This is a genomic window from Mycobacterium sp. GA-1841 (assembly GCF_001954135.1).
Lineage (GTDB): Bacteria > Actinomycetota > Actinomycetes > Mycobacteriales > Mycobacteriaceae > Mycobacterium.
Window position 1 is genome coordinate 57672 of record NZ_MBEQ01000056.1, and the last position, 56973, is coordinate 114644.

Annotated in this window: 59 protein-coding genes and 1 pseudogene (2 of these 60 running past the window's edge); 48 read left to right on the forward strand and 12 right to left on the reverse strand. The window is 66.9% G+C overall.

Going from position 1 to position 56973, the window contains the following annotated elements:
• A protein-coding gene (locus A5740_RS12790; protein ID WP_076194544.1) for a RidA family protein crosses the window boundary here: on the forward strand, positions 1–20 show its end. The gene continues 442 nt to the left of window position 1, outside the view; only the last 20 of its 462 coding nucleotides appear in the window; its start codon lies off the left edge, out of view; its stop codon occupies positions 18–20.
• Here A5740_RS12790 and A5740_RS12795 read toward each other — a convergent pair whose 3' ends face one another.
• Positions 21–617, reverse strand: a complete 597-nt coding sequence (locus tag A5740_RS12795) for an SRPBCC family protein (RefSeq protein WP_076194545.1) — start codon at positions 615–617, stop codon at positions 21–23.
• A gap of 99 nt (positions 618–716) precedes the next feature.
• Here A5740_RS12795 and A5740_RS12800 point away from each other — a divergent pair, with 99 nt between their 5' ends.
• The 25 genes from A5740_RS12800 to A5740_RS29095 all read left to right on the forward strand — a co-directional run bounded on the left by A5740_RS12800 (position 717) and on the right by A5740_RS29095 (position 25483).
• The gene (locus tag A5740_RS12800; protein WP_254849171.1) at positions 717–1712 is read left to right on the forward strand and encodes an LLM class flavin-dependent oxidoreductase; all 996 of its coding nucleotides are present in this window, start codon (positions 717–719) and stop codon (positions 1710–1712) included.
• Positions 1705–1980: a hypothetical protein gene (locus tag A5740_RS12805; RefSeq protein ID WP_076194547.1), complete on the forward strand. Its 276-nt coding sequence runs from the start codon at positions 1705–1707 to the stop codon at positions 1978–1980. Before A5740_RS12800 ends, A5740_RS12805 begins: the two co-directional genes overlap by 8 nt.
• 60 nt (positions 1981–2040) lie before the next feature.
• On the forward strand, positions 2041–3024 hold the full coding sequence (locus A5740_RS12810) for an ABC transporter substrate-binding protein (RefSeq protein ID WP_076194548.1): 984 nt from the start codon (positions 2041–2043) through the stop codon (positions 3022–3024).
• Between the two features lie 34 nt (positions 3025–3058).
• Positions 3059–3868, forward strand: a complete 810-nt coding sequence (locus A5740_RS12815) for an ABC transporter ATP-binding protein (protein ID WP_076194550.1) — start codon at positions 3059–3061, stop codon at positions 3866–3868.
• Complete coding sequence (locus A5740_RS12820; protein WP_076194551.1) at positions 3865–4716, forward strand: ABC transporter permease; 852 nt, start codon at positions 3865–3867, stop codon at positions 4714–4716. Before A5740_RS12815 ends, A5740_RS12820 begins: the two co-directional genes overlap by 4 nt.
• Positions 4713–5513: an ABC transporter permease gene (locus tag A5740_RS12825; protein WP_076194552.1), complete on the forward strand. Its 801-nt coding sequence runs from the start codon at positions 4713–4715 to the stop codon at positions 5511–5513. The genes A5740_RS12820 and A5740_RS12825 overlap by 4 nt, the downstream gene beginning before the upstream one ends.
• Entirely contained in the window at positions 5510–7840 is a 2331-nt protein-coding gene (locus A5740_RS12830) for a xanthine dehydrogenase family protein molybdopterin-binding subunit (protein WP_076194553.1), read from the forward strand. Before A5740_RS12825 ends, A5740_RS12830 begins: the two co-directional genes overlap by 4 nt.
• On the forward strand, positions 7837–8718 hold the full coding sequence (locus A5740_RS12835) for a xanthine dehydrogenase family protein subunit M (protein ID WP_076194554.1): 882 nt from the start codon (positions 7837–7839) through the stop codon (positions 8716–8718). Before A5740_RS12830 ends, A5740_RS12835 begins: the two co-directional genes overlap by 4 nt.
• A complete protein-coding gene (locus A5740_RS12840) occupies positions 8705–9211 on the forward strand; it encodes a (2Fe-2S)-binding protein (protein WP_076194556.1) in 507 nt (168 codons plus the stop codon). Before A5740_RS12835 ends, A5740_RS12840 begins: the two co-directional genes overlap by 14 nt.
• Positions 9189–10271, forward strand: a complete 1083-nt coding sequence (locus tag A5740_RS12845) for an FUSC family protein (RefSeq protein ID WP_076194558.1) — start codon at positions 9189–9191, stop codon at positions 10269–10271. The genes A5740_RS12840 and A5740_RS12845 overlap by 23 nt, the downstream gene beginning before the upstream one ends.
• A gap of 30 nt (positions 10272–10301) precedes the next feature.
• Positions 10302–11522, forward strand: coding sequence for an amidohydrolase family protein (locus A5740_RS12850; RefSeq protein WP_076194559.1), 1221 nt, complete (start codon positions 10302–10304; stop codon positions 11520–11522).
• Positions 11523–11655: 133 nt separating this feature from the next.
• A complete protein-coding gene (locus A5740_RS12855) occupies positions 11656–13812 on the forward strand; it encodes a thiamine pyrophosphate-dependent enzyme (protein ID WP_076194561.1) in 2157 nt (718 codons plus the stop codon).
• A gap of 36 nt (positions 13813–13848) precedes the next feature.
• On the forward strand, positions 13849–15078 hold the full coding sequence (locus A5740_RS12860; RefSeq protein WP_076194562.1) for a CoA transferase: 1230 nt from the start codon (positions 13849–13851) through the stop codon (positions 15076–15078).
• A complete protein-coding gene (locus A5740_RS12865; protein WP_076194564.1) occupies positions 15075–15866 on the forward strand; it encodes an acyl-CoA thioesterase II in 792 nt (263 codons plus the stop codon). The genes A5740_RS12860 and A5740_RS12865 overlap by 4 nt, the downstream gene beginning before the upstream one ends.
• Positions 15867–16284: 418 nt before the next feature.
• Entirely contained in the window at positions 16285–16653 is a 369-nt protein-coding gene (locus tag A5740_RS12870; RefSeq protein WP_076194565.1) for a YraN family protein, read from the forward strand.
• A 1-nt stretch (position 16654) separates the two neighbouring features.
• Positions 16655–18166: a YifB family Mg chelatase-like AAA ATPase gene (locus A5740_RS12875; RefSeq protein WP_076194567.1), complete on the forward strand. Its 1512-nt coding sequence runs from the start codon at positions 16655–16657 to the stop codon at positions 18164–18166.
• Positions 18163–19332 (forward strand): DNA-processing protein DprA, encoded by a 1170-nt coding sequence (gene dprA, locus A5740_RS12880; RefSeq protein WP_076194568.1) that lies wholly within the window; start codon positions 18163–18165, stop codon positions 19330–19332. The genes A5740_RS12875 and dprA overlap by 4 nt, the downstream gene beginning before the upstream one ends.
• A gap of 132 nt (positions 19333–19464) precedes the next feature.
• The gene (locus A5740_RS12885; RefSeq protein ID WP_076194705.1) at positions 19465–20304 is read left to right on the forward strand and encodes an SH3-like domain-containing protein; all 840 of its coding nucleotides are present in this window, start codon (positions 19465–19467) and stop codon (positions 20302–20304) included.
• A 37-nt stretch (positions 20305–20341) separates the two neighbouring features.
• Complete coding sequence (gene scnC, locus A5740_RS12890) at positions 20342–21043, forward strand: thiocyanate hydrolase subunit gamma (protein ID WP_076194570.1); 702 nt, start codon at positions 20342–20344, stop codon at positions 21041–21043.
• Positions 21044–21059: 16 nt separating this feature from the next.
• A complete protein-coding gene (locus A5740_RS12895) occupies positions 21060–21431 on the forward strand; it encodes a thiocyanate hydrolase (RefSeq protein ID WP_076194571.1) in 372 nt (123 codons plus the stop codon).
• Between the two features lie 98 nt (positions 21432–21529).
• Complete coding sequence (locus A5740_RS12900) at positions 21530–22396, forward strand: siderophore-interacting protein (protein WP_076194573.1); 867 nt, start codon at positions 21530–21532, stop codon at positions 22394–22396.
• 36 nt (positions 22397–22432) lie between these two features.
• A complete protein-coding gene (locus A5740_RS12905; RefSeq protein WP_076194574.1) occupies positions 22433–23599 on the forward strand; it encodes an alpha-hydroxy-acid oxidizing protein in 1167 nt (388 codons plus the stop codon).
• Between the two features lie 79 nt (positions 23600–23678).
• Positions 23679–24575 (forward strand): tyrosine recombinase XerC, encoded by an 897-nt coding sequence (locus A5740_RS12910; protein WP_076194576.1) that lies wholly within the window; start codon positions 23679–23681, stop codon positions 24573–24575.
• A 9-nt stretch (positions 24576–24584) separates the two neighbouring features.
• A complete protein-coding gene (locus A5740_RS29090; protein ID WP_254849173.1) occupies positions 24585–25079 on the forward strand; it encodes an alpha/beta fold hydrolase in 495 nt (164 codons plus the stop codon).
• The gene (locus tag A5740_RS29095; RefSeq protein WP_254849174.1) at positions 25076–25483 is read left to right on the forward strand and encodes an alpha/beta fold hydrolase; all 408 of its coding nucleotides are present in this window, start codon (positions 25076–25078) and stop codon (positions 25481–25483) included. Before A5740_RS29090 ends, A5740_RS29095 begins: the two co-directional genes overlap by 4 nt.
• A 16-nt stretch (positions 25484–25499) precedes the next feature.
• Here the strand turns inward: A5740_RS29095 and A5740_RS12920 are convergent, their stop codons facing one another.
• Positions 25500–25997: a M23 family metallopeptidase gene (locus tag A5740_RS12920; RefSeq protein ID WP_076194577.1), complete on the reverse strand. Its 498-nt coding sequence runs from the start codon at positions 25995–25997 to the stop codon at positions 25500–25502.
• A 306-nt stretch (positions 25998–26303) separates the two neighbouring features.
• On the opposite strand from A5740_RS12920, the gene rpsB reads away from it, so the two are divergent.
• The 7 genes from rpsB to A5740_RS12955 all read left to right on the forward strand — a co-directional run bounded on the left by rpsB (position 26304) and on the right by A5740_RS12955 (position 32898).
• The gene (gene rpsB, locus A5740_RS12925; protein WP_076194707.1) at positions 26304–27128 is read left to right on the forward strand and encodes a 30S ribosomal protein S2; all 825 of its coding nucleotides are present in this window, start codon (positions 26304–26306) and stop codon (positions 27126–27128) included.
• Between the two features lie 16 nt (positions 27129–27144).
• Positions 27145–27972: a translation elongation factor Ts gene (gene tsf / locus A5740_RS12930; RefSeq protein WP_076194579.1), complete on the forward strand. Its 828-nt coding sequence runs from the start codon at positions 27145–27147 to the stop codon at positions 27970–27972.
• Between the two features lie 271 nt (positions 27973–28243).
• A complete protein-coding gene (locus tag A5740_RS12935; protein ID WP_076194581.1) occupies positions 28244–29098 on the forward strand; it encodes an LLM class F420-dependent oxidoreductase in 855 nt (284 codons plus the stop codon).
• Positions 29099–29122: 24 nt separating this feature from the next.
• The gene (locus A5740_RS12940; RefSeq protein ID WP_076194582.1) at positions 29123–30607 is read left to right on the forward strand and encodes an amidase; all 1485 of its coding nucleotides are present in this window, start codon (positions 29123–29125) and stop codon (positions 30605–30607) included.
• A 145-nt stretch (positions 30608–30752) separates the two neighbouring features.
• A complete protein-coding gene (locus A5740_RS12945) occupies positions 30753–31259 on the forward strand; it encodes a hypothetical protein (RefSeq protein ID WP_076194709.1) in 507 nt (168 codons plus the stop codon).
• Positions 31260–32423 (forward strand): glutathionylspermidine synthase family protein, encoded by a 1164-nt coding sequence (locus tag A5740_RS12950; RefSeq protein ID WP_076194584.1) that lies wholly within the window; start codon positions 31260–31262, stop codon positions 32421–32423.
• 19 nt (positions 32424–32442) lie between these two features.
• Positions 32443–32898, forward strand: a complete 456-nt coding sequence (locus tag A5740_RS12955) for a DUF350 domain-containing protein (RefSeq protein WP_076194585.1) — start codon at positions 32443–32445, stop codon at positions 32896–32898.
• A 3-nt stretch (positions 32899–32901) separates the two neighbouring features.
• On the opposite strand, the gene A5740_RS12960 is transcribed toward A5740_RS12955, so the two are convergent.
• Positions 32902–34023 carry a glycerate kinase gene (locus A5740_RS12960; protein ID WP_076194587.1) on the reverse strand — a complete coding sequence of 374 codons (1122 nt, stop codon included), beginning with the start codon at positions 34021–34023 and terminating at the stop codon, positions 32902–32904.
• Between the two features lie 62 nt (positions 34024–34085).
• Entirely contained in the window at positions 34086–34514 is a 429-nt protein-coding gene (locus A5740_RS12965; protein WP_076194588.1) for a MarR family winged helix-turn-helix transcriptional regulator, read from the reverse strand.
• A gap of 36 nt (positions 34515–34550) precedes the next feature.
• Here A5740_RS12965 and A5740_RS12970 point away from each other — a divergent pair, with 36 nt between their 5' ends.
• From A5740_RS12970 to rlmN, 5 genes are all read left to right on the forward strand, one after another.
• Positions 34551–35243 carry a class I SAM-dependent methyltransferase gene (locus tag A5740_RS12970; RefSeq protein ID WP_076194590.1) on the forward strand — a complete coding sequence of 231 codons (693 nt, stop codon included), beginning with the start codon at positions 34551–34553 and terminating at the stop codon, positions 35241–35243.
• A gap of 138 nt (positions 35244–35381) precedes the next feature.
• Positions 35382–36131, forward strand: coding sequence for a UMP kinase (gene pyrH, locus A5740_RS12975; RefSeq protein ID WP_076194591.1), 750 nt, complete (start codon positions 35382–35384; stop codon positions 36129–36131).
• Positions 36132–36153: 22 nt separating this feature from the next.
• Positions 36154–36711 carry a ribosome recycling factor gene (gene frr, locus A5740_RS12980; protein ID WP_076194593.1) on the forward strand — a complete coding sequence of 186 codons (558 nt, stop codon included), beginning with the start codon at positions 36154–36156 and terminating at the stop codon, positions 36709–36711.
• On the forward strand, positions 36711–37589 hold the full coding sequence (locus A5740_RS12985) for a phosphatidate cytidylyltransferase (RefSeq protein WP_076194594.1): 879 nt from the start codon (positions 36711–36713) through the stop codon (positions 37587–37589). Before frr ends, A5740_RS12985 begins: the two co-directional genes overlap by 1 nt.
• Positions 37590–37631: 42 nt before the next feature.
• Positions 37632–38729: a 23S rRNA (adenine(2503)-C(2))-methyltransferase RlmN gene (gene rlmN, locus A5740_RS12990; protein WP_076194596.1), complete on the forward strand. Its 1098-nt coding sequence runs from the start codon at positions 37632–37634 to the stop codon at positions 38727–38729.
• An 82-nt stretch (positions 38730–38811) separates the two neighbouring features.
• Here the strand turns inward: rlmN and A5740_RS12995 are convergent, their stop codons facing one another.
• From A5740_RS12995 to A5740_RS13010, 4 genes are all read right to left on the reverse strand, one after another.
• Positions 38812–39225, reverse strand: a complete 414-nt coding sequence (locus A5740_RS12995; protein WP_076194711.1) for a nuclear transport factor 2 family protein — start codon at positions 39223–39225, stop codon at positions 38812–38814.
• A gap of 23 nt (positions 39226–39248) precedes the next feature.
• Positions 39249–40733 (reverse strand): aldehyde dehydrogenase family protein, encoded by a 1485-nt coding sequence (locus tag A5740_RS13000; RefSeq protein WP_076194597.1) that lies wholly within the window; start codon positions 40731–40733, stop codon positions 39249–39251.
• Between the two features lie 168 nt (positions 40734–40901).
• Entirely contained in the window at positions 40902–41459 is a 558-nt protein-coding gene (locus A5740_RS13005; RefSeq protein WP_076194599.1) for a TetR/AcrR family transcriptional regulator, read from the reverse strand.
• A 43-nt stretch (positions 41460–41502) separates the two neighbouring features.
• Positions 41503–42639: a phosphotransferase gene (locus A5740_RS13010; protein WP_076194601.1), complete on the reverse strand. Its 1137-nt coding sequence runs from the start codon at positions 42637–42639 to the stop codon at positions 41503–41505.
• Between the two features lie 54 nt (positions 42640–42693).
• Here A5740_RS13010 and A5740_RS13015 point away from each other — a divergent pair, with 54 nt between their 5' ends.
• Positions 42694–43875: a CaiB/BaiF CoA-transferase family protein gene (locus tag A5740_RS13015; RefSeq protein ID WP_076194603.1), complete on the forward strand. Its 1182-nt coding sequence runs from the start codon at positions 42694–42696 to the stop codon at positions 43873–43875.
• On the opposite strand, the pseudogene A5740_RS13020 reads toward A5740_RS13015, so the two are convergent.
• Both A5740_RS13020 and A5740_RS13025 read right to left on the reverse strand, forming a co-directional pair.
• Positions 43863–46080 (reverse strand): annotated as a pseudogene (locus A5740_RS13020) (glycoside hydrolase family 3 C-terminal domain-containing protein). The gene A5740_RS13015 and the pseudogene A5740_RS13020 overlap by 13 nt on opposite strands.
• A gap of 36 nt (positions 46081–46116) precedes the next feature.
• On the reverse strand, positions 46117–46653 hold the full coding sequence (locus A5740_RS13025; RefSeq protein WP_076194605.1) for a TetR/AcrR family transcriptional regulator: 537 nt from the start codon (positions 46651–46653) through the stop codon (positions 46117–46119).
• Positions 46654–46741: 88 nt separating this feature from the next.
• Between A5740_RS13025 and A5740_RS13030 the strand changes: the two genes are divergently transcribed.
• A complete protein-coding gene (locus A5740_RS13030) occupies positions 46742–47998 on the forward strand; it encodes a cytochrome P450 (protein WP_076194606.1) in 1257 nt (418 codons plus the stop codon).
• 103 nt (positions 47999–48101) lie between these two features.
• On the opposite strand, the gene A5740_RS13035 is transcribed toward A5740_RS13030, so the two are convergent.
• Together A5740_RS13035 and A5740_RS13040 are read right to left on the reverse strand one after the other, a co-directional pair.
• Positions 48102–48920, reverse strand: coding sequence for a thioesterase family protein (locus A5740_RS13035; protein ID WP_076194608.1), 819 nt, complete (start codon positions 48918–48920; stop codon positions 48102–48104).
• Between the two features lie 9 nt (positions 48921–48929).
• On the reverse strand, positions 48930–49793 hold the full coding sequence (locus A5740_RS13040) for an SMP-30/gluconolactonase/LRE family protein (protein WP_076194610.1): 864 nt from the start codon (positions 49791–49793) through the stop codon (positions 48930–48932).
• Between the two features lie 76 nt (positions 49794–49869).
• Between A5740_RS13040 and A5740_RS13045 the strand changes: the two genes are divergently transcribed.
• From A5740_RS13045 to A5740_RS13080, 8 genes are all read left to right on the forward strand, one after another.
• Positions 49870–50574: an NIPSNAP family protein gene (locus A5740_RS13045; protein ID WP_076194611.1), complete on the forward strand. Its 705-nt coding sequence runs from the start codon at positions 49870–49872 to the stop codon at positions 50572–50574.
• Positions 50575–50581: 7 nt separating this feature from the next.
• Complete coding sequence (locus tag A5740_RS13050; protein ID WP_076194613.1) at positions 50582–51811, forward strand: cytochrome P450; 1230 nt, start codon at positions 50582–50584, stop codon at positions 51809–51811.
• Position 51812: 1 nt separating this feature from the next.
• Entirely contained in the window at positions 51813–52781 is a 969-nt protein-coding gene (locus tag A5740_RS13055; protein ID WP_076194614.1) for a zinc-binding dehydrogenase, read from the forward strand.
• Positions 52778–53563 carry an HpcH/HpaI aldolase/citrate lyase family protein gene (locus tag A5740_RS13060; RefSeq protein ID WP_076194616.1) on the forward strand — a complete coding sequence of 262 codons (786 nt, stop codon included), beginning with the start codon at positions 52778–52780 and terminating at the stop codon, positions 53561–53563. The genes A5740_RS13055 and A5740_RS13060 overlap by 4 nt, the downstream gene beginning before the upstream one ends.
• Positions 53560–54291: an SDR family NAD(P)-dependent oxidoreductase gene (locus A5740_RS13065; RefSeq protein WP_076194617.1), complete on the forward strand. Its 732-nt coding sequence runs from the start codon at positions 53560–53562 to the stop codon at positions 54289–54291. Before A5740_RS13060 ends, A5740_RS13065 begins: the two co-directional genes overlap by 4 nt.
• On the forward strand, positions 54273–55805 hold the full coding sequence (locus tag A5740_RS13070) for an NAD(P)/FAD-dependent oxidoreductase (protein ID WP_076194619.1): 1533 nt from the start codon (positions 54273–54275) through the stop codon (positions 55803–55805). Before A5740_RS13065 ends, A5740_RS13070 begins: the two co-directional genes overlap by 19 nt.
• Entirely contained in the window at positions 55802–56731 is a 930-nt protein-coding gene (locus A5740_RS13075; protein ID WP_076194620.1) for an alpha/beta hydrolase, read from the forward strand. The genes A5740_RS13070 and A5740_RS13075 overlap by 4 nt, the downstream gene beginning before the upstream one ends.
• Positions 56732–56847: 116 nt before the next feature.
• Positions 56848–56973: the 5' portion of a MinD/ParA family protein gene (locus A5740_RS13080; protein WP_076194622.1), read on the forward strand. Its footprint extends 1128 nt past the window's final position; only the first 126 of its 1254 coding nucleotides appear in the window; the start codon lies at positions 56848–56850; its stop codon lies beyond the right edge, outside the window.

The window sequence follows — 56973 nt, forward strand, 5'->3', positions numbered from 1 at the left end:
TCGCGGCCGTGCGCGGCTGATCAGACCGACCGGGCCGCGGTGCGGCCGATCGCGAGCCCCAAGGCGATTCCGGCCAGCGTCGTCAACCCGATTGAACACCAGTCGAATCCACCTGCCGCGGCGGAACGCCGTGTCGGGCTCTGCTCGGCGCACGGCCCGGTTTCGCCATCGTCGGAACCGACGATCATCACATTGAGTCTGCGCACGAACTGCCCGATGATGCGGTTGCTGACCTGGGAGATGACTCCGGCACCGAATTGGGCGATGCGGCCGCCGAGTTCGAGGTCGGTGCGCACGGTGACCTCCGTGCGGGTATCCCGCTCGCAGGCCGACATCGTGACGGTGGCTTCCGCCGAGCCGTTGCCTTTTCGATCGCGGGCCTGCCCGCGGACCACCATCTCGTGGGTGCTGTCATCCCGGCGGACGACGGTTGCCGTACCCGAGAGGGTCAGTCCGACCGGTCCCACTTTGATGGCGACATTGGCCCGGTAGTCGTCACCGTCGTGGCTTTCGAGTGCTGCGCCGGGTATGCACTCGACCACCCGCGGTACGTCGGTCAATGCCGCCCAGGCGATTTCGAGTGGGGCGTCGACGGAGAACTCATTGACTAACTGCATGCCGGTTTCCGTCTCCCTCGATTGCCGTTTCCGGTTGTGCGTCCCCAGGGGCCGCCCTACGATTGGATACGATATCCAACGTCGCCCAGGAGGTCGATAGTGCTGAGTAAGGGAGTCGGATTGTTTCCGACCGAACCGGTGGGCACGATGTGCGAGTACGTGCGGTTGAGCGAATCGCTCGGTTACGACAACGTGTGGTTCGGGGATTCACAGAACATCTGGCGGGAATCGTCGACGGTGATGGGTGCCGCAGCGGCGGGCACCGAACGCATCGTGTTCGGCACCGGGGTGACCAACGCGGTGACCCGCCATCAATCCATACTGGCCTCGACCTGGGCGACGCTGGCCGAGTACACCGGCGGCCGGGTGGCGTTGGGCATCGGCACCGGCGACTCGTCTTTGCGCACCATGGGTCTCAAGCCGCTCAAGCTGGCCGAGCTCGAAGCGTCGATCGGAGAGCTCCGCGCGCTGTTCAAAGGTGAGAACGTGGTGGAGCCGACCAGCGGCGCCGAATACCACCTGAACTACGTGACCGAGCCGATGGACATTCCGATTTACATCGCGGCCTCCGCCCCGAAGATCCTGCGGATGTCGGGTCGCATAGCCGACGGCGTCATCGTGTTGGTCGGGACCGCTCCGCACTTCATCGAAGCGGCGCTGAGGACGATCGAAGCCGGCGCGGCGGAAAGCGGCCGCACCCTCGACGACATCCACATCGTGCTGTGGACTCCGACGGCGATCGACGACGACCGGGTCAAGGCGCGGGATCTGGTGCGCGCGCACGTGTCGCGGGTGGCGATCCGACCGTTGCCGGCCCAGGTCGAGCCCGCTCTGGAGAAGGCGATCGACCGGATCCGGGATTCTTATGACTACTACGAGCACATGAATCCCGAGGCGTCACATGCTGATCTGGTGCCCGACGAGCTGGTGGACCTATTCGCGCTGGCCGGCACCCCCGATGAATGTGCCCAGCGGCTCAAGGAGATCGAAGCCCTTGGTGTCGACCAGGTTTCGATCGTGCCGTTCGTGCGCCCGGGGGAGAGCCGGGCGGCCACCATTCGCACCTTCGCCGAAATCGTCGACGGACGTGGCTGATCGCCACGGCTTCCCGGCACCCGGCAGCCCGGTGCCGGGTGCGCCCCCACCGCTGAAGCGGACCCTCGCGGCGGCTGACGGCGTTGCGGTGACGCCCGTCGTCGTCGGCCATGGGCCGAATCCGACCGGTTCGGGGCCGGTGGTCGCGCCGGTCACGTCGAGGGCGAGGTTCACGATGGCAGCCGCACTGGTGGGTGTGGCCGTCGGCCTTGAACTGGCCCGGCTGTGGACGAGTGGCGGTGCCGCTCATATTGGTCCAAAATATTGACCTAGATCACACCAATTCGTATAGTGTATCCAATATTCACCGACCCGGAGGTATGCGTCCATGGCCTGGTTTCGCAAAGTGTTCGCCGCGGCGGGAACTGCGGTGGCGCTCGTCGCGTCGGCGACCGCATGTGCCGACGAATCATCGGGTCCGGACAGCGCTGCCGCGGATACGTTGAGCATTTCGGCCACCGGGGTGGACAGCCTGCCGTTCATGGCCATCCTGCAGGTCGGGATCGACAAGGGATGGTTCAAGGAGCAGGGCGTCAATGTCGATCTCTACTCCGGCGGTGGCGGCGGCAATACGCTGCGGGTGGTCACCAGCGGTGACGCCGATATGGCGATCGCCGGCAACAGCTCGGTGATTCTTGCCGCGCAGCAACCGAATTCGAATCTCAAGGTAGTTGCGCCGTGGTTCCAGATCAACGACTTCTCCTGGATCTCGCCACCGGGCCGCAAAGTGGCGGACGCCACCCTCGGGTTCAGTTCGGCGGGCTCGTCGACCGAACTGATCGTCAAGGGTCTCGAGCGCAAGCTCGGCGTCAAGTCGCAAGCGGTCGGCCCGATGGGGGACAACTGGACGGCGGCCAAGGCCGGACAGATCACCGCGGGGTGGGCCATGCAGCCCTTCATCGCCGACAAGCAGGCCTCGGACCATGCTGAGGTGCTGGTCGATTCACGCGACGTGGTGGGTGACCTGCCGGCCGATCTGGTGGCGGTGAATGCCGACTATGCCCAGCGAAATCCCGATAACGTGCGGGCCTTCTTCACTGTTGCCGACCGGCTGAACGAATGGCTGGTGACCAACCCCGACGAGGCGGCCGACGAGATCGCCCCGTTGGTCGGGGTGTCGCCCGAGGTGATGCGGGCAGCCTTCGCCAATAATCCCGACCTGGCCAAAGGCTATTCGTTGAAGGTCGACGCCGACGGTCTGAAGAACCTTTCGGAGTTGATGGTCGCCGCGGGCCAGATCTCGGAGCAGATCGACTGGGCCGCAACGCTGGATCAGCAGTACCTGCCGGACGACGCCCAGACCGACATCTGAGCTGACCGGGCCAGAATCTCCGAAAGGCGTACCTATGGATCGTGACGGCATCCGGATCGACAACGTTTCGGTGGTCTTCGATACACCGGCCGGCAAGGTGACGGCGGTGACCGATATCAAGCAGCACGTTCCGCATTCCAGTTTCGTGTCCATCGTCGGACCCAGCGGATGCGGTAAGTCGACACTGCTGGCGGTGATCTCCGGGCTGCAGGACTCGACAACGGGCCTGGTGCGCGTGGCGGGGCGCCCGGTCACCGGCCCCGACCCCTCGATCGGCGTGGTGTTCCAAGAAGATTCCACGCTGCCGTGGCGCACGGTCGAAGAAAACGTGGCATTCGCCATGGAGATGATCGGCACGGCGAAGGCCGAACGACGGCAACGGGCCAAAGACGCGATCGAACTCGTCGGGCTGGGAGGCTTCGAAATGTCCTACCCCTCCATGCTTTCCGGAGGTATGCGGCAACGAGTCGCGCTCGCGCGTACCTTGGCGGTTCAGCCGGAGGTGGTCCTGATGGACGAGCCGTTCGCCGCGCTCGACCAACAGACCCGCTTGTTCCTCGGCGCCGAGGTGCGCCAGATCTGGGCCAGGACGAATCAGACGATCGTGTTCGTCACGCATGACATCTCCGAGGCCATCCTGCTCTCCCAACAGGTTTGGGTGATGTCCTACCGGCCGGGATCGATCATCGACGTGGTCGACATCGACCTTCCAGACGAACGCGACGCGAGCATGGTCTCCACCCCGCGGTTCAACGAACTCCAGAATCGGATCTGGACATCTCTGCAGGCCGAATCCATGCGCGGATTCAGACAGCAGGAGGCCCAGAAGAAGGTGGCTACGTGACGACGTCGTATGTCGCACAGGACGATCCCCCCACGCAGAAGATGGGTACCGATGCCGGCCGGCCGGTGCCGGAGCGCCGCAGGTGGCGGCTGAGCAACTCGGCGGTCAGCACGCTCTCGACGCTCGTGCTGCTCATCGGGTTCCTGATCGTCGCCGAACTTGGTGCCCGGACCGGGCTGTGGAGCGACCGGATCCTGCCCGCACCCTCGGTGATCCTGTCCGAACTGGTCGGTCTGCTCGGCGAGGCGCAGTTTTGGAACGACGCCGCCCGCACCGGTGTCGAGGTGGCCTTCTCCATCGTGTTCGGCAGCCTGCTGGGTTTCGCTGCCGGCCTGACCTTCTGGAAGCTGCCGGCAATCGGGCGGATCTTCGAGCCGTACCTGGTGTCCTTCTATGCGGTGCCGCTCGTGCTGTTCTATCCGGTGATGATCGTGGTGGTCGGCATCAACGCCATGTCGGTGATCATCCTGGCGACCATCATGGCGGCGATCCCGATGGCGCTCAACACCGCGGTCGGGCTCAACACCATGCCGCCGGTGTACCTGAAGCTGGCCCGATCCTTGAAGGCCTCGCCACAACAGACCTTGTTCGCCATCGCGATCCCGGCGGCCGGACCGTTCATCGTCGCCGGCCTGCGGCTCGCCGTGGTCTATGCCCTGATCGGCACCATCGCCATGGAATTCACCACGGCACAGGCGGGCCTGGGCTACCGGATCCGATATCTCTACGAGATCTTCGACAACAACGCGATGTTCGCCTACATCGCGGTCGTGCTGGTGCTGTCGTGCATTCTCACCGTGCTGCTGGCGGCGGTCGAACGCGTTCTGCTGCGCGGGAGGAACCGATGACCTCGACCCTGCAGTCGCCGTCCGGCGCCGCCCCGGTTGCCACGTCGCGATCGACGTCGCAGCGGGTCCGTTCGATCCTGGGTAACCAGGCCGTCGGTGCGGTCCTGCTTGCGCTGGTGGTGGGCATCGTGTGGGAGATCTTCTCCGACCTGACGTTCGTGGTGCCCTCGCCGGTGCAGACGTTCCGGGTGCTGATCGGCAACCTCACCGACCCGGGGTATCTGTTCGATCTGCAGGTCACCGCGCAGTCGGTGTTCCTGGCATTCGTCATCGGCACCGCGGTCGGCGGCGCGTTGGGCTTGCTGCTCGGCCTGTCGCAGCGGTTGCGGCTGATCTTCGAGCCGATACTGATCGTGCTCAACGGGATCCCCAAGATCGTGCTGTATCCGGTGCTGCTGCCGATCTTCAGCCTGTCCGGCTCCAAGATCGTCATGGGCGTCCTGTTTGCCCTGTTCCCGGTGTTGATCAACGTGACCACCGGGGTGCAGCAGATCCCAGGGGTGTATTGGAAGCTGGCCCGCTCGGTGCGTGCCAATCCCTGGCAGACGTTGGTGCACATCATCATTCCCGCGATCCGGCGACCGCTGCTGACCGGGATCCGGCTGGCGGTCAGCCTCGCGGTGGTCGGCGTGGTGCTCTCGGAGTTCTTCGCCACCAGGCGGGGGCTGGGTCGGGTGGTACTGCAGTCCTACAGTCACGGTGACTACCCGTCCATGGTGGCCACCATCATGCTGCTGATCACCATCTCGTTCGGTATCTCGATCGCGCTGTGGCAGTGGGAGAAACGACTCCATTGACCGCCAACGTATCGGCGCCCGGCCACATCGGCAGCTCGGTCGGGCGTCGCGAGGACGAGCGGCTGCTCGGCGGACGCGGGCAGTTCGTGGCCGATGGCGCGGCCGGCGCACGCCACGTGGTGTTCCTGCGATCGGCCCAACCACACGCCAGGATCAGCGGGCTGGATACTTCGGCCGCCGAGCTGATGCCCGGGGTGATCGGCATCTACACCGCCCAGGACCTGGGCCTGTGCGATGTGTCCATCCCGTCGCTGACCACCCCGGATCCGGACTTCACCGCAGCCACGGCCTGTGTGCTGGCCGAGCAGCGGCTGGCGATGCTGGCCCATGACCGCGTGCACTACGTCGGCCAGCCGATCGCCGTGGTGATCGCCGAGGACCGCTACCTCGCCGAGGACGCGGCAGAGGCCATCGAGATCGACTATGAGCCGCTGGCCGCGGTGACCGATCCGTTCCGGGCGCTTGATCCCGCATGCCCACCGCTGTTCGACCACCTCGACAGCAACGAGGCGGCGCGACTGCACTATTCATTCGGCGACGTCGAACACGGATTCGCCGCGGCGGCAACGGTGGTCAGCGGCACCTACCGGATGAACCGGCACGGCGCGGTACCGCTGGAGTGCCGGGGCGTGCTCGCACAGTTCGACGCCCGGCACAAACGGGTCGAGGTGACCACGTCCACCCAGGTTCCGCACATGGTGCGCAACGCGATCTGCGCGGTGACCGGCTGGTCCCGTCAGGACGTCAAGGTCGCGGTTCCTGATGTCGGCGGCGGCTTTGGCACCAAGGCCAACGTGTACGCCGAGGAGATCCTGCTCGCCCTGCTGGCGCGGCACACCGGGGACCGCTTGATCTGGATCGAGGACCGCCAGGAACATCTGCTGGCCAGCGCTCAGGGCCGCGATCAGGTGCACCGCACCCGGCTCGCGGTCGACGCCGACGGCCACATCCTGGCCTGGGCCGACGATTTCGTCGTCGACATCGGCGCCGGGAGCCTGTGGGTGGCCGGGATCATCGCCAACACCGCGATCCATCTCCTGGGGCCCTACCGGATACCTGCGGCACAGATTTCGGGTCGCGCGGCGCTGACGAACAAGACGCTGGTCGCCCAGTACCGGGGTGCGGGCCGGCCGGAGGCCACGTTCGCGATGGAACGCAGCCTCGATGCCGCGGCCCGCGAGATCGGCCTGAGCACCGACGAGATCCGGCGGCGCAACCTGCTCACCGAGGCCGATATGCCCTACCCGCGGCCGATTCCGTACCGCGACGGTGTGCCGATCCGGTACGACGGTCGCGATTACCGCGCATGCCTGGAATCGGTACTGGACGCGCTGCCGTCCGAAGAAATGAGCCGCTGTGCGGCCGAAAACCCGCAATACCACCTCGGTTACGGTCTGGCGTCCTATCTGGAGGCCACCGGCCGCGGTCCGCACGAGACCGCCCGGATACGTCTGCTGCCCGACGGACACTTCGAGATCACCGCGGGCGCAGCCTCGGCCGGTCAGGGGCACGAAACCGTGTTCGCGCAGGTTGCCGCCGAGACCTTGGCGGTGCCGTTCGACCAGGTTCGCTATCTGCCGGGGGACACCGAGCGGTTACCCGACGGGGTGGGAACCTTCGCCAGCCGCTCGGCGATACTCGCCGGCTCGGCGGTGCACAAGGCCGCCGGGCAACTCGTCGAGCTGGCCGCCGAGCGGGTGAGGGCGCTGACCGGCGCCGAACGCGATGACGTCCAGTACGCCGAGGGTCGGTTCCACCTCACCGGGGACTACTCGATCGGCTGGGCCGAACTCGCCCGCGCGGTGGCCCTGGGTGGCGAGCAGGAAGGTGGCGGCGCACTCGATGTCACTGCCGTGCACCGGGTTCCGACGGTGACCTGGACGATGGGAGTGCATGCCGTGATCGTCGGTGTGCATCGGCGTACCGGAATGGTCAAGGTTCTGCGCTATGCGGTGGCTCATGAGGGCGGTCGGGAGATCAACCCGAGAATCGTCGAAGGGCAGATCATCGGTGGGGTGGCCCAGGGGGTCGGCGGGGCGCTGTTCGAGCGGTGGGAGTATTCGGAAACCGGGCAGCCGCAATCGACCACGTTTGCCGCCTACCACCTGCCGTTGAGCACCGATATGCCGATGGTGCGAGTCCGGCATCGGCATGTCGACACCCCGGCGAACCCGATCGGTGTGCGCGGGGCAGGGGAGAGCGGCACCATCGCGGTGTACGCCGCGCTCGCCAGTGCTGTCGACGACGCGCTCGGCGGCCGGATTCAGGTCGACAGCACCCCGATCGCGACGGGTCAACTGTGTCGCGCATTGGAGCAGGCGTCGTGAAACCCGCGCCGTTCCACTACCTCCGGCCGGATTCGGTCGGTGAGGCCCTCGAGCAGTTGGCCTGCCATCCGGATGCCAAGCTGATGGCGGGTGGTCAGTCCTTGATGGCGTTGATGAATCTGCGGCTGGCCCGGCCCGGCGTGGTCATCGACATCGGCCGTCTGGACGAGCTCAACCGGATGTTCGACGACACCGACGATCTGGTCGTGGGTGCCTTGGTCACCCATCGCACCGTGGAGATTGACCCGTTGATCGGGGCACGCGTCCCGCTGCTCGCCGCTGCCGCCGGCCATATCGGACACCTCGGTATCCGCAACCGCGGCACGCTCGGCGGATCGGTGGCGCATGCCGACCCGGCTGCCGAGATGCCCTTGGCCACACTGGTGCTCGACGCGACCTTTCACACCGAGTCGGTGGGCGGTGGCCGTCGGAAGGTGGCGGCCGAGGACATGTTCGTATCGTTCTACACCAACGCCCTGGAACCCGACGAGATGATCACCTGGGTCTCGATCCCCGCCATCCGTCCCGGTCAGGGCTGGGGGTTCGTCGAATACGCCCGGCAGCACGGCGATTACGGGTTGGCCGGCGCCGGTTGCCTGCTGAGTGTCGGCCGCGACGGTCGCATCGAATCGCTGCGGGCCGGGGCGCTCAGCGCAGCGGATCGCCCGCTGTTGTTCATCGGCGACGAGGCCGTCGGCGAACGCCCGTCGGCGGGCCTGTGGCGCGCACTGGCACAGCGCTGGGCCAGTGCTACCGACCCGTCCTCCGACGATCCGGACTACTCCCGGCGGTTGTGCGCAGAGGCGTTGACACAGGCGCTGACCGAAGCCGAACGGCGCACCCAAGAGGGACAGGAGGCCATCCATGCCCGCAACTGACACATCCAAACAACCTGTGAGCGTGCCGATATCAGCAGTGGTCAACGGCAGGCTGATCCAGCGCACGGTGACTCCCAGGCTGACGCTGGCCGATTTCCTGCGCGACGAACTGGGCCTGACCGGTACTCATCTGGGCTGCGAGCACGGGGTGTGCGGGGCATGTTCGGTCTTCCTCGACGGTCGCAGCGTGCGTGCCTGCCTCATGCTGGCGGCGCAGATCGACGGTGTCCGGGTGACCACGGTCGAAGGCCTCGAGGAGTTCGAGGAGACCGGGCGGCTGCGGCAGGCGTTCTCCGAACACGGGGGCCTGCAGTGCGGATTCTGTACGCCGGGATTCCTGATCACTGCCGTCGAATTGCTGCGCGACCCGAACACCGACAAGCCGTTGACCGAGGATGCGGTGCGAGAGGCTCTGTCCGGCAACATCTGCCGGTGCACCGGATACCAGGGCATCGTGCAAGCGGTGCTGGATGCCGCCGATCAATCCCGGTGATGACGCTGCGGCCGGTGCCGGCACGGGTGGTGGCCGGATCCGCACCGCCGAACTCTTGCGCCCGGTTGGCGCAAGCCGGTGGGGGCTGGCGGCCGTGCTGGCCGTCGCGTTGGGGGCAGTCCTTTGCGGCACCGCGGCATTGGGCCGGGCCGAATGGGGATCGGCGGTGGCGCTGGGCTTCGTGCTGATCACCGTTCCCGAAATTCCCACCGGCCGGCGCCCGGCGCTGCACACCCTGGGAGTGCGCGCCGTGACCGTGCTACTCGGCGGCGCACTCGTCGTGGCCGGTGCGCACAACGCCGTGGTGGTGGCGGCGCTGACCGTTGTGGCGGCGATCGCCGGAGCCGTGATCCGCGGGGTCGGCGCGACGGCGGGCCTGTCGGTGGTGCTGATATCGACCGATCTGGGTCCCGGCGCCACGAGTATGGCCGCGCTGTGGCCGTACGTCGTCGGTATCACCATCGGGTTCGCCGGCTGGGCACTGTGGTTCTTGGCTTCCCGCCTGCGAGGCCACCTCGACGACGAGCCGGCCCCGGGCGGGGCCGGGGCCGGTGTTGCGCACGCCGTTCGGGTCGGGGTCGCGGTCGGGTCGGCCGTGTCGTTGGCAGCGTTGTGGCCTACGGAGATGGTGGGCGCGCATTGGTTGATCACCAGCGTGCTGTTGACGATCCAGCCGAGCCAAGCCCAGACCGGTTTGCGCTTGGCTCAACGGCTTTCGGGCAACTCGGTCGGTGCGGTGATCGCCGCCGCGCTGTTGGGTGCACGCCCGGCGGCGCCGGTGATGATCGCAGTCACCGTGGTGCTCTTCCTTGTCGCGATGGCGCTGCGGCCGGTCAACTACACCTGGTGGGCGATCACCGGACCGCCGGTGCTGCTGGTGATCAGCGAGTACCCCGACCTGTTCCCGTGGTACGAGGGTGGGGTTCGACTCGCCATGAATCTCGCGGGTGCGCTCATCGTGGTCGTGGTGATGTTTGCAGTGCCCATGATCGTGGCGGCGGGCCGGCGGTCGCGACAGCGCGGACGGATTGCGCTATGCCGCCGTCAACATATCGGATAGTGTATACAAAATCCAACGTTGGGAGGATTTGTGACGACACTGCTCGTGGAGGACATCGGCCTGCTGGTGTCCGGCGACGCCGCGGTGGCACCCGTGCGGGACACCACGCTGCTGATCGAGGACGGGCGGATCGCCGGGATCGGTGTCGACCATCGCGATCCTGACCAGGTGTTGTCGGCTGGTGGATTGACGATCATGCCCGGTCTCGTCGACGGCCACGTGCATCCGACGTTCGGTGAATGGACCCCGGCGCAGAACTCGATCGGCTGGATCGGCAACTACCTCCAGGGCGGCACCACTTCGATGGTGTCAGCTGGCGAATTGCACATCCCGGGCCTGAATTTCAGCGCATTGACGCCCGAGCTGGTGTTGAGCATCGCGGTGACGTCCAAGCACACCACAGGCCGCGCTCGCCCGTCGGGGGTCAAACTCAACGCAGGCACGGTGCTGTTGGTGCCGGGGATGACCGAGGAACACTTCGACCGCGCTCACCGCGAAGGCATCGAGCACCTCAAGTTCATCTTCTACGACTGGAACCGGTTGGGCGACGGCGAAGCTCAGCGCTATGTCCAATGGGCCCATGACCGCGGGATGACGGTCAAGATGCATTCCGGTGGGGTGTCGCGATCCGGGTCGAGCCGGGTGGCCGGACGCGACGTCGTCGTCGCGGTACGTCCGGACATCGTCGGCCACATCTCGGGCGGTCCGATCCCACCCCCGGACGAGGACATCATCGCCATCATCGCCGATCTGCCGTCGGCTCATGTCGAGGTGTGCAGCTCGATGAATTTCCGGGCGACCAAGCTGGTGGTGGACCAACTGTCCGGGCGCGGCGAACTCGGCCGGCTCACCCTCGGTACGGACACTCCCGGCGGCACCGGCGTCATTCCCCGGGGCATGTTGCGCAACATCTGCTTTCTCGCCTCGATCTGTGGCGTCGATCCGCTCGACGCCGTCGCGGCGGCCACCGGTCAGACCGCCCGGGCACACGGTCTCGACACCGGTGTGCTTGCCGAAGGACGACCGGCCGACCTGCTGGTACTCGGACCGATCACCGGTTCGACCGCCGGCGACGCGCTGGAGTGCTTCGCGCTCGGTGACCTGCCCGGTATTGCGGCCGTGCTGGTCGACGGCGTCGCACTGGTCAAGACCCGCAGTGAACAAACCCCGCCGCCCAGCCGTGCGGTGAGGTGGCGCGGCGAACCCGTGCCGGCCATGCACGCTGCGGCACGTCGGATCGGCTGCTGCTGAACCGACAGTCGGCCACGCAGACGCCGGCGAATGCCTAGTCTGATCATCGGGTAGGCGCTCACCGGAATCGTCGCGTTGGGCTGATCACTCGGCGCCACGCGTACCGTCCACCCCCGCAAGCTCAGGAGGCCAGATGGCCAGTCCGCACCACGAAGCCATCGACGACTACTTCTCCACCACCGTTTCGGAGTTGGCCGAGACCGCCGATCAGCCGTGGCCGGCCGGGTCGGCGCTGACCGAGCGGGATGCATTGGCGCTCTTCGACGTCCAGCTGGCCAGCCGCCATCTCGACCTGGCTGCGCGGTGGTTGCGGAGCCAGGGCAAGGGGTTCTACACGATCGGATCATCTGGGCACGAGGGCAATGCGGCTGTCGCCGCGGCGCTGCGTCCCACTGACCCGGCGCTACTGCACTACCGCTCCGGCGGCTTCTATCTGGCCCGGGCCGCCCAGGTGGCCGGCACCGATCCGGTGCGCGATGTGCTGCTCGGTCTGGTCGCCGCGACCGAGGAGCCGATCTCCGGCGGGCGGCACAAGGTGTTCGGCCGTCATGACCTCAACGTCATCCCACAGACCTCGACGATCGCGTCGCACCTGCCGCGGGCGGTGGGGGTGGCGTTCTCGATCGCCCGGACCCGCAAGCTCGATGTCTCCTGCCCGTGGCCCGACGATGCGATCACGGTGTGCAGCTTCGGGGATGCCTCGGCGAACCATTCCACCGCCGTGGGTGCGATCAACGCCGCGCTGCACGCCGCCTACCAGGGTTTGCCCATGCCTCTGCTGTTCGTCTGCGAAGACAACGGCATCGGGATCAGCACCAAGACACCACGCGGCTGGGTGGCGCGAAGCTACGCCCACCGCGAAGGGCTGCAATATTTCGCCGCCGACGGCTGCGATCTGATTGCGGCCTTCGATACCGCACTGGCCGCCGCGCAGTGGGTGCGCAGCCACCGCAAACCCGCGTTCCTGCACTTGGGTACGGTCCGGTTGATGGGCCACGCCGGGTCGGACTATGAACCGGGCTATCGCAGGCCCGACGAAATCCTGGCCGAATACGATCGCGACCCGGTGCTCAACACCGCGAGAATCCTTGTCGCACACGGCATACTGACGCCCGTCGAGGCGATCGGACGGTATGAGGCCAAACGCCGTGAGGTGATCGGCCTGGCCGGGGAGCTCAGCCGGTCCGCACAACTCGACAGTGCGCCGGCGGTGATGAAGCCGCTGCGCGACACTCTCGACGAAGCCCGGGCTGTGTCGGTGGCCAGTGCGGCGGAGCCCGGCGGCACACCGTTGACCCTGGCGCTGGCCATCAACCGCACCCTGAAAGACGTGCTGGCGCAGTATCCGGAGGCGATCGTGTTCGGCGAGGACGTCGCGCACAAGGGTGGCGTCTATGGCGTCACGCGCGGTCTGCAGAACACCGCGGGACCCGCCCGGGTATTCGACACACTCCTCGACGAACAGACCATTCTCGGCTTGGCGCTGGGGGCCGGGATTTCGGGTCTGGTCCCGATTCCGGAGATCCAATATCTGGCTTACCTGCACAATGCCGCCGATCAGATTCGCGGCGAGGCAGCCACTCTGCAGTTCTTCTCCAACCGCCAGTACCGCAACCCGATGGTGGTGCGGATCGCGGGCTACGGGTACCAGAAGGGTTTCGGCGGGCATTTCCACAATGACAATTCGATCGCCGCGATCCGCGACATCCCCGGTGTGGTGATCGCCTCTCCATCTCGACCCGACGATGCCGCGGGCATGCTGCACACCTGCGTTGCCGCCGCGAAAACCGCCGGCGCCGTGTGCATCTACATCGAGCCGATCGCCCTCTACCACACCAAGGACCTCTATTCGGACGGTGATCAGCAATGGCTCGCGCCTTATCCGGCCCAACCGGTGCGCATCGGGCAGGCCCGCACCTACGGTGAGGGTGCCGACCTGACGATCCTGACCTTCGGCAACGGGGTGTGGATGAGTCTGCGGGTGGCCCGCCGCCTGGCCGAGGCCGGAATCGGGACGCGGGTGGTGGACCTGCGTTGGCTGGCACCGCTGCCGGTCGAGGACATGCTGCGCGAGGCGCAGTCAACCGGACGGGTGCTCATCGTGGACGAGACCCGTCACAGTGGCGGTGTGGGGGAGGGCGTGCTGGCCGAACTCCTGGACCGCGGGTATCAGGGCCGGGTGAATCGGGTGGCCAGCGCCGACAGCTTCATCCCGCTCGGCGATGCTGCGCTGCAGGTGTTGCTGTCCGAGGACACCATCGAGGCCGCCGCGGTGAAGTTGGTCGGCTGACACGGGGGCGAGCTCGGCGCTTGATAGCTTGACCGGATGACGGAACCTGTGACGCCGGATCTGACCCGCCCCCTGGCCGGGGTCCGGATCATCGAGATCTCCAGTTTTGTCGCGGTGCCGCTGGCCGGCATGACGCTGGCCCAGTTGGGCGCCGAGGTGGTGCGGGTGGATCCCATCGGCGGCGCCGCCGACTATCGCCGCTGGCCGCTCACCGACGAGGGGGAGAGCATCTACTGGGCCGGGCTCAACAAGGGCAAGCGTTCGGTGGCCGTCGACTTGCGTTCGTCCGAAGGCCAGGAGCTGGTGCAGCGGCTGATCGCCGAGGCGGGCGTGCTGATCACCAATGTGGCGGGACGGCAGTGGCATTCGTACGACGTACTGTCGGCGTTGCGTCCCGACCTGGTCCACGTGGAAGTGTCCGGGCGTGCCGATGGCGGCACCGGAGTGGATTACACCGTCAATGCCGGGTTGGGCTTCCCGCTGGTCACTGGTCCGGCTCAGCTGGCCGCCCCGGTCAACCACGTGCTGCCGGCGTGGGACGTCAGCTGTGGGCTGTACGTGGCGCTGGCGGTGAGCGCCGCGCTGCGCCACCGCGATTCCACCGGTGAGGGCGCACGGATCAACGTTCCGTTGGAGAACGTCGCGCTCGCCACCGCGGGCAATCTGGGTTTCCTGACCGAGGTGATGATCAACGGCACCAGTCGCGAACGGCTCGGCAACACGCTGTACGGCACGTACGGGCAGAACTTCACCAGCAGTGACGGGGTCGGGTTCATGCTCGTCGCGCTGACAGGCCGGCACTTCCGTGACCTCACCGAGGTCACCGGGACAACCAAAGCCGTTGCTGCCCTTGCCGAGGCATTCGGCGCCGACTTCACCGACGAGGGGCAGCGCTACACCCACCGCGACGCCCTGACCGGCCTGTTCACGTTGTGGTTCAGCGAGCACACCGCCGAGGAGATCAGCGCCGCACTCTCGGGTACGTCGGTGCTGTGGGAGCGCTACCGCAGCTTCGCCGAAGTTGCGGTCGACGAGCGGGTGGTCACCAATCCGCTGTTCACCCCGCTGGAGCAACCGCGCATCGGCACCTATCTGGCACCCGGGTTACCGGTGTCGATCGGCGGGGTATATCCGCCCGCCGTCGCTGCCCCCGCACTCGGTGACGACACCACGTCGGTGCTGGCCGAACATCTCGGGCTGAGCCGCGAAGACATCGCCGCGCTGACCGAAACGGGCACGGTGGCAACAGGTTCCGACGCTTCGTGAGTGCGCTGCTGGAGCTGCTGGACCTACAGGCCGCTGGTGAGGCGTTCACCGGCACGGCCAGTGGGCCGGCCGGCAAGCGCGCCTACGGTGGCTTGTTGGCCGCGCAAAGTCTGGCGGCCGCCTGCCGGACTGTCGGCGATGACCGTGCGCCCACCAACATGCACCTACAGTTCCTGCGCGGCGGGGATGCGGGGGAGGCTGCCGAGTACCGCGTGCAGCAGGTGTACGACGGGCGTACCGCCTCGGCGCGGCGGGTCGAGTCCTTTGAACACGGCCGGATGCTGACGACGGGCACGGTGTCCTTCGCGACCGCACTGGCCGGTCCCGAGCACGGCAGCCTTTCGTCGTCGCACGATCCCGAGGCGCTGCCGCAGACCGGTCCACCCGGGCCCGCGCCGTCGCTGCCCCTCGACGAGTTCGACATTCGCGTCGCCGACACCGGGGCCGGCGAGGAGTTCACGCGGCGGATGTGGTGGCGGGTCACCACGGCGCTGCCCGATGATCCGCTGGTGCACACGCTGATCGCGGTGTACATCACCGACCTGTACGGGATCGACCCAGCGCTGGCCGTGCACGGGCACAGCATGCGGTCCCGAAGTCACCGCAGTGGCACCACGGATTCGTCGATCTGGTTTCACCAGCCGCTGCGTGCCGATCAGTGGAATCTGCTGGAATCACGGTCCCCGGCTGCCGCACGGGGGCGGGGGCTGATCACCTCCAGCCTGTTGCGCGCCGACGGTGCGGTTGCCGCCACTCTGGTGCAGGAGGGCCTGGTCGCCGAGCGGTGAGTAGGGGTCCCGGCACGCCGGTCGGATCGGTGGCAGCTTTCGGAGGGAGATCCGATGTGCCCGACTATGAGCGACTTCTCAGCGACAATCGCCACTGGAGTAACCCACGAACCACCAATCACATTGTCGCTCAGGGTATTTGACACTCGTGCCGCACCGGTATCTTCCGCCTCATCTGTCCAGTGCCCGGTTGTGAGCGACTCCGTCGCTGATAGGCGAGCAGATCGTCACCTGCTCACATTCCGCGGCGCGCCGTAGGGATGGCTGCGTACGGGGCCTGCGTTGATCACCGCGATGATGCAGTGGCGGTCGTTCGAGTAGTGGATTTGCGACGCGCCGCCTGTGGATGAACTCTGCGCTGGGGATAACTCGGTCGGTCGGAGCCGGTTCTGTCGGTCCTCGTCCGCACGGTGTGCGTATGGATTCCTTGACACGAGCCGAGATCGGCGCACTGGGTGAGCAGTTGGCCGTCGAGCATCTGACGGCGCAGGGGTTGCGTCCGTTGGTGCGCAATTGGCGATGCCGTTATGGCGAGCTGGATGTGATCGCCGAGGAGGTCGCCACGAACACCGTGGTGTTCGTGGAGGTCAAAACCCGCACCGGCGACGGGTTCGGCGGGATCGCCGAAGCGGTGACCGCGCAGAAGGTGCGCCGGATCCGGCGGCTGGCGGCGCTGTGGTTGGCCGAGCAGACGGTTCGGTACGCGGCCTTGCGGATCGACGTCATCGGGATCCGCATCGGACGCCGCCGAGAACCCGAACTCACCCACCTCAAGGGAGTGGGCTGAAATGGGTTTGGGGAGAGCGTATTCGGTGGCGGTGCGCGGTGTCGACGGCGTGATCGTGGAGATCGAGGCCGATATCGCCTCGGGGTTGCCCGGTGTGCACCTGGTGGGGTTGCCCGACGCTGCGTTGCAGGAGTCACGGGATCGGGTTCGGGCGGCGATCACCAACTGTGGCAACGAATGGCCGATGTCGCGGTTGACGCTGGCGCTGTCACCGGCGACGCTGCGCAAGGTGGGGTCGGTCTACGACGTGGCTTTGGCCGCGGCCGTGCTGTCGGCCCATACCAAGACAGTCTGGGCACGTCTGGAGAAGACGGTGCTGCTGGGGGAACTCGCCCTTGACGGTCGGGTCCGCCCGATCCGCGGTGTGCTGCCCGCGGTGCTGGCCGCCAAGCGGGAGGGCTGGCCCATGGTGGTGGTCCCGGTCGACAACCTGGCCGAGGCCAGTCTGGTCGACGGAATCGAAGTGGGCGGCGTGCGTTCGCTACGCCAGTTGCAGGCTTGGTTGGCCGGCAAAGGTGCTCTCACCGGTCGTGTCGTGGTATCGGGGCACCAGTCCGAACCGGTGGCGGATCTGGCCGATGTGGTCGGCCAGAGCCAGGCGCGCTACGCCGTCGAGGTTGCCGCCGCGGGCGCGCATCATCTGATGCTGACCGGGCCACCCGGTATCGGGAAAACCATGCTGGCGCAGCGGCTGCCGGGCTTGCTGCCGGCGCTGTCGTTTCAGGAGTCGCTGGAGGTGACGGCGATCCATTCAGTGGCCGGACTGCTGGCCGACGATACGCCGTTGATCACCCGACCGCCCTTCGAGGCCCCGCATCACACCTCGAGTGTGGCGGCACTGGTGGGAGGCGGCAGTGGGTTTGCCCGTCCCGGTGCGGTCAGTCGGGCTCACCGGGGTGTCCTCTTTCTCGACGAATTCGCCGAGATGGGCTCGAGCACATTGGAGGCGCTGCGAACCCCGTTGGAGGACGGTGAGATCCGATTGGCCCGTCGGGACGGGGTGGCGTGTTACCCCGCGCGGTTCCAGTTGATCCTGGCGGCGAACCCATGTCCGTGTGCCCCGCCCAAACCGGCCGACTGCACCTGTTCGGCCCAGGCACGGTTGCGTTATCGAGGCAAGCTGTCAGGGCCGCTGGTGGATCGCGTCGACCTGCGGGTGCAGTTGAACCCGGTCAGTGCCGGGGCATTCGCGCCGCAAGACGAGGAATCCAGCGCCGTCGTTCGCGAGCGGGTCGCCATGGCCCGTCTCGCCGGCCAAGACCGTTGGAGAACTTACGGATTCGCAACGAATGCCGAAGTCAGCGGTCCGCTGCTGCGACGAAAGTTCCGGTTGCCCAAAGCCGTGATGGCACCGTTGCGGTCTGCAGTCGAGCGCGGCGTCATCAGTATCCGCGGCGCTGACCGGTGTTTGCGGGTCGCGTGGACACTTGCGGACCTGGCCGGGCGGACCATGCCCGCGCGCGAGGACGTGGCAACGGCCTTGAGCTTCCGTGAGGCCGGGGGTGTGTCATGACCGATGAGGTGCGACGGGCGTGGGCTTACCTGTCCAGGGTCGCCGAGCCGCCGTGCCCGGAATTGACGGCCTTGGTCAAGCAGGTCGGACCGATCGACGCGGCACATCGAATCAAAGCCGGAAAACTCGACCCCGACCTGATGAGTGTGGTCGAGGCGCGACGCGGCTTGGACTGCGCCGCACGTGATCTGGAGGTCCTCGATCGGATGGGAGGTCGGTTGATCACCCCCGACGAGGATGAATGGCCGTTGCTGCAGTTTCGCGCCTTCGCGGGGTTGACGGGAAACAAGCGTCCCAACGGCCATCCACCGCTGGTGCTGTGGGCCGTCGGACCTGCGCGGCTCGATGAGGTGACGCAGCGCGCGGCGGCGATCGTCGGCACGCGAGCGGCCACCGCCTACGGCGAGCACGTCGCGGCTGACCTCGCTGCCGGGCTGGCCGACCGCGAAGTGACGGTGGTGTCCGGCGGCGCTTACGGCATCGACGGGGCCGCGCACCGCTCAGCGCTGGCATGTGAGGGCGTGACGGTTGCGATCGTGGCCGGTGGTATCGATAACCCGTACCCGTCCGGTCACAACGCACTGTTTCACCGAATCCGCCAAGAATGCCTTCTGATCAGCGAATATCCGCCGGGTGTCCCGCCGGGACGGCTACGGTTTCTCACCCGCAACCGGTTGGTGGCGGCACTCTCCGGCGCGACGGTGGTGGTGGAAGCCGGGCTGCGCAGTGGTGCGGCCAATACGGCGGGATGGGCCACCGCGATGGGCCGGCCGGTGTGTGCGGTACCGGGACCGGTGACCTCGGCCGCCTCGGCGGGGTGCCATGTCTTGCTGCAGCGGAAGGACGTGCACCTCGTCGGGCGGGCCGAGGAGGTCGTCGAACTCGTCGGCCACATCGGGGAATTGGTCTGCGAGCCCGAGCATCCGGCCGGACCGCTCGACGGGCTCGCGCCGGACGAGAAACGCGTGTACGACGCTTTGCCTGCGCGCGGTGCGCACACCGTGGACGAGATCGCGGTGCTTGCCGCGCTTGCCCCGCATCAAGTGCTGGGCCCGTTGACGATGTTGGAACTCAACGGTCTGGTCGAAAGCACCGACGGATGTTGGCGGATCGTGCGTCGGCGCCGGCCTTGTGCACCGGCAGGCGGCGCACCCACGTCGGCATGAGCCGCCGGGCGAAAATCACGCCGATCTGCTGTGGGGCGTGGTCACCCGGTGTTAGCTTCGATTGATCACGTAACTCGCAACCTCGGCATGCTGCGCACCGCACACGGCAACACCGGGGATGGGGGGTGGAAGATGAGTACCGCAGCTGACCGCGCCGCTCAACTGAACTTGGTCGGACGCTTGAAATCGGCATACCCGGAATTGCCCGACGCGCCGACGCCGGACCTCCTCGATCACGACAGGCTCACCGCCTACCTCAAACCGGTGCACGATGTCGGCGGCGAGCCGGATGCACCGATGAAGTACGAGAACAAGGCATACGAGTACTGGGAGCACATGACCTATGTCATGTGTGAAGTCCTCGGCTGGCGGGGCATCTGGCTGTCCGAGGAACGGCGTCGAATGTGCAACGTCGATGTCGGACGCGCCGTCTATCAGGGTTTCCCGTACTACGGCCGGTGGCTCGTGTCGGTCGCGCGGGTCCTGATCGAAAAGCACCACATCGGCTTGACCGAACTGTCCGAACGCATGGCCGAAGTCCAGGAACGCTACGCCGGCGGGCTGTCCGGCAAGCGTTTGGAGGCCCGGCCCAAATGCGAAGGGGACGGCTCGACGGTCCGGCGCAACAGCCACGTCACGCATGCCAAGGGCAAAGGTGACCCGCAGGTCTACGCCGGCCGAGCGGGTGAACCCAAGTTCAAGGTCGGCGACCCGGTCGTGGTCCGCGAACTACCCGTGATTTTCTACACGCGCACACCTGAATACGTGCGCGGCGCCCGCGGGAAGATCGCCGCGGTGGCCTACGAGAGTCCGGCCGCCGAGGACGAAACCTGGGACCGCACCGACGCCCGCCCGGAGTGGTTCTACGTGGTTAGCTTCACGATGGCAGACCTCTGGGACGGCTATACGGGAACGGCCACCGACACGTTGAGAACCGAGATCCCCGAGCGCTGGTTGCAGGCAGCCGGTTGACGTCGTCGGGATAGAGCCTCCGTACGAAGGACACACCATGGCAGAGCACGACCACGACCACGAGCGCACCGTCAAGCCCATGGTCGACGAGATCACCGACTTCGAGGTCCTTGAGATCGCGCTGCGCGAATTATGTATCGAGAAGGGCATTTTCACCGCCGAAGAGCATCGTCTGTTCACCGAGTTCGCCGAACAGATCGGCCCGACTCCGGCGGCGCGGCTGGTGGCCCGTGCCTGGCTGGACCCGCAGTTCAAACAACTCGCCGCGGATGAGCCGATGACGGCGAGCAAAGAAGTCGGCGTCGACTGGCTGGAGCCCACCGGGTTCGGCACACCCAGCGATTTCACCGCATTCCAGATTCTCGAAGACACCCCGACGGTGCACCATGTGATCGTCTGCGCGTTGTGCTCCTGTTACCCGCGTCCGATTCTCGGCAACTCACCCGAGTGGTACCGAACCCCCAACTATCGGCGCCGGATGGTGCGCTGGCCACGTCAGGTCCTGGCCGAGTTCGGCCTCTACCTGCCCGACACCGTCGAAGTGCACGTGCAGGATTCAAATCAGAAACATCGCTTCATGGTGATGCCCATGCGTCCCGAAGGCACCGAGGGCTGGAGCGAAGATCAGCTCACCGAGATCATCACCCGCGACTGCCTGATCGGCGTGGCACTGCCGAAAGCCGGTGTGACGACGAACGTCATCACCGAAACCCGCGCCGCTGTACATCCCGCGGAATGACCATCGGAGCGTGGTGATGAACCGAGCGGATGAGCCGATACCGATTGGAGACGACCCGATTCCGACGCTCGCGAGAATCGTGGAACGCAACCAGGTGTGGCCGCTGATGGCTGCCAAATACGGCGTCGAGAACCTGGTTCCGCCGTGGAAGACCAGCCTCGACGGGCTGTGCGACGCACTCGACCACGCCGCGTGCGACACGGGTGTCCCCGACTTCACACAGCGCCGCGACGAGGAAGACCTGCTTTCGGCGACGCTCTACGCCGATCTGCCGTACCCCGAGAATCAACTGGTCTCGCTGACGCACTCGCTGGTGGCGCGTGGGCTGATCACCGAATCCGAGTTGCGGGAGCGGTTGGCAGTGGTCCGGGGCAGACTCGAGGCCTGACGAGATCTGACCAGCCGTAGACCCCGAGACGCGCTGCGGTCTCCGTATAGTCGATGAGGTCGGCTAATGAACAGCCGGCAGATGATCTTGGAGGCGGCATGGCAGGACGACCGGTACACACATTTGCGGTGGTGCGCCGCGAGCAGTTGACCGATCACATGGTCAGGTTGGTGCTCGGCGGGTCGGGTGACGGCACAGGTTTCGACACATTCTCGCCCAGCGAATTCACCGATTCCTACGTCAAAATCGCCATCGTCCCCGACGGCGTCGACGTCGCGGCCTTGCCACAACCCTTGACACTGGACAGTTTTCAGGATCTGCCCGCCGAGCAACGTCCGACCGTGCGCACCTACACGGTGCGCAACGTCGACAGCGAGCGCGGTGAGATCACCATCGACTTCGTCGTCCACGGCGAGCAAGGGGTGGCCGCACCGTGGGCTGCGGCCGCCGAACCGGGTCAGCCCGCCTACCTGATGGGGCCGAGCGGCGCCTACGCCCCTGATCCGGCAGCCGACTGGCATCTGTTCGCGGGCGACGAGGCCGCCCTCCCCGCCATCAGCGCCGCGCTGGAAGCGCTGCCCGCCAATGCGATTGGCCAGGCATTCATCGAGGTCGCCGGTCCCGAGGACGAACTCGAGCTCACCGCGCCCGACGGCGTCCAGGTGAACTGGATCTACCGCGGCGGTCGGGCCGACCTGGTCGGCGACGATCGTGCCGGGGACAACGCGCCACTGGTCGCCGCGGTCAAGGAGACGCCGTGGCTGCCCGGTCAGGTGCAGGTCTTCATCCACGGTGAGGCCCAGGCCGTCATGCACAATCTGCGTCCCTACATCCGCAAGGAGCGCGGTGTCCCGGCGAAATGGGCGGCGTCGATCTCCGGGTACTGGCGTCGTGGGCGTACCGAGGAGACCTTCCGTCAATGGAAGGCCGAGCTGGCAAAAGCCGAGGCCGACACCGCCGGCTGAGACCGGAAGCGCGGCCGGGATGGCAAGGTAGCCGTCATGGCGTACGGCGATTTTCAATTCGAGATCTACCTGCAGGGCCTGTCCGGCGTGTTGCCGACCATGCCGATGGACTATGCGGCGTTGGAGGCCAAGGCCCAGGCTGCCATGCCGGCGTCGGTGTGGTCCTACGTTGCCGGCGGCGCCGGCGACGAGCGCACTCAGCGGGTCAATCGGACCGCCTTCGACCGGTGGGGCCTGATCCCGCGGATGCTCAACGCCCATCGTGACCGTGACCTGTCCGTGGAGCTGTTCGGACTCACACTGCCCTCGCCCTTGTTCATGGCACCTATCGGGGTACTGGGCATCTGCGGGCAGGACGGTCACGGTGATCTGGCCGGAGCGCGCGCCGCTGCCCGCACCGGGGTCCCGATGGTGCTGTCCACCCTGACCGAAGACCCGCTAGAAGACGTTGCCGCCGAATTCGGCGACACCCCAGGCTTTTTCCAGCTGTACACCCCGACCGACAAAGACTTGGCCGCCAGTCTGGTGCACCGCGCCGAGGCGGCCGGGTTCAAAGGCATCGTCGTCACCCTGGACACCTGGGTTCCGGGCTGGCGCCCGCGGGACCTGTCCACCTCGAACTTTCCGCAGCTACGCGGCAAGTGCCTGGCCAACTACACCAGCGACCCGGTGTTCCGGGCCGGGCTGCCGCAGCCACCCGAAGAGAATCCGCAGGCGACCGTGCTGCGCTGGGTGAGCCTGTTCGGGAATCCCTTGACCTGGGATGACCTGCCGTGGCTGCGGTCGTTGACGAAACTGCCGCTGATCCTCAAAGGCATCTGCCACCCCGATGATGTCCGGCGCGCCAAAGACGGCGGCGCCGACGGCATCTATTGCTCGAACCATGGTGGCCGCCAAGCCAATGGTGGACTGCCCGCCATCGACTGCCTGCCCGGTGTGGTCGAGGCGGCCGACGGATTGCCGGTGTTGTTCGACTCGGGAATCCGCAACGGCGCAGACATCGTCAAGGCGCTGGCCCTGGGCGCCACCGCGGTCGGGGTGGGCCGGCCGTTTACGTACGGGTTGGCATTGGGCGGGGCCGACGGCATCGTGCACGTGCTGCGCTCACTGCTGGCCGAGGCCGATCTGATCATGGGCGTGGACGGCTATCCGACCCTGGCCGACCTCACCCCCGACGCGCTGCGTCGGGTGGACTGTCCGTGAGCCCGTTGAGATGAGACCGTGACGGTGACCGCTCGGCGCGCCGGATGCGTCGCAAGCGAAGTTCTGCGACGGTGACACGGTGGCCGCAGTCGAGGAGGTTCTTGCCGAGTTCGACGAGTACCTGGCGTTGCAATGCGGCCGCTCCGAGCACACCCGTCGCGCATACCGGGCAGACCTGCGCGCGTTGTTCGAGTTCAGCGGCGGTGGTCTGGACACTGTGACCCTGCCGCGGTTGCGGTCCTGGCTGGCTGCGCAGAGCGCGGCCGGAACGGCGCGGACCACGCTGGCGCGTCGCACCTCCTCGGTCAAGACCTTCTGCACCTGGGCAGCCCGGCGGGGGCTGCTGGCCGAGGACCCCGCTGCCCGGCTGCAGGTCCCCAAGGCCCACCGCACACTGCCCGCGGTGCTGCGTCGCGATCAGGCACTCGACGCCATGGAGGCCATGAATTCCGCTGTATGCGAAGGTGATCCGTTGGCGGTGCGGGACCGGCTGATCGTCGAGATGCTGTATGCCACCGGTATCCGGGTCAGCGAGTTGTGCGGGCTGGACATCGACGACATCGACACCTCACGTCGTGTGCTCCAGGTACTGGGCAAGGGCAACAAACAGCGCACGGTCCCGTTCGGTGAACCGGCCCAGGCGGCGTTGACGGCGTGGCTCACCGACGGGCGGCCGGCGCTGGTCACCCCGGCTTCCGGACCCGCGCTCCTGTTGGGCGCCCGGGGTAAACGGCTCGACCCGCGACAGGTCCGCACCGTGGTGCACCAGACCGTCGCGGCCGTCGACGGTGCGCCGGACATCGGGCCGCACGGTCTTCGGCACAGCGCAGCCACGCATCTGCTCGAAGGGGGTGCGGATCTGCGCGTCGTGCAGGAGTTGTTGGGCCACACCTCGCTTGCCACCACGCAGCTCTACACCCATGTCACCGTGGAACGACTGCGCGCGGTCCACGACCAAGCGCACCCACGGGCCTGAAGGAGGACTGTGCACGAACCGGCTCTCGGGCCGATCCGGACGACCGTCGGATTGCCGAACGGACCGGTGTCCTACCTCACCTGGGCCACCGGCCCCCAAAATCCCGCGGTGGTGCTGCTGCACGGCGGTGGAGTGGACAGCGCGTCGCTGTCGTGGGGCGGTATCGGCCCGCGGCTGGCCCGGGCGGGTTACCGCGTCATCGCTCCGGATCATCCCGGCTACGGCCACAGCCCGGCGCCACGTCTGCCCGTGACCCAGGAACGCCTGGTGGCCTACGTGGGGGAGTTCGTCGACGCACTCGGCCTGCAGCGCTACGCGATCGGCGGCTTGTCGCTCGGTGGCGGCATGACCATCGGCCACGTGCTGGACCGGCCGGACGGCGTCAGTGGCGCGATGCTGTTGAGTAGTTACGGCCTCATGTCCCGGCTGTCGGGCGGGCCGCTGTCCGGATACGGCAATTGGTCACCTGGGCGACGTTGCGGGCCGGCCTACTGGGGTGGATGACCCGTTGGGTGGGCACCAACCGCAAAGCGATGGTGCGCAGCATGGGGTCGCTGATCACCGATCCCGCCCACCTCACGGACGACCTGATCGACGAGATCATGGCGGCGGCGAGCCGGCCGGACGGCTTTCGGGCGTTCGAGCAATGGCAACGGGACCAGGTCGGCTGGAATCGGCTGCGCACCGACTACACGCCGCAGTTGACGTCCTTTCCCTGCCCGGCGCTCATCGTTCACGGTGCACGCGACCCGGGTGTCCCGGTGGCGCGTGCCCGCACCGCGGCCACGCTGATTCCCGACGCCCAGCTCAAAGTGGTTGCCGGAGCCGGGCATTGGGTGCAGCGTGACCAGCCCGACGTGGTCTCCGACGCGATCCGGGGATTCCTACGAGGCATCGGCGCAGTGTGAGTAGCTTGTGCCTGGTTCACCCGGCCAGCGGCTTGAGCCGGATCGGGGTCTCGGCCAGCAGGCCGAGTGGATCGACGTAGTCGGCCCGCGCGGCCGCACCCCACATGGCGCCCCAGTGCAGGCAGGCCGCTGCGGCGCAGCCCGGGTGACCGGCCAGCACGGTGCCGATCAACTGCCCGGCGGTCACGGTCTGCCCGGGCCGGACCGCAGCGTCCACCGGTTCGTAGCTGGTGCGCAGCCCGCCCGGATTGGCCAGCGAGATCACCGGCCGTCCGGCCAGCACCCCGGCGAACACGACGGTGCCGGGTCCGGCGGCGTAGACCGCCTGGCCGGGCACGGCGGTCAGGTCGACGCCGCGATGGCCACGGGTCCAGTTGGGCGAGGGAGCGTCGAAACCCCTGGTCACGGCGGGGCGCGGAGATATCGGCCAGTGCAGCCGCGAGTCGTCGGCGCGGGCAGTGCCCGGCCACGCCCAGGCCAGGAGCAAAATCAGGACCACCGCGGCGGATCTCACCTCCTCAGTTCAGCGTCTTGCCCGGGCCGTCCGAAAGACCCGAAACCGGCCCTGTGGATGAAATCGACGAATCCGCCCGCGTTTGCCGCGTGGTAAAAGCACCTCTGCGCAGCGTGTAAACTTCTATCCGCAGCTCGCTGAGCGGGCTGACTTCGCGTGTCTGCGCCACGACCTCTAATCGGGGTCGTACCCGGATGCCGGCGGTCCTGACCTGGGTTTTCCAGGGCGGGTCCGGCGACCAGCAGGCACCAGGGTCCGGTGTCACCGATACCGGACGACAACCGACAACTAAAGGACATGGCCGACATGGCTGTTGTGACAATGAAGCAGCTGCTGGACAGCGGCGCCCACTTCGGGCATCAGACCCGTCGTTGGAACCCCAAGATGAAGCGGTTCATCTTCACCGACCGCAATGGCATCTACATCATCGACCTGCAGCAGACGCTGACCTACATCGACAAGGCGTACGAGTTCGTCAAGGAAACCGTCGCCCACGGTGGCAGCGTGCTGTTCGTCGGTACCAAGAAGCAGGCGCAGGAATCGATCGCCGAAGAGGCCACCCGCGTCGGCATGCCCTACGTGAACCAGCGCTGGCTGGGCGGCATGCTCACCAACTTCTCCACCGTGCACAAGCGTCTGCAGCGCCTCAAGGAGCTCGAGGCCATGGAGCAGACCGGTGGCTTCGAAGGTCGCACCAAGAAGGAAATCCTCATGCTCACGCGTGAGAAGAACAAGCTTGAGCGCAGCCTCGGTGGTATCCGCGACATGCAGAAGGTGCCCTCGGCCATCTGGGTCGTCGACACCAACAAGGAGCACATCGCCGTCGGCGAGGCCCGCAAGCTGAACATCCCGGTCATCGCGATCCTCGACACCAACTGCGATCCCGACGTCGTGGATTACCCGATCCCGGGCAACGACGACGCGATCCGTTCGGCTGCCCTGCTGACCAAGGTCGTGGCCTCGGCCGTGGCCGAAGGCCTGCAGGCTCGCGCCGGCGCCGGTCAGAAGCAGGACGCCGAAGGCGCAGAGCCGCTCGCCGAGTGGGAGCAGGAACTGCTGGCCGGTGCGACTGCGGGTGCCGCCGAGGGCGACGCCGCTGCTGCACCCGAAACATCCACTGACGCTTCGTAATCAGGAGAAGTCTTAAATGGCTAACTACACCGCTGCCGACGTCAAGCGCCTTCGGGAGCTGACCGGCTCCGGCATGATGGACTGCAAGAACGCGCTGGCCGAATCGGACGGCGATTTTGACAAGGCCGTCGAGTTGCTCCGTATCAAGGGCGCCAAGGACGTCGGCAAGCGCGCTGAGCGCGCCACCGCCGAGGGTCTGGTCGCGGCCAAGGACGGCGCGCTGATCGAGCTGAACTCCGAGACCGACTTCGTCGCCAAGAACGCCGAATTCCAGGAGCTCGCCAACCAGGTCGTGGCGGCCGCCGCTGCCGCGAAGGCCGGCGACGTGGATGCTCTCAAGGTCGCCACGGTTGGGGATACCACGGTCGAGCAGGCCGTAGCCGACCTGTCCGCCAAGATCGGCGAGAAGCTCGAGCTGCGTCGGGTCGCCTACTTCGACGGCACCGTCGAGACCTACCTGCACAAGCGTGCCGCGGACCTGCCGCCGGCCGTCGGTGTCCTGGTCGAGTACACCGCCGGCGACGCGGACAAGGGCAAGGAGGCCGCCCACGCGGTCGCTCTGCAGATCGCCGCGCTCAAGGCTCGCTACCTCACCCGTGAGGATGTCCCCGCCGACATCGTCGCCAACGAGCGGCGCATCGCCGAGGAGACCGCGAAGGAAGAGGGCAAGCCCGAGCAGGCGCTGCCCAAGATCATCGAAGGTCGCGTCACGGGCTTCTACAAGGATGTCGTGCTGCTCGACCAGCCGTCGGTGTCCGACAACAAGAAGTCCGTCAAGGCGCTGCTCGACGAGGCCGGCGTCACCGTGACCCGCTTCGTGCGGTTCGAGGTCGGCCAGGCCTAACCCCAGAAGACTCGGGCGGCACATCACACCCGATTGACGGCTCGGCCGTCCACACCCGATGGACGGCTCGGCCGTCCACACCCGATGGACGGCTCGGCCGTCGCCGCCCGTCGCAAAACCCCGCGCTCATTCCGGCGATCCCGGAAAGCGCGGGGTTTTGTTCATTTGTGACCCGGTCGGTGCCGGGTAGTTGCTCACGCCGGGGCAAGGTGCTTTGCCGATGTGGGAGTGTGGCAGGTACGAATGGGTTGGGGATGGTGTTGGAGGTGACATGCGCGTAGGCGTGGTTTTTCCGCAGACGGAACTCGGCGGAGATCCTGGAGCCGTGCGCGCATACGGCCAGCGTGTCGAGGAGCTGGGCTTCACGCACATCCTGGCCTACGACCACGTCGTCGGCGCCGATCCGGCGGTCCACCGGGACTGGGCGGGGCCCTACGACCTGTACACCACGTTCCACGAGCCGATGGTGATGTTCGGCTACCTGGCGGCGGTCACGTCGCTGGAACTGGTGACCGGGGTGATCATCCTGCCGCAACGGCAAGCGGTGTTGGTGGCCAAGCAGGCCGCCGAGGTGGATCTGCTCACCGGCGGCCGTTTTCGGCTGGGCATCGGCCTGGGCTGGAACGCCGTCGAGTACGAAGCGCTGGGCGAAGATTTCGGCAATCGCGGCAAACGGTCCGAAGAGCAGGTGGAGTTGATGCGTCGGCTCTGGACCGAATCCTCGGTCACCTTCGAGGGCCGTCATCACACAGTGACCGGTACCGGTCTGGCTCCGCTGCCGGTGCAGCGACCGATCCCGGTGTGGTTCGGTGCCGCCTCCGCGCGGGCACTGGAGCGGGCCGGGCGTCTCGCCGACGGCTGGTTTCCGATGGTCGGCCCGGGGCTCGAACTCGACGACGCGCGCGCCCGGGTCGAACGCGCCGCGGTCTCGGTCGGCCGCGACCCGACCACCATCGGGATGGAAGGGCGCGTGACCTGGTCCGGTGACCCAGAGCAGACCGCGGCCGGCATCACCGCGTGGGCCGAGGCCGGGGCCACCCACGTCGCGGTGAACACCATGGGGGCGGGCCTTCGGACGGTCGACGAGCACCTGGCTGCGCTGCAGAGTGTGGCCCGGACGCAGTGATGTGTGGCTTGCTAGCGTCGGAGCATGAGTAGCGGTCCGCGTCCGGCGCGAAAAGCCTCCACCCGCTGTAGCGCCTTCGGCGACGATGCGCTCGGCGAGCATGATGCCGTCGGCCTGGTCGAGGAACTGCGGGCCGGCCGGGTGTCGGCCGCCGACCTGATCGAGGCCGCCATCGCGCGTGTGGAGGCCGTCAATCCCACGCTCAACGGCTTGGCATTCGAGGCGTTCGACCGGGCGCATGCCCGTGGTGCCGCACCAAGCCCGTACGGCGGATTCTTCGACGGTGTCCCGACTTTCGTCAAGGACAACGTCGCTGTGCGGGGCATGCCGACCATGCGCGGCACCGACGCATGGGAACCGCGCCCCGAGGTCGCCAACGGTGACTTCGCCCGTGCCTACCTGGCCACCGGCCTGGTGCCGCTGGGCAAGTCGCGGCTCTCGGAGTTCGGGTTCAGCGCGGCGTGTGAGCATCCCCGGCTGGGTCCGGTGCGCAATCCGTGGGATCCGCGCTACACCGCAGGCGCGTCCTCCTCGGGGTCGGCGGCGTTCGTCGCCTCGGGTGTGGTTCCGATCGCACACGCCAACGACGGTGGTGGGTCGATCCGGATCCCCGCCGCGTGCAACGGACTGGTCGGTCTCAAACCCACCCGCGGTCGGTTGCCGCAAGATCAGCACCTGCGGGTGATGCCGCTGCGGATCGTGTCCGACGGGGTGCTGACCCGGTCGGTGCGTGACACCGCGGCGCTGTTGCGCGAGATGGAGCGGGTCTACCGCAACCCCAAACTGCCGCCGATCGGTGATGTCAGCCGGCCGGGCAAACAGCGCCTGCGCATCGCGGTGTGCACGCAGTCCATCGTCCACGACGCCGGTCCGGAGATGACCGAGCTCACCCACAAGACGGCGACGCTGCTCGAGGAACTCGGCCACCGGATCACGGTGATCGGCAATCCCGTACCGGCGCGATTCAAGGACGACTTCCTGTTGTACTGGGCGTTTCTGGCGTATGCGACGGTGCGTGGCGGCAAGCGGTCTATGGGGCCGACGTTCGATCGCGACAAACTCGACAACCTCAGCCTCGGCCTGGACCGGCTGGCCTCTCGCAACCTGCATCGGGTACCGGCGGCGATCGCGCGGCTGGCCCGGTCGCGGCGCATCACCGAGCGGTTGTCCGCCAGCTACGACGTGGTGCTGATGCCGACCCTGGCCGAACCCACCGTCGAGGTCGGCTGGCTCGACCCGACCGCGGACTACGAGCAGATCGTCGACCGGTTGCTGGGCTGGGTGGCATTCACCCCGTTGCAGAACGCCACCGGTGATCCGGCCATCTCCCTGCCCCTGGCGCAGACGGCCGACGGTCTGCCGGCCGGGATGATGCTGTCGGCGACCCGCGGCCGCGAAGCCCTCCTGCTCGAACTGGCCTACGAGCTCGAGGAGGCCAAGCCGTGGCCCCGCATTCAGGACCCGGCGCCGTCGGCCCCACGTAAGCGGGCGCGAAAAGCCGTGAAGTAGACAGGCGAGGCGCGCGTCAGTGTCGTCGCCTCCTAAGATGACCGGCAAGTATCGCCGAACAGGGGGACGCATGGGGTCGGGGAGCCAACCAGGCGAGGAATTCCACCAGGAGGAGGAATCCCCGCCGGGTCCGCCGCCTGGCTCGATCCGTTGGCAGGAGCCCGGCGTCACCCAACCACGGCCGCCGACGGTGGCCGAGGCCCGCCAGCGCGACAGGGCACAGAAAGCCCGCGAAGCGGCCGAGGAATGGGCACGGCTGCAAGAGCAGAAGGCCCGCGAACGCTCGGCCCGCAACGGCAAGATTCTGATGGGGTCGGTCGCGGTCGTCGGTGTGGTCGGGGTGATCGCCCTGGGATATCACCTGCTGCACAAAGAGGAAGTCGCGGCCACCTGCGTCAAGGACGGCACCAACGAAGTGGTGCCCGATTCGTACTGCTCCAGCGGACACAGCAGCTCGGGCGGCACCTTCATCTACCTGGGTTCGCCGTACCGGTACTACTACGGCGGCAACAACGGCGGGGTGGGCACCGTCGCACGCGGCGGCACGCTGGAGATCCCCAAGGGCACCACCGCCAAGACGAAGTCGGGGACGTCGATCTCCCGGGGTGGTTTCGGCTCGTCGTCGAGCTACGGCGGAAGCTCGGGCAGCTGAATGCGCCGCCAACGCAGTTCCCCGCGCACCGGCTGGGAACAGATCGTCGCCGAGCAGGGGATGTGTTTCGGCACCCCGGCGCGTGACGCGATGGGCGCCGACCGCCCGTACTGGGACGAATCGGTGCACTACGTCTTCGACATGGACGAGGTGCTGTCGATCGAGGCCTCCGTCGAGGTGTTGCACTCGATGTGCCTGGAGGCCGTCGAGCATGTCGTGCTGACCGGCCGCTACCGCGACTTCGGCCTTCCCGAATGGAGCTGGGAGCACATCGAGAAGTCGTGGCGGCGCAGCGATCCACACCTGTACGGTCGCTTCGACCTGCGCTACGACGGCCGCCGGCCGCCGGTGCTGCTGGAGTACAACGCCGACACCCCCACCACCTTGCTGGAAGCCGCGATCCTGCAGTGGCACTGGAAAACCGACGTGTATCCGGATGACGATCAGTGGAATTCGTTGCACGAGAAGCTGGTTGCCCGCTGGGCTGAGATCCGCGACCGGCTCCCCGGCGCCGAGACCTACTTCACCTGGTCGGGTGCCGAGCACACCGGCGAGGATCATGTCACCGTGGCCTATCTGCAGGAGTGTGCGGCTGAGGCCGGCCTGCACACCGTCGGGTTGGCCATCGAGGACATCGGTTTCGACCAGGACCTCGACCGGTTCGTCGACCTCGCCGAAGCTCCGATGTCGTCGATCTTCAAGCTGTACCCGTGGGAGTGGATGCTCGACGACGACTTCGGTCGACGGGCGGTCGAGGGATTGCCGTCCACCCTGTGGGTGGAACCGTTGTGGAAGACGCTGTTGAGCAACAAGGCGATCCTGGCGGTGCTGTGGGAGATGTATCCGGGCCACCCGAACCTGTTGCCCGCCTATGTCGATGACCCGCACGAGCTGACCGACTACGTGCGCAAACCGAAGCTCGGCCGGGAAGGTGCCAACATCACCATCGTCGGCGCCGGCTACGAAACCGAGACGGGTGGCGTGTACGGCGAGGAAGGCTACGTCTACCAGTTACTCGATCCGCTACCGCAATTCGACGACATGCGTCCCGCGCTGGGCGCCTGGATCGTCGGCGACGAATCCGCCGGGCTCGGAATCCGCGAGACCTCCGGTCTCGTCACCGACAACGGCGCTGCCTTTGTGCCACACCGCATCCCGCTGTGACTCTGGAAGGAACATCCCTATGACAACCACGCTGGTTGCGCTCAGCTCCGACTACTGGTCAGTCCTCGGCCACGGCGTATCGGCGATCGTGCTGTACACGATTGTCGGTGTGGCGCTGATGATCCTGGGCTTCTACGTCATCGACTGGACCACACCGGGACCGCTGCGGACCCTGGTACAGGCGGGCCGGCCGAACGCGTCGGCCGTGGCCGCCTCCGGGGTGGTATCGATGGCCGTCATCATCGTGCTGGCCATCTACAGCTCGCTGGGTGATCTGGTCCAGGGACTGATCAGCACGCTGGTGTTCGGGTTGTTGGGCATTGCGGCCCAGGCCCTCTCGGTCCGGCTGATCGGTGCCATCAAGGGCATCGACATGGGCCGGGTGCTGGCCGCCGAACGATTCACCCCTGAGGTTCTGGTCGTGATCGCGGCCTATCTGGCCTTCGGATTCATCGTCGCGGCAGCGATCCTGTAGCTCCTAGAGGGTCCGGCACACTTCGGCGGCGGCCCGGGCCAATGCGGCCGGGCCGTCGCGGAGTGCCTGCGCCAGCGGTGTGCCCGCGGCGGTGATCGCCACGAGCCTGTTCACCCCGTGGGCCAGCAGCACGTCGGCGTCGGGGGAGACCCGCCCGGCGAAGATCACCACCGGTGTTCCCGTCCGCGCGGCCACCTGTGCCACGCCGAACGGAGTCTTGCCGAGCATGGTCTGGGCGTCGACACTTCCCTCACCGGTGAACACCCAGTCCGCACCCGTCAGTGCCTGCTCCAACCCCACCGTCTCGGCGATCACCTCGACGCCGGGGTCGCATTCGGCGGCAAGGAATTCCATCAGGCCGAAGCCGAGGCCGCCGGCGGCGCCGGCTCCCGGACGGTCCGGGCTGGCGTGTCCCAAGGCGGTGTCGGTGACCTCGGCCAGGCGGGTCAACGCCGCCTCCAGCACCACGACGTCGTCGCCGGTGGCGCCCTTCTGTGGACCGAAAACCGCGCTGGCGCCGCCGGATCCCAGCAATGGTGCGGTGACGTCGGACGCGATCTGAACATGTACGTCAGACAGGCGCGGGTCCAGGCCGGCGACGTCGATGTGATGCAGTCGGGCCAGCGCCGCGCCGCCGGGGGACAGCGGGCGGCCGTCGGCATCGGTGAACACCACGCCCAGGGCGGTCAGCATGCCGCTACCGCCGTCGTTCGTGGCCGAGCCGCCGAGTCCGATAAGCAGTTCGCGGGCGCCGCGGTCGAGCGCCGAGGTGATGAGTTGTCCGACTCCAAAAGTCGTGGCGCGCAGGATGTCCCGGTCCGCCGGCGCCACCAGCTCCAGGCCTGCGGCACCGGCCATCTCGATCACCGCCAGGCGGCGCCCAGGGACGTAACCGTAGGTGGCGCGCACCGGCCGGCCGAGCGGATCTGCCACGTCGACGCTCACCCGCTCGCCGCCGAGCGCATCGACCACGGCATCCACCGTGCCTTCGCCGCCGTCGGCCATCGGGACCCCGACGCACTCGGCCTCCGGGCACGCCGCCGATATGCCCTCGCGCATCGCTGCCACCGCTTGCGACGCGGTCATCGACTCCTTGAACGAGTCCGGGGCCAGCACGATCTTCATCCCGTCGTGACACTACCGACCGCGCGGCCACTCGGCGCGTCGGACGAGCGCGCCGGGCACGCTCAGCCCACCGCGTGGGCCAGCAGACGCTTGAGTTGCCGCCGCTGGTCGGGATCGAGGCGATCGAGCACCTCGTCTTCGGCCAGGAGTACCGCGGCCTCGGCGCGCGTGAGCAATTCGGCTCCCTCGCCGGTCAGTTCGGCCGGCAGTGCCCGGCCGGAATCGACGCTGGCCGGCCTGCGCACCGCGCCGCGATCCTGCAATCCCCGTACGACGTTGTTCATCGCCTGTGGTGAGACGTTGGTGTGACGGGCGAGTTCGGCATTGGACTGACCGGGTGCCATCGACAGCACTCGCAGGCAGACGAACTCGGGGAGGGTGAGGCCGAACGGTTGAAGCTGTGCGGCGACCCGGGGCTGTAGTACCGCGACCACGCGATACATCAGGTAGCCGAGCGGCTGCTCCTCGAGACGGTCACTCATGTCAAGCATATTGACACATATCAACCAGGTTGATATACCGGACGTATGACCAAGCCGAATGAAATGTCAGACGCGATGTTCGAATCCGCCTACCGGGGTGAGGCTGCCGAGTTCGCCGGGGTGCGCCCGCCGTGGAGCATCGGAGAGCCCCAGCCCGAGATCGCCGCACTGATCGCCGACGGGAAATTCCACGGCGACGTGCTCGACGCCGGCTGCGGTGAGGCTGCCACCGCCCTGTACCTGGCCGAACGTGGATACACCACGGTCGGGCTGGACCAGTCCGCCACGGCCATCGACCTGGCCCGGGCCGAGGCCGCCAAGCGGGGGCTGACCAACGCGAGCTTCGAGGTCGCCGACATCAGCGCATTCACCGGCTACGACGGACGCTTCGGCACCATCGTCGACAGCACGCTGTTCCACTCCATGCCGGTGGAGCTGCGGGAGGGTTACCAGCAGTCGATCGTGCGGGCCGCCGCGCCCGGCGCGTCCTACTACGTGCTGGTGTTCGACAAGGCGACGATGGGCGACACCGGACCGGCCAACCCGGTCAGCGAGGACGAACTGCGCGAGGTGGTCGGCAAGTACTGGGTGATCGACGACGTCCGCCCGGCCCGCATCCACGCCAACGTGCCGCCGGAGTTCGCCAACTTCGCCGATTTCGCCGGAATGGACATCCGCGACGAAGGCGGCGACCGCAAGTCGGTGGGGGCCTGGCTGTTGCAGGCTCACCTGGGCTGACGGCCCGACGGCCGGCGACACTCCGATCCGCGAGAGCTCCCCCCGACAACGCAAGGTGCCCGGCATAGGGCAGGATAGAGAGGCCGTCCAGGGCGAACCCGGGTGGCTCTCTACATGCGAGGAGTGCCGAGGAGACCGATGGCGGATCCGAATGTCGCCGGCGAGGGCGCAGCACCCATCCGTCCCTTCTACAAGAGGGTCCTGCTGAAACTCGGCGGAGAGATGTTCGGCGGCGGCCAGGTCGGTCTCGACCCCGATGTGGTGCACCAGGTGGCCCGCCAGATCGCCGAGGTGGTGCGCAGCGGCGTGCAGGTCGCGGTCGTCATCGGCGGTGGCAACTTCTTCCGCGGCGCACAGTTGCAGCAGCGCGGTATGGAGCGCACCCGAAGTGACTACATGGGCATGCTCGGCACCGTGATGAACAGCCTTGCGCTGCAGGACTTCCTGCAGAAGGAAGGGATCGACACCCGCGTGCAGACCGCCATCACCATGGGGCAGGTCGCCGAACCGTACATTCCGCTGCGCGCCGTGCGGCATCTGGAAAAGGGCCGCGTCGTGATCTTCGGTGCGGGCATGGGACTGCCGTACTTCTCCACCGACACCACCGCGGCGCAGCGTGCCCTGGAGATCGGCGCCGACGTGGTTCTGATGGCCAAGGCCGTCGACGGTGTCTACACCGCCGATCCGCGGGAAGACCCGGACGCCGAGCTGCTGACCGAGGTCACCCATCGCGACGTCATCGATCGTGGCCTGCGGGTCGCCGATGCCACCGCCTTCAGTTTGTGCATGGACAACCGGATGCCGATGCTGGTGTTCAACCTGCTGACCGAAGGCAATATCGCCCGCGCGGTGGCGGGTGAGAAGATCGGAACACTGGTCACCACCTGAACGGGAAACTGGAGAAGCCGACGTGATCGACGAAACTCTCTTCGACGCCGAAGAGAAGATGGAAAAGGCCGTGAGTGTGGCCCGTGACGACCTGGCCACCATTCGGACCGGCCGGGCCAACCCGGGCATGTTCTCCCGTATCAACATCGACTACTACGGGGCGATGACACCGATCACGCAAATGGCGAGCATCAACGTGCCCGAGGCTCGTCTCGTGGTGATCAAGCCCTACGAAGCGTCGCAGCTGCGGCCGATCGAGGACGCGATCCGCAACTCTGATCTCGGCGTGAACCCCACGAACGACGGCAGCATCATCCGCATCTCCATCCCGCAGCTGACCGAGGAACGCCGTCGTGATCTGGTCAAGCAGGCCAAGTCCAAGGGTGAGGACGCCAAGGTCTCGATCCGCAACATCCGCCGCAAGGCGATGGAAGAGCTCAGCCGCATCAAGAAGGATGGCGAGGCCGGCGAGGACGAGGTGGGGCGCGCCGAGAAGGACCTCGACAAGTCCACCCACACCTACACCAGCCAGATCGACGACCTAGTCAAGCACAAGGAAGGCGAGCTGCTGGAGGTCTAGTGACCGACCAGCAAGTACCTTTCGTGACAGATTCACCGGTTCCAGAACCGCAGCAGAAGCAGTCCCGGGCCGGCCGTAACCTTCCGGCGGCCATCGCGGTCGGCGTCATCCTCGGCGCGATGGCAATCGGCACCCTGCTGTTCGCGCCGATATGGTGGCTGCCGCTGCTGGCGGCGGCCATCGCCATCGCCACCCACGAGGTGATCCGGCGGCTGCGCGAACAGGGATACGCCTTGCCCGCGGTTCCGTTGTTGCTTGGCGGCCAGGCAATGATCTGGCTGACCTGGCCGTACGGACTGGCCGGTCTGTTGGGCGCGTACGGCGGGACGATCGTTGTCTGCATGGTGTGGCGTCTGGTCGGACAAGGCCTCGACCGGCAACCGGAAAATTACCTGCGCGACATCGCCGCCACGGTGCTGCTCGGCACCTGGGTGCCGTTGTTCGCGGCGTTCACCGCGCTCCTGATCTTCGCCGACCACGGCGGCGCCCGGGTGTTCACCATCATCGTGACGGTCGTCTTCGCCGACATCGGTGGTTATGTCGCCGGCGTGCTGTTCGGCAAGCATCTGCTGGCACCGGCGATCAGCCCCAAGAAGTCCTGGGAGGGTCTCGGGGGCTCGCTGGTGTTCGGCATCACTGCCGCCGTCCTCTCCGTGGCCTTCCTACTGGACAAGCCGGCCTGGGTGGGTGTCCCGCTGGGCCTGCTGCTCGTCATCACCGGGGTGCTCGGTGACCTGATCGAATCCCAGGTCAAACGCGACCTCGGCATCAAGGACATGGGCACGCTGCTACCCGGTCACGGCGGCATCATGGACCGCATCGACGCCATGCTGCCCGCGGCCGTCGTCGGCTGGATCGTGCTGACGCTGCTGGCGTGAATTCGTGGCTTCGACCGCGACGGTGAGATACTGGTCGAGATCATGGCCACCTCCCTTCCTCTGGTTTTCGACGCCCCGCGACGCGCCATGCCGCCGCGGCACCTTGCCGACCTCGACGAAGCCGGGCGTGCAGAGGCCGTCGCCGAGCTCGGGTTGCCGAAGTTTCGCGCCAAGCAGCTGGCCAATCAGTACTACGGACGGCTGATCGCCGATCCGCAGCAGATGACCGACCTGCCGGCGGCCGTGCGCGCTTCTGTGGCAGAAGCACTGTTCCCGACGTTGCTCGACCCGGTGAAGCAGATCCAGTGCGACGCCGGGGAGACCCGCAAGACGCTGTGGCGCGCGGGCGACGGCACGACGTTCGAGTCGGTGCTGATGCGTTACCCGCAGCGCAACACCGTGTGCATCTCCTCGCAGGCCGGCTGCGGCATGGCCTGCCCGTTCTGCGCGACCGGCCAGGGTGGTCTCAAGCGCAACCTGTCCACCGCAGAGATCCTCGAACAGGTCCGGGCGGCCTCGTCGGCCATGCGCTTGGAGCATGATGGCCGGCTGTCGAACATCGTCTTCATGGGGATGGGCGAGCCGCTGGCCAACTACAACCGGGTGGTGGCCGCCGTGAAGCGCATCATCGCCCCACCGCCGAACGGGTTCGGCATCAGTGCGCGCTCGGTGACGGTGTCGACAGTGGGCCTGGCCCCGGCTATCCGGAAACTGGCCGATGAACGGCTGGGCGTGACGTTGGCATTGTCGCTACATACTCCCGACGACGAACTTCGCGACACCTTGGTGCCGGTGAACAACCGCTGGAAGGTCGACGAGGTGCTCGACGCCGCCCGCTACTATGCCGACACCACCGGCCGGCGGGTGTCCGTGGAGTACGCGTTGATTCGTGACGTGAACGACCAGCCGTGGCGCGCAGACCTTTTGGGCAAGAAGCTGCACGCCAAGCTGGGCCCGCTGGTGCATGTCAACCTCATCCCGCTCAATCCGACGCCGGGCAGCGAGTGGGATGCCAGCCCCAAGCCGGTCGAGCGGGAGTTCGTCAAGCGGGTTCAGGCCAAGGGAGTGTCGTGCACGGTGCGCGATACCCGGGGCCGGGAGATCGCTGCGGCCTGTGGTCAGCTCGCTGCCGAAGGCTGAGCCGCGGCGTTGACTTCGAACTGAGGTCGCAAAAGATCGAGTAGGCGTCTGCGCAGGGTCAATGTCGACGTGACGGGCAGTGCTAGCCCGGCGCATTGGTGAACCAGAGGTTCTCCTCGCGCAGGCTGCAACTGCGCCAGCCGTCGGGTGTGCGCACCAACTCATGGTGGTAATACCCGCCGCACGCACTCATCTCCGCAAGGCCCGGTAGCTGCATGGGGTTGTAGAACATCGCCCGCACGGTCGCGGTGTCACCATTGCTCTCGAGGATCTCGATATTGGTGACATAGTGCATGCTCCATGGGATCACCCCGAAGTTGGCCGCGAACCAGTCGACCACCTCGTCGCGCGTCCCCACGACGGCACCGGCCGACGAATAGTCGATGACGGCATCCTCGGTGAACACCGACCGGTACAGCTCCCAGTCCTTGGAGTCCACGGCCCGGGCATACCGGTACAGCAGGGCCGAGATCTCGGAATGCTCGCTCAGGTCCATGGTTCGCTCGCAAGCTTCGCTCACTACTCGGGCATGCCGATGGTCTTGGACTCGAAGTACTCCTTGAAGCCTTCCTCGCCGTTGCGTCGGCCCAGGCCGCTCTGCTTGGAACCGCCGAACGGGCTGTTGATGCCGAAGTGGCTGCGGCTGTTGATGGTGACGTTGCCGGTGCGCATCCGGCGCGCGACGGCGAACGCCCGATCGACGTCCGCGGACGAAACCTCACCGGACAGACCGTAAATCGAGTTGTTGGCGATCGAGACCGCCTCGTCGTCGCTGTCGTATGGCGTGACCGTCAGCACCGGCCCGAAGATCTCCTCCTGGGCCACCTGCGAATCGGGGTCGACATCGGCCAGCAGTGTGGGCTGGGTGTAGTAGCCCGTGGGCAGATTCTCCGGGATGCCGCCGCCGGTGACCAGCCGGGCCCCGGAGTCGATGCCGGATTTGATCAGCCCCAGCACCTTCTCACGCTGGGTGGCACTGATCTGTGGACCCTGCATGATGCCCGGGGTCCATGGGTCGCCGACCGGGAAGTTCTCCATCGCGCCTTTGAGCAATGCGATGCCCTCGTCGTAGCGGCTGCGGGGGAGCAGGATTCGACTGGGCAGGATGCAGGACTGCCCGCTCATCACGCAGGCCATCATCGCCGCGATGGGCAGCGCCGAGCTGAAGTCGGCGTCGTCGAGCACGATGTGCGCGGACTTGCCGCCCAACTCCAGCATCGTCTTCTTGACCGTGGGGGCACCGGCAGCCAAGATGGCGCGTCCGGTGGCGGTGGAACCGGTGAAGGTGATCATGTCGACCCGCGGATCCGCCGACAGCGCGGCCCCCACCTCGTTGGCATTCGAGACGACGACGTTGAAGACGCCGGCGGGGATGTCGGTGTGTTCGGCGACGATGCGGCCCAACTCGGTGCCGGACCACGGGGTGAGCTGAGCAGGTTTGAGCACCACGGTGTTGCCTGCCATCAACGCCGGGATGGTCTCGGCGATGTTCAGATAGAACGGCACATTCCACGGGGTGATGGCACCGACCACGCCGATGGGCTCATAGGCGATCTTGCGGTGTGCCGGCCCGAGCTGGGTCTGGTGGACGCCGTTGTCAACGAGGTACTCGAAGTTCTTGCCGTGTTCGGCCCAGTGCTTGACCTCGCCGATCGGGTCCTCGATCTGGCTGCCGGTGACCGTGACAGGACAACCCACCTCGGTGACCAGCACCCGGCGCAGCCGTTCCTTCTCGGACTCGAGCGCCTCGTGCAGCTGCATCAGGCAGTGGTAGCGGAAGTCGACGTCGCGGCTCCAGTCGGTTTCGTCGAACGCGCGTCGCGCAGCGCCCACGGCCCGTTCCATGTCGGCCACCGTGCCGTCGGTCGCCTGGCCCGCCACCTGCTCGCTGGCGGGGTGGATCACGTCGAATTTCGCGCCGCTGCCGGTGTATTGGAGTTCTCCGTCGATGAGCATCCGCTCGTCGCCGGCGAGGACACCGGTATCGCTCTGCACCTGAGTCATAGGAGACAGCTTTACAAAAATTGCGAGTGGTGTCATCCCTTTGAGGAAAGGATTGACCAATTGCCAAGTCTCTGCGATCGTAGAGTTTTCATGGCAGCGGTCGCCGAGTGTCACGCCAGCGTGACGGAACGGAGGTGTGACGCGGGTTGAGCCGGAGCAGCAGGCCGGTCAGCTGGGATCAGGCTGTTTGATGCCGACGGCGTGACGCAGTTGGGCCAGAAACTGATCGCCGTCATCGCTGCGCACGATGTAGTGCGAGACCGCGACCCGGATCGCGGTGGCGGCCTTGACCGGCGCATTGGCACCCGACAGGAGTTTGAGCAGCCGCTCCCGCATTAGCGGGATGACGTGGGCCAGCTGGGCGATCACCACTTCCGGCTCGATGTCGACCACCCGGACACCGGAGTAGGACTGTTGATACTGCACGATGAAACGCAGTGCGGCGTCGAGTTTCTCGTTGCCCCGCAGGCCGACGGTGGCGTGGCTGATGCCCTGGTCGAACATCTCGCGCTCGTAGGTGCCGAACGCGGCCAGCAGTTCCTGCTTGTCGGCGAACCACCGGTAGAGCGTGGGCCGGGACACCCCGGCCTGCAGTGCCACCTCGGACAGGCTCAGCTTGGTCTGTCCACTGCGGGCCAGTACCTCGGAGGTCGCCACCAGGATTCGATGGCGGGTCGAGGTGTCCTCGATTGATGCGTCCCGCTGCGCGGGTACAGGTTCATTCACGTCCAGGCCTTGGTTGATCGCGGTTCACCAAATGGTAGGACCATCACAGCAACTTCTTGAGTATTGCCACAGTCTCCAGGTCGGACAAAGCGGCCACACCCCGCCGGGCGCCTTCGATGGCGATGCCCTCATCCTGCATGCCGCCGAGCCCGGCGGTGATCACCGGTGCGGCGTAGGCGTAGATCGCGCCGAGCCGATAACGTTCCCACAACTCGTCGCGATCCAGCGTGGGACCACCCGAGGCGACTAGTGCCGCCCGATACTCGTCGAGCAACTCGCGTTCGGATGCCTGCCGGTCCGCCGTGGTCATGCTGGTGATCAGCGTGTAGGCCAGTTCGCGGCCCGGATGTCCACGGCGCACGGCCTGCCAGTCCAACAGCCCGGCCTTGCCGTCGCGGAAGTACAGGTTGCCCGGATGTGCATCCCCGTGCATCACGGTGTGCGGCGGACGGTCGAGCAGCTGTGCGGCCGCCCGGTAGTTCTCGTCGATGAACCGGCCGTCGGTCACGGGGATGTCGGTGCGCTCGGCCAGCCGTTTGGTCGACATCTTGAGTAGTGCGCCGGTCAGCAGTGAGGTGTCATCGCCCGAAGCTGAGTAGATCCAGCCCAGCGGCCCGCCGCCGGCGTGCGAAGGCAGTTGGTTCCAGAACGTGGCATGGAGCCGGGCGAGCAGCTCGACAGTCAGCGCCGCGTGGTCCCGGTCGAGGGGATGCAGGGTGTCGAGGAACTCGCAAGGCCGCTGCGTCAGGTCTTCGAGCGCCAGGACGAACCGGCCGGTCAGGGCATCGAAAGCAGCGCCGTACGCGCGGGGGACGCCGGTGAGTCTCTCGGCCAGCTGTTGGTAGAAGCGCACCTCGGTGTGCCCCAGCCGGCCCAGTTCGCCCATCATCCGGGTGGCGGCGGTCTCGGCGGGCATCTTGACGAACACCGAGGCGGGCCCGTCGCCGGTCAACGTCAGCCGGGCGCGCGACGAGGTGCCGGAGTCACCCGCGGCCACGGACACCGACGTGATCGTGCACCCGGTCAGCTCGGACAGGTAGGCGGCGTCCAGATCGGCGATGCGCCGGGGTAACGCGCGCATCCGCCCGATCGCCGCGTCGGTTGCGATACGTTGCACGCCGTGGCCGAGGTGTGCGGCCAGGCCGACGGCGGGAACGAGGCGGCGGGCCGGTGTGAGCATTGAGCAAGTTTACAAATTTGCGTGGGTTTGTAAAGCGTTTCGGAAAGGGTGACGATGGCGGGTCCGATGGAGGGATTCCGGGTGATCGAACTCGGGGTGTGGGTGGCGGCACCGGCCGCCGGGGCGCTGCTGGCCGACTGGGGTGCCGACGTCGTCAAAATCGAACCGCCCTCGGGTGATCCGGCGAGAACCTTCGGTCGGATGCTCGGGCTGGATCCCGAGCTGGGTGTGGCGGCCAACCCGCCTTTCGAGATGGACAACCGGTCCAAGCGCAGCATCGTGCTCGACCTCGGCACCGATGAAGGTCGTGACACCGCCCTCGAATTGCTTTCCGGCGCCGACGTTTTCCTGACCAACGTGCGCCCGGCGGCGTTGCGGCGGCTGCACCTGGACTTCGAGACCGTCGCGGCGCGCAATCCGCGCCTGGTGTACGGGCTGATCACCGGATACGGTCTCACCGGACCGGAGGCGGACCGGGCGGCCTACGACGTCGCCGCGTTCTGGGCCCGTGCCGGGTTGGCCGACCTGCTGACCCGACCCGGTGACACCCCGCCGTTCCAGCGGGGCGGCATGGGGGATCATTCCGCGGGGATGACGCTGGCGGCCGCGGTGTGCGCCGCGCTGCTGGCCCGAAACCGGACGGGCACCGGTCAACTCGTCACCACATCGCTGTACCGGCAGGGCGCCTATACGGTCAGCTTCGACCTCAACACCGTGCTGATGAGCGGTCAACAGATCGCGATCGGCCAGCGCGAGTCGATGGCCAACCCGTGCATGAACAACTACACCGCCGGTGACGGGAAACGCTTCTGGATCGTCGGGCTGCAAGCCGACCGGCACTGGCCCGCGCTGTGCCGGGCGGTGGGCCGTGAGGACTGGCTGACCGATACGCGCTTCGCCACCGCGCGTGACCGGTACGTCAACGCCCGTGCGCTGATCGCCGATCTCGACGCCCTCTTCGCCGGCCGGCCGATGGACCACTGGGCCGCGCGGTTCGACGATGAGCCCGATCTGTTCTGGTCACCGATCAACAGCCCCGACGACGTCCTCGCCGACGAGCAGTTCCATGCTGCCGGAGGCATCGTCGATGTGCCCGACGGAATCTCGTCGGTGCCCATGGTGGCCAGCCCGGCCGACTTCTCGGCCACCCCGTGGCAGCCGCGTATGGTCGCCCCGGCTCTCGGTGCCCACACCGAGGAGATCATGGCCGAGCTACACCGCGGTCAGGAACGTTGAGCGTTGATGGACGAGAGCAGTTCGTCGAGTTGCTCTCGGGTCACCTTGCCCGCCGAGAACGCGATCATCCGTCCGATCGGCACCGACTCCAGCATCCGCAGCAGGTTGCTGCCGAGGGGCGAGTCCGCGCCGACCGGGGAGGCTGTACCCAGTGCGGTCAGGATGGTCTGGGCCGCAACAGGGTCGGCGAGGAGTTCACCCAGGGTTGATTCCCGGGTGAACGGACGCGCCGGTTCATCGCCCTCGAGAGTCACCGTCGCGTTCAGTCGAAGATCACGGCTTGACGCGCCGACACTGACCACATACTCGCCGGGCTCCACCACCCATGCTTCGGCATCGGAGTGCCAGAACGCGAGATCGCTTCGGCCGATGGGAATCTCGACAGCACCCGCGGCGCCCGCATCGACGGTGACACCGGCGAATCCGGCGAGCCAACGGACCGGTCTGCCGACACCGGAGGTGGGCAACCCGACATAGGCCTGTACCACCTCACGGCCGGACCGCTCACCGACGTTGGTCACGGTGAGTCGGACAGATATGCCGTCGTCGGTAGCAGAGAGAGTCAGGCCGGAGTAGTCGAAGCGGGTGTAGGACAGGCCGTGACCGAACGGGAATGCCACCGGGATATCCCTCGTGTCATACCAGCGGTAACCGACGAACATCCGCTCGCCGTAGATGGTGTGGCCGGATTCAGACGGGAAGTTCAGGTAGGCCGGGGAATCCTGCAGTCGCAGTGGCACCGTCTCGGCCAGCCGGCCCGACGGGTTGACGACACCGAACAGCACGTCCGCCAGTGCACCACCGCCGGCCTGACCGAGCAGCGCCCCGTCCACGATGGCCGGCGCCAAGGCTGCGACGGTGTCGAGGCGCACCACGCCGCCATGAGCCAGCACCACCACGGTGCGGGGCTGGGCCGCGACGACCGCGCGCAGCAGTTCGATCTGGTCGGCCGGCAGGTCGATGTGTTCGCGGTCATAGCCCTCGGACTCTTCCTCGGCCGTCAGCCCGAGGAACAGTACTGCGGTATCGGCGGATTCCGCATCGGCCACCGCCGCGCCGATGTCCGTGCCAGGGCAGTAGGTGACCGGATGTACGCCGGCGAGGCGACGGATCTCGTCCAGTGGAACGTCGAGCCGGGTGGGGGTGACATGCGAGCTGCCTCCGCCCTGAAACCTCGGCTCTTGGGCGAAACCGCCGATGACCGCCACCGCCGACGGTGCCAGGGGCAACAGGCCGCCGTCATTCTTCAGCAGCACGATGGCCCGCCGGGCTGCCTCACGTGCCAGCTCGTGATGAGCGTCGACATCGAAACCTTCTGCATCACCGCTGGTTCGGGTGACCCGCTGGGTCAGGCGGGCGACTCGTGCGGCCGCGCCGGACACGACGTCCGGCCCCAACCGTCCGGCCCGTACCGCACGCACCACCTCGGCGTCGGAAACCTCGCCCGTGGACGGCATCTCCAGATCCAGGCCCGCGGCCACCGCGGCAACCCGATCGGCCACCGCACCCCAATCGCTGACGACCGCGCCGTCGAAGCCCCATTCCTCCCGCAGCAGCGTGGTGAGCAGCCACCTGTTCTCGGCGGCGTACACCCCGTTGATCCGGTTGTAGGAACACATCACGGTCCAGGGTCTGCCCTGGCGCACCGCGATTTCGAAGGTCCGCAGATAGATCTCGCGTAACGTGCGCATGTCGACGTCGGAACTGGCCCGCATCCGGTCGTGCGTTGTTGACCGCGAAATGCTTGAGCGACGCACCGACGCCGCGACTCTGCACCCCGCGTATCCAGGCCGCACCGAGCAGTCCCGACAGCAGCGGATCCTCCGAGTAGTACTCGAAATTGCGGCCGCAGCGCGGGTCGCGTTTGATGTTGACGCCCGGGCCGAGCAGTACGTGCACGCCGAGTGCGCGAGACTCGTCACCGAGTGCCGCACCGACGTGTTCGACGAGATCGGGATCCCAGGTCTGACTGAGGGCGACCGCGGGGGGAAAGCAGGTCGCCGGCTCGCTGCCGGAGATGCCCAGATGGTCTGCGGCGCTACCGGATTGTTTGCGCACGCCGTGTGGCCCGTCGGTCAGCACGATCGACGGGATCGGGCCGACGGCCTTGGTGGTCCAGAAACTCGCGCCGCTGCCCAGTGCGGCCTGTTCGGACACATCAAGCCCGGCCACGAGATCAGCGGCGAGATCAGCGGCGTCCGTCACCGGGCCCAGGGTAGCCCCGGATCAGGGAATCCCTGGTCATTGCGGGTATTTCACCCGCGCTGCATGGCGCAGTTGCGGCAGGAAATCGTCGGCGTCGTCGCTACGCACCAGGTAGTGGCTGACCGCCACCCGCACCGCGGTGGCCGCCGCGATGTCGGAATCGGATCCGGTTGTCAGCCGTTGCAGGCGTTCCCGCATCAGCGGAATCACCTGGGCGAGCCGCCTGATGACGTGTTCGGGCTCGATGTCGACCATCCGCAGGCCCGGGTAGGACTGCTGATACTCGACGACCGTGCGCAACGCCGCATCCAGGTGCTCATCTTCGGGTAGGTCGGCGGCGGCCTGCGCGACGGAACGTTCGTAGAACTTGCGTTCCCACACCACGAACGCGTCGAGCAGTTCTTGTTTGGAGGCGAACCAGCGGTAGAGGGTGGGCCGTGACACTCCGGCGTGCAGCGCCACCTCGGACAGGCTGAGCTTGGTCATCCCGTTGGCGCCGAGCACCTCGGCGGTGGCGGCCAAGATGCGCCCACGGGTGGTGCTCTCGTCGTCGGCGGATGTGGTTTCCCCCATGCACCCAGCTTTACAAACTATCGGCGAACTGTCACGCTAATTCGTGGCGCGACACGGTCGTCGGACGCCGGTGCAGGAGGGAATCCCCGTGACAGTTGCCAGCTCGCCGCAGGCGCGCGAATACAGCCCGGTCGACATCACGTCGCATGATTTCTGGAGCCGGACGTTCGCCGAACGTGACGAGAGGTTTGCACAGCTGCGGGCCGGCGAGGGGTTGAGTTGGCATCAACCGCTGCCGACCCTGTTCGATGTGGAAGAACCCGGCTTCTGGGCGCTGACGCGCCGGGCGGACATCCAGTTCGTCAGCCAGCACCCCGAGCTGTTCACCTCGACCCAGGGCGTCGCGCTCGATCCGATGCCGGCCGACGTCCAGAAGTTCGCCACGTTCTTCCTGATGATGGACCCGCCCGAGCACACCACGTATCGGCGCCTGATCAGCTCGGCGTTCACCCCGCGCAACGTGCGCCGCATCGAGGAGCAGATCCACGCCAACGCCGTGTCCGTCGTCGACGACCTGATCGGCGCCGGCGATGTCGACTTCGTCGAGGCCTGTTCGGCGCAACTGCCGATGCGGACGATCTCGGACATGCTGGGGGTGCCCACCGCCGATCAGCCGGCCCTGGCCAAGGCCGCCGAGAAGTTGTTCAGCATGAGCGATGACGAGTACTCGTCGCTCGAAGAGCGGGCCATGGCCACCATCAACGAGATCATGCTGATCTCGAACACCGGCATCGAGCTGGCGAAGTTCCGGCGCAGCAATCCCGGCGACGATCTGATGACCAGCATCGTCAACGCCGAGGTGGACGGACACTGCCTCAGCGACGAGGAGATCGGCGCGTTCCTGATCCTGTTGGCCTCGGCCGGAAACGACACCACCAAGCAGACTACGACCCACGCGATGATGGCGCTGGCCGCCAATCCCGACCAACGAGATTGGCTGCTGGAGGATTTCGACAACCGCATCGGTTTGGCCACCGAGGAATTCGTACGCTGGGCGACACCGGTCATCCAGTTCGCCCGGCACGCCACCCAGGATGTCGAGGTGGCGGGTCAACGGATCAGCGCCGGGGACAAGGTGGGCCTGTTCTACTGCTCGGCCAACCGCGACGAGTCGGTGTTCACCGACCCGCAGCGGTTCGACATCAGCCGCTCACCCAATCCGCAGATCGGGTTCGGCGGCGGTGGTCCGCACTTCTGTCTGGGCAACCAACTGGCCAAGACCGAACTGCGACATCTGTTCCGCGAGTTGTTGACCCGGCTCAAGACGGTCGAATTCGGTGAGCCTGAACTGCTCTACAGCTCCTTCGTGCACGGCATCAAGCGCGTGCCCGCACATATTCGGTAACTGGCCGTCGGGCGACGGCACGCGCCCAGGCAGCTGTACGTCGAACGTGAGCTTGTTGTCGATCTTTTCGTGAATCCTCGGCAACAACCTCACGTTCGAGGAGCTATTTGCGGGGCCGTACCAGCACCGCCTGCTGGATCGCGCCCACCGCGCCGGACTGGTCGAACAACGTCCCCACCGTGGTGCCGATGCCGTCGGGCCCGTAGTTGGTGTCGGCCCGGATGCCGATCCACTCCCCGTCGGGCACCCGATGGATGTGCACCACCAGATCGGTGTTGAGAAACGTCCACTCACGGATGTCGATCTTCGACCCGATGCCGTTGGCGTCGTCGGCGACCGCGAACAGCCGCTGCAACGGTGTGATCGGCTCACCCTTGACCACATCGACCGTCGGCTTCAGCCAGGACTCGCCGGGGCCGGGAGCCTGAGGCACGGTGAGCCAACGCCAATCGACGCTGTGCACATAGTTGGGTTCCCAGTTCTTGGCCATGTCGCGGCTCTCGGCCTGCTCCAGCGGCGGCAGTGGTTGCACACCGGAATGCGCGACGGCAGAGGTGTCCATCTGCAGCATCCGCCAACCACTGGCCCGCGCCACGACCCGGCGCGCGCCGTCGGGCCCGGGCGCCAGCATCTCGGCGTTGACGAGCTCGATCTGCTTGCCCGGCCGTTCCACTTGGGCCCGCACCCACAGATCACCTTCGGACGGCACCCCGCCCATCAGGTCGATGGCCACCCGGCTCAGCCGGGTGTCGTCGCGGTGTGCACACCGCTCGAGGGCGCGCACGAGCAGCGCCGACACCGGTGCGCCGTGCTGAATCGAGGCCGACCAGGTGCCTCTGGCCATGGCGGTGGCAGTGAATCGTTCCCAGCACTTCTCGTCGATCTGATCTTCGTCGATCAGCTCGTAGTAAGAGTCAGACATGTTTACCGTTCAGTGGTGATGGTGGTGTGCGTCGTGATCGCCGGGCGCGGGCGTTTCGACCATCACGGCGTCCACTCGCGACAGCTTGGTGCCGATCAGCCGTTCCGGGTAGGCGTCGGTGGTGGTGACCAGAAACAGGGTGCGCCCCTCGACGCCGCCGAGGGCACAGGCGATCGCGGTGCGGCCGTCGGCGTCGATGCGGTCGGTGACCGCCGAGCCGTCGGGTGCGAACCGCTGGAACTGATGTGCCAGGGTCAGTGCGGCCCACACCCCGCCCTCGACGTCGATCGCGAGGCCGTCCGGCGGCCCGTCGAGGCCGTCGACGAACACGCGCCGGTCGGTCAGGGCGCCGTCGGCGCCGATGGTGAAGGCGCTGAGCCGTCGCGCGGTGGACTCCGCGACGATCAGGGTTTTCCCGTCCGGGGTGATCACCATGCCGTTGGGGAAGTCGAGGTTGTCGGCGACCACGTGCGCGCTGCCGTCGAGGTCGATGCGCACGATCACCCCGTCGGTGCGGGCCTGCGAACCGACATACGCCCGACCGTGCTCGTCAAGGACCATGTCACCGAGGTCGGCAGGAACGAGATCGCCGAGGTCAACCAACAGTTCGACGGTGTCGCCGTCATACCGCAGCACCTGGCGGCCCCGGGTGGACACGATCAACAGCGTGCCGTCCGGCCGAAAACCCAGACCGGACGGGGAATGTCCGGGCACGCTCAGCGTCGTCATGGCCCCCGACAGGGTGACCGTGTGAACGGCTTCGCCCAGCATGTCGGAGAACCACAGCAGACCTTCGAACCAGCGTGGGCCCTCGCCGAAACAGAAGCCATGTGCGAGTTCGGTTGTCCCGGCCTCTTCGGTTCCCGCCGTCATGTTCCCGCGCCTTTACAAAACACGCCACAAGTGTCACGCTCGCAGGGTGTCACTGTCAACCACCGGAGTCCGGTAGATGAAGAAGTTCTACGGCCACACGCTGCTGTATCTGCACGAGACCATCGATCTCGGTTCGGGCCGTACAGATCAGTTCACCCAGATGTTCGGTGAGGTCTACCAGCCGATGATGGCGGAGCTTGGCGCCCGGCTGTTCGCGATCTGGGAAACCACTCCTTACAACGGGCATTGGCCGCAGGTGACGATCATCTGGGAGATCGACGCTTTCGCCGACTATGCACGCCTGGGCAAGGCACAAGCCGCCGGCGGCAGTCACGAGAAGCCCGCTTTGCAGTGGGCTGCATACCTGTCCGAGATCGGCGCCCGCGGAGAGGGCCGAATCATGTACGCCGGCAAGTACAACCGCACGCTCGCCCAGCTGCAGGAGGCGAAGTTCGGTGCCGGCCTGGTGATTCAGGAGATCATGGAGACCAAACCCGGCCGCCAGGATGACTACATCCGGGAACTGGAACGGTTGTACGTGCCATGGTCGGAGAGCACCGGCAAGCGTTGGCTGGGGTCGTTCATCACCACGTTCCGGTTCAACGAGGTGATCCACTACTGGGCACTCGACGACGACTGGGACTGCTTCGAGAATCACTATCCGTCGTGGAAAGGCAACCCGCCCGCGGAGATCGTCACCTGGATGAGTGTGGCTCCCGCGCTGCGCGACGGTTGGGAGGATTCGATCCTCGCGGCCCTGCCGCCCTCGCCGCTGAAGTAGGTCTGCCATGAATCGACCTGTGCTGCAACATTTCACCTACGATCCGTTCGATCCCGACGTGATGGCAAACCCCCTGCCGTACTACCGGATCCTGCGTGACGAGTACCCCGTGTACTACATCGACAAGTGGGACACCTACGCGTTGTCCCGGTTCGAGGACATCTGGGAGATGCTTGGCGTCAACGACGGAACCTTCGTGGCATCCGAAGGGACCCTTCCCGCGGCGAACGTGTTGGCGCACCGCAACGACGGACCTGTGCCGGATCCGCCTTTGCATCCCATGCCCTTTCACGCCAACTTCGACTCGCCGCTCTACGAGAATGTGCGCAAATGTACGTCCGCCCAATTCCGGATCAGGACCGTACCCAAACTGGCTGATCGGATCCGGACGCTGGCCAACGAACGGCTCGACGAGTTGCTCCCACGCGGCACGTTCGACCTCACCCAGGACTACGGCGGCATCGTGGCGGCCGCCATGGTGTGTGACTTCGTCGGGCTGCCGGTCGATCTCGCCCCCGATGTGCTGGCGACGGTCAATGCGGGCAGTCTCGCGCAGCCCGGGGAGGGTGTCGAGGTGGGCAACGCCCGGCCCGGCTACCTGTCCTATCTCACCCCGATCATCGAGCGCCGTCGTGCCGAGGGGCCCGACGGCAGCGTGCCGATCGCCGATGCCCTGATCGACTTTCGGCTTCCCGACGGTTCGGCGTTCGGCGACATGGAGGCCGCCGTGCAGATGCTCGGCGTGTTCATCGGTGGTACCGAGACAGTACCGAAGATCACCGCGACCGGGCTGTGGCAGTTGCTGCGCCACCCTGACCAATTGGCCGCGGTGCGTTCGGATCTCGACGGTAACGTGCCGATCGCCCGCGAGGAGATCATCCGGCACAGCGCGCCGGCGCAGTGGTTCGCCCGCACCGTGCGGCGGCCGTACACAGTGCACGGCACCACCATCAATCCAGGCCAGCGGGTCATCACCCTGTTGGCCTCGGCCGCCCGCGACGAACGGGAGTACGACAATCCGGACGACTTCGTGTGGAACCGGCCGATCGAACGATTGTTGTCGTTCGGCCACGGACAGCACTTCTGCCTCGGTGTGCACGTGGCCCGGTTGGAGATCACGATCATGATCCAGGAGTTCCTCAAACGCGTGCCGGAGTACCACATCGACGAAGCCGCGGCATCCCGGCCGCCGTCGAGTTTTCAGTGGGGTTGGAACAACATCCCCGTGGAGGTGTGACATGTGGTGTTACCGCCTCGTGGCACCGTTCACGTTCGAACGCTCCGACATCGCCGAGCCCGCACCCGAATCGCTGTCCGAGGGCCAAGTGCTGCTCGACTTCCTGGCTGCCGGGATCTGCGGCAGCGATCTACCCGGATTCAAAGGCACCCAGGGCAAGCTTCCGGGCGACACCGGCCCCTGCGCGGCGGAGATGAACGGTTTTCCGATCCACGAGATCGTCGGTGAGGTCTTGGCCAGCCGCCATCCCGATCATCGGACGGGGGAGCGGGTGGTCGGCTGGGCCTCGGGCTTCGACGGTCTGATGGGACGGGTGGTCGCCGACGGCGCCGGCCTGGTGACGTACGAGTCCGCACTCACCCCCGAACTCGCGGTGGGGTTGCAGCCGCTGGCCTGCGTGCTCTACGCCATGGAACAGCTGCCCGATGTCACGGGCCGCCACGTCGCGGTCGTCGGGCAGGGATCGATCGGCCTGTTGTTCTCCTATGTGGCAAAGGCTTTGGGGGCTGCCCGGGTCACCGGCGTGGACCCGCTGGACCGCGCCGCGATCGGCCCGCGGTTCGGGGTCGACGACGTGGTCCGTGCCACCAGCGACCGCTGGGTCAGGCATCTCGGCGCCGACGACAAGGCAGACATCGTCATCGAGACCGTCGGACATCAGGTCGCCACGCTCAACCACGCGCTGGAGGCCGCCGCGTTCGGCGGCACGGTGTTCTACTTCGGAGTGCCCGACGATGACAGCTATCCGATCAGCATGCGCACCATGCTGCGTAACAACCTGACTCTGAAATCCGGTGTCACCCTGGACCGCCGGCGCGTGTTGCGCCGGGCCGACGCGTTCGCCCGCGAACATCCCGACCTGCTGCCCAGCTACGTGACGCACACTTTCGGCATCGGCGAGGTGCCGGCCGCATTCGAGTTCGCCTGCCGTCCGATGCCCGAGCGCGTCAAGATCGCGATCACCCGATGAGCCCCAGCAGATTACAGCTGGCCTTCTCCGCCCAACCTCAGGTCTGGGGCGGCTGGGTGGTCGGACCGACGATCCTCGGGCCCGAGGAGTTCGCGGCGGCGGGTTACCACTACGTCGGATTCGACGTCCAGCACGGCTACCTCGACGACGCCGATGTGGCGCTGCTGCTGCGCCGGTTGGAACACGTGCCGATCGCCACGGCGGTGCGGCTGCCGTCGGCCGATCCGGCGCCGATCGGCCGCGTGCTCGACGCGGGTGCCGACGCGGTGATCGTCGCGATGGTGGAATCGGCCGAGCAGGCCGCGGCGGCGGTCGCGGCCACCAGATACGCTCCGGCCGGGGTGCGCAGCTTCGGGCCGTTACGCGCCGGGCTGGGATACGACATCGCCGAACTGGAATCCCGGGTGAGTGTGTTTGCGATGATCGAGACGGCCGCCGGCCTGGCCGCCGCCGAGGAGATTTGTGCGGTTCCCGGCCTCACCGGTATCTACGTCGGACCGGCAGACCTGGCCATCTCGATGGGATACCAGCTTTCTGACGCCTGGACCCATCCTGATGTGCGCGCGTCGATGGTCGCCATCAAGGAGACCGCCCAGGCGGCCGGCTTGGTCACTGGTATCCATGCCGGGGCAGGAACGATCGGAAAGGCGATGGCCGACTTGGGGTTCCAGATGATCACTCTGGCCTCGGAGTCGCAGGCCCTGCGCCGCGGTGCCACCGAGCACCTGCACGACGCCATCGGAGAGAACCACGATGAACCGGAACAAAGGGGATATCAGTGAGCGCAACCAATCGGGTTGCCCTGGTGACCGGCGCTGCCCGTGGCCAAGGTGCGGCCATCGTGCGACGCCTACTGGCCGACGGTTATCGGGTGACCGCGACCGATCTGCTGTTCGACGAACTGGCCGACGGCACAGCCGAATTCGGTGACCGGGTGCTGGCGGCAGCCCTCGACGTCACCTCGGCAGAGCAGTGGCAGACCGCGGTACGAGCCACCGTGGAATGCTTCGGCGGACTCAACGCCCTGGTCAACAACGCCGGCGTGTTGCATCGGGCCTCGATCGCCGAGGAGACTCCGGAAGGATTCGAGGGTTCGTGGCGGGTCAACTGTCTGGGGCCGTTCCTCGGCTTGCAGGCTGCCCTTGAGCCGTTGCGACGCGCCGACGGTGCCGCGGTGGTGAACACATGCAGCACCGGTGCCGTCCGCCCGTTCCCGCACCATGCCGCCTACGGTTCGTCGAAATGGGCTCTGCGAGGGCTCACACAGCTGTCCGCTGCCGAGCTGAGCCGGGACGGTATCCGGGTCAACGCCGTGTTCCCGGGGCCCGTCGAGACGCCGATGCTCGACGAGGGGACCCAGGCCCGGCTGGCCGAGCGAGCCACTTTGGGCCGGCTGGGCAAACCGACCGAGATCGCCGACGCGGTGGCGTTTCTGCTGTCCGATCAGGCGTCGTTCATCACCGGCTCCGAGTTGCTCGTCGACGGCGGCCAATGTTTGCAGATCGGATGAGGCGAATGGCCAACGCACCCTCAGTGGGCATCATCGGCGCCGGGCCCGGCGGGCTGGCGCTCGGAATCTTCCTGAAAAAGGCGGGTTTCGGCGATTTCACCATCTTCGACCGCGAGGACGGGGTCGGCGGCACCTGGCGGATCAACACGTATCCGGGCCTGGCCTGCGACGTGAAATCACACCTGTACTCCTACTCGTTCGACCTGAACGCCGAGTGGAGCCGGATGTGGGCGGGCCAACCGGAGATCCTCGAGTACTTCGAGCGGTGCGCCGAGCGGTACGGGTTGGGCCCGCATCTGCAGCTGAACACCGAGATCACCGCGGCACGATGGGACGCCGACGCCGGCAACTGGGTGCTGACCACCGCCGCCGGCGCACAGCATCGCTTCGACATCGTGGTGTCGGCAATCGGCCTGTTCACCCAGCCGCTGGAGCCTGACCTCCTCCAGGAGGAACCCTTCACCGGGACCCTCATGCACACCGCCAACTGGGATCACGGCGTCGAGCTCGACGGCGCCCGAGTGGCTGTGCTCGGTACCGGATCGACTGCCTCCCAAGTGGTTCCGGAACTGGCCAAGGTTGCCGACAAGGTGTACTCGGTGCAACGTTCGGCGACCTGGGTGCTGCCGAAGCCGGACCGGCCCTACACCGACCGGGAACGCTGGCTGTTCGCCCACATCCCGTTCGCCAAGAAGATCTACCGGACCCGGCTGTGGCTGCGCAGCGAATCCAACATCGCGGTGATCGAGAACGGCAGCGACAAGACCCAGGAATTCAAGGCGGTCGCGCTGAATCTTCTCGAATCGGCGGTCGCCGACGAGGAATTGCGGGCTCGGCTCACTCCAGACCATCCACTGGGTTGCAAGCGCCTGGTGTTCTCACCGGACTTCATCCAGACCCTGACCCGGCCCAACGTCGAGGTGGTGTCGAGCCCGGCGCGGGCATTGCGGGCCAGAACGCTGGTCACCGCGGACGGCCGGGAACTCGACGTCGACGTGGTGGTGTGCGCCACCGGTTACGCCGCAGCCGATTACCTCGGCCAGATCGACGTGACGGGGGAGGGCGGGGCGTCACTGCACGACAGCTGGAGTGACGGAGCGTTCGCCTACCTGGGGATGACCGTTCCCGGGTTCCCGAATTTCTTCATGCTCTACGGCCCCAACACCAATGTCGGGTCGAACAGCGTCATCTTCATCCTGGAGGCCCAGGCCCGGTACGTGGTTCGGGCCCTCAAACACCTTCGGCGCAAACGCAAGTCGTATGTGTCGGTGCGGCCCGAGGCGATGGCGGCGTTCCTGGCCGACATCGACCGCTGGATGCAGGGCACGGTGTGGCTCACCCGGTGCAGCAGCTATTTCCGGGCGCCCAGCGGCCGCGTCGTCACGCAGTGGCCGCGCAGTGCGCGTGCGTTCTGGGCGATGACGCGACGGTTCCGCCCCGCCGACTACACCTTCGACCCGCCGGCCATCGAACCGGACGCGGTCAGCGCAGTCGCCGATCGAACGGGCAGGTGACGGTGTCGTGGCGGGCGCGCCTGGACCCCGCGCTACGCGGCTTCGCCGAGGCACGCACCGACCTGTCCGCCGACACATTGGGGGCGGTACGCGCGTCGCTGGATCAGCGTCGCCGCGAGGCCGCTCAGGTGTTGGACGCGCCAGGGGTGGAGATCATCGGGGGCCGCGTCACGCTCGGTCGTCGCACCATCGCGGTACGTATCTATCGGGGTGGGCCGTCGCCCGCCCCGGCCGTGGTCTACTGCCATTCCGGCGCCTTCGTGCTGGGCAATCTCGACACCGATCAGATCCAATGCGTGGAGTTGGCGCGCCGAGCCCGCTGCACCGTGATCGCGATGGACTACCGGTTGGCGCCGGAGGCCCCCTACCCGGCCGCTTTCGACGACGCCATGGTGGTGCTCAACTGGGCGGTCGCGATGGCCGCCGAACTCGACATCGACGCCGACCGGATCGCCGTGGCCGGCAGCAGTGCCGGTGGCGCACTGGCCGCGATGCTGGCCCAGCACTCCGCGGCCGGCTCGGCACCGCCGGTGGTGTTCCAGGCCTTACACCAACCGGTGCTCGACAACCGGCGCACCGGATCGAAGGAGGAATTCGCCGACAGCCCGGGGTTCGACGGACCGGCCACCGCGGCGATGTGGCGGCACTACTCGGATGGTCGCGACGTCCCCGAGGCCGCGGTCCCGGCCCGGACCGACGGGCTGGCCGGTGTGGCGCCGGCGCTCATCACGTGCTCGGAGCTCGATCCACTGCGTGACGAGGCGTTGGATTACGCGCGCAGCCTGCTGAGGCAGCAAGTTGCCACAGAACTCCATCTGTTCGCCGGAACCTGCCACGGCTTCGATTCGCTGCTCCCCGAGTGGGAGGTCAGCCAACAACTATTCGCCCTGCAGGGCGCGGCGTTGCGCCGTGCCCTGCACGGCTGAGCCGGTAGCTGACCGTCTCACCGTGTGCGCGCCGGTGGTTGTCGGCAATGTTGTGGGCAATAATGCAGGTCTGTGGTAAGGGCAACCGCGGGCAAGTGAGCGATTGAGAGGTGGCTATGTCGGCCGACGACGACCGGCTCACGTACTCGAGAGACCCCAAACACGCTCGGGGCACGCTGGACTACGGCGGTCTCGACGCGCTCCTGGGTGGTCCGGTGGCGGCACTGCCCAGCGGCCGGTCC

Bases quoted from the DNA above. Each gene is read 5' to 3' on its own strand.
- A5740_RS12795 (WP_076194545.1), bottom strand. From the start codon at position 617: ATGCAGTTAGTCAATGAGTTCTCCGTCGACGCCCCACTCGAAATCGCC.
- A5740_RS12810 (WP_076194548.1), top strand. From the start codon at position 2,041: ATGGCCTGGTTTCGCAAAGTGTTCGCCGCGGCGGGAACTGCGGTGGCG.
- A5740_RS12815 (WP_076194550.1), top strand. From the start codon at position 3,059: ATGGATCGTGACGGCATCCGGATCGACAACGTTTCGGTGGTCTTCGAT.
- A5740_RS12825 (WP_076194552.1), top strand. From the start codon at position 4,713: ATGACCTCGACCCTGCAGTCGCCGTCCGGCGCCGCCCCGGTTGCCACG.
- A5740_RS12840 (WP_076194556.1), top strand. From the start codon at position 8,705: ATGCCCGCAACTGACACATCCAAACAACCTGTGAGCGTGCCGATATCA.
- A5740_RS12845 (WP_076194558.1), top strand. From the start codon at position 9,189: ATGCCGCCGATCAATCCCGGTGATGACGCTGCGGCCGGTGCCGGCACG.
- A5740_RS12855 (WP_076194561.1), top strand. From the start codon at position 11,656: ATGGCCAGTCCGCACCACGAAGCCATCGACGACTACTTCTCCACCACC.
- A5740_RS12860 (WP_076194562.1), top strand. From the start codon at position 13,849: ATGACGGAACCTGTGACGCCGGATCTGACCCGCCCCCTGGCCGGGGTC.
- A5740_RS12870 (WP_076194565.1), top strand. From the start codon at position 16,285: ATGGATTCCTTGACACGAGCCGAGATCGGCGCACTGGGTGAGCAGTTG.
- A5740_RS12875 (WP_076194567.1), top strand. From the start codon at position 16,655: ATGGGTTTGGGGAGAGCGTATTCGGTGGCGGTGCGCGGTGTCGACGGC.
- dprA (WP_076194568.1), top strand. From the start codon at position 18,163: ATGACCGATGAGGTGCGACGGGCGTGGGCTTACCTGTCCAGGGTCGCC.
- A5740_RS12885 (WP_076194705.1), top strand. From the start codon at position 19,465: ATGAGTACCGCAGCTGACCGCGCCGCTCAACTGAACTTGGTCGGACGC.
- scnC (WP_076194570.1), top strand. From the start codon at position 20,342: ATGGCAGAGCACGACCACGACCACGAGCGCACCGTCAAGCCCATGGTC.
- A5740_RS12895 (WP_076194571.1), top strand. From the start codon at position 21,060: ATGAACCGAGCGGATGAGCCGATACCGATTGGAGACGACCCGATTCCG.
- A5740_RS12900 (WP_076194573.1), top strand. From the start codon at position 21,530: ATGGCAGGACGACCGGTACACACATTTGCGGTGGTGCGCCGCGAGCAG.
- A5740_RS12905 (WP_076194574.1), top strand. From the start codon at position 22,433: ATGGCGTACGGCGATTTTCAATTCGAGATCTACCTGCAGGGCCTGTCC.
- A5740_RS29095 (WP_254849174.1), top strand. From the start codon at position 25,076: ATGACCCGTTGGGTGGGCACCAACCGCAAAGCGATGGTGCGCAGCATG.
- rpsB (WP_076194707.1), top strand. From the start codon at position 26,304: ATGGCTGTTGTGACAATGAAGCAGCTGCTGGACAGCGGCGCCCACTTC.
- tsf (WP_076194579.1), top strand. From the start codon at position 27,145: ATGGCTAACTACACCGCTGCCGACGTCAAGCGCCTTCGGGAGCTGACC.
- A5740_RS12935 (WP_076194581.1), top strand. From the start codon at position 28,244: ATGCGCGTAGGCGTGGTTTTTCCGCAGACGGAACTCGGCGGAGATCCT.
- A5740_RS12940 (WP_076194582.1), top strand. From the start codon at position 29,123: ATGAGTAGCGGTCCGCGTCCGGCGCGAAAAGCCTCCACCCGCTGTAGC.
- A5740_RS12950 (WP_076194584.1), top strand. From the start codon at position 31,260: ATGCGCCGCCAACGCAGTTCCCCGCGCACCGGCTGGGAACAGATCGTC.
- A5740_RS12955 (WP_076194585.1), top strand. From the start codon at position 32,443: ATGACAACCACGCTGGTTGCGCTCAGCTCCGACTACTGGTCAGTCCTC.
- A5740_RS12960 (WP_076194587.1), bottom strand. From the start codon at position 34,023: ATGAAGATCGTGCTGGCCCCGGACTCGTTCAAGGAGTCGATGACCGCG.
- A5740_RS12965 (WP_076194588.1), bottom strand. From the start codon at position 34,514: ATGCTTGACATGAGTGACCGTCTCGAGGAGCAGCCGCTCGGCTACCTG.
- A5740_RS12970 (WP_076194590.1), top strand. From the start codon at position 34,551: ATGACCAAGCCGAATGAAATGTCAGACGCGATGTTCGAATCCGCCTAC.
- pyrH (WP_076194591.1), top strand. From the start codon at position 35,382: ATGGCGGATCCGAATGTCGCCGGCGAGGGCGCAGCACCCATCCGTCCC.
- rlmN (WP_076194596.1), top strand. From the start codon at position 37,632: ATGGCCACCTCCCTTCCTCTGGTTTTCGACGCCCCGCGACGCGCCATG.
- A5740_RS12995 (WP_076194711.1), bottom strand. From the start codon at position 39,225: ATGGACCTGAGCGAGCATTCCGAGATCTCGGCCCTGCTGTACCGGTAT.
- A5740_RS13000 (WP_076194597.1), bottom strand. From the start codon at position 40,733: ATGACTCAGGTGCAGAGCGATACCGGTGTCCTCGCCGGCGACGAGCGG.
- A5740_RS13010 (WP_076194601.1), bottom strand. From the start codon at position 42,639: ATGCTCACACCGGCCCGCCGCCTCGTTCCCGCCGTCGGCCTGGCCGCA.
- A5740_RS13015 (WP_076194603.1), top strand. From the start codon at position 42,694: ATGGCGGGTCCGATGGAGGGATTCCGGGTGATCGAACTCGGGGTGTGG.
- A5740_RS13025 (WP_076194605.1), bottom strand. From the start codon at position 46,653: ATGGGGGAAACCACATCCGCCGACGACGAGAGCACCACCCGTGGGCGC.
- A5740_RS13035 (WP_076194608.1), bottom strand. From the start codon at position 48,920: ATGTCTGACTCTTACTACGAGCTGATCGACGAAGATCAGATCGACGAG.
- A5740_RS13040 (WP_076194610.1), bottom strand. From the start codon at position 49,793: ATGACGGCGGGAACCGAAGAGGCCGGGACAACCGAACTCGCACATGGC.
- A5740_RS13045 (WP_076194611.1), top strand. From the start codon at position 49,870: ATGAAGAAGTTCTACGGCCACACGCTGCTGTATCTGCACGAGACCATC.
- A5740_RS13050 (WP_076194613.1), top strand. From the start codon at position 50,582: ATGAATCGACCTGTGCTGCAACATTTCACCTACGATCCGTTCGATCCC.
- A5740_RS13055 (WP_076194614.1), top strand. From the start codon at position 51,813: ATGTGGTGTTACCGCCTCGTGGCACCGTTCACGTTCGAACGCTCCGAC.
- A5740_RS13060 (WP_076194616.1), top strand. From the start codon at position 52,778: ATGAGCCCCAGCAGATTACAGCTGGCCTTCTCCGCCCAACCTCAGGTC.
- A5740_RS13070 (WP_076194619.1), top strand. From the start codon at position 54,273: ATGTTTGCAGATCGGATGAGGCGAATGGCCAACGCACCCTCAGTGGGC.